The sequence below is a fragment of the Nostoc sp. MG11 genome, assembly GCF_014904695.1.
Classification (GTDB): domain Bacteria; phylum Cyanobacteriota; class Cyanobacteriia; order Cyanobacteriales; family Nostocaceae; genus Komarekiella.
In genome coordinates, this window is record NZ_JACXXN010000013.1 from 1 (window position 1) to 57671 (window position 57671).

General features: G+C 40.3%; 57 protein-coding genes, 1 tRNA gene and 1 pseudogene (1 of these 59 running past the window's edge). 22 read left to right on the forward strand and 37 right to left on the reverse strand.

The genetic code is table 11. The features are described from left to right. A pseudogene (locus tag HCR01_RS18740) lies at positions 1-110 on the reverse strand (photosystem II D2 protein (photosystem q(a) protein)); the annotation flags it as partial. Positions 111-426: 316 nt separating this feature from the next. Here HCR01_RS18740 and HCR01_RS18745 point away from each other — a divergent pair. The 5 genes from HCR01_RS18745 to HCR01_RS18765 all read left to right on the forward strand — a co-directional run bounded on the left by HCR01_RS18745 (position 427) and on the right by HCR01_RS18765 (position 2984). Beyond that, positions 427-699, forward strand: coding sequence for a hypothetical protein (locus HCR01_RS18745; RefSeq protein ID WP_162398029.1), 273 nt, complete (start codon positions 427-429; stop codon positions 697-699). A gap of 13 nt (positions 700-712) precedes the next feature. Then, complete coding sequence (locus HCR01_RS18750) at positions 713-1390, forward strand: ABC transporter ATP-binding protein (protein ID WP_193197631.1); 678 nt, start codon at positions 713-715, stop codon at positions 1388-1390. Between the two features lie 271 nt (positions 1391-1661). Further along, a complete protein-coding gene (locus tag HCR01_RS18755) occupies positions 1662-2213 on the forward strand; it encodes an NYN domain-containing protein (protein WP_193197632.1) in 552 nt (183 codons plus the stop codon). A 145-nt stretch (positions 2214-2358) separates the two neighbouring features. Then, positions 2359-2430, forward strand: a tRNA-Asn gene (locus HCR01_RS18760). An 83-nt stretch (positions 2431-2513) separates the two neighbouring features. Further along, entirely contained in the window at positions 2514-2984 is a 471-nt protein-coding gene (locus HCR01_RS18765) for a GNAT family N-acetyltransferase (protein ID WP_193197633.1), read from the forward strand. A 64-nt stretch (positions 2985-3048) separates the two neighbouring features. Here the strand turns inward: HCR01_RS18765 and HCR01_RS18770 are convergent, their stop codons facing one another. Together HCR01_RS18770 and HCR01_RS18775 are read right to left on the reverse strand one after the other, a co-directional pair. Next, positions 3049-3891 carry a M56 family metallopeptidase gene (locus HCR01_RS18770; RefSeq protein ID WP_193197767.1) on the reverse strand — a complete coding sequence of 281 codons (843 nt, stop codon included), beginning with the start codon at positions 3889-3891 and terminating at the stop codon, positions 3049-3051. After that, positions 3891-4310: a BlaI/MecI/CopY family transcriptional regulator gene (locus HCR01_RS18775; protein ID WP_162396395.1), complete on the reverse strand. Its 420-nt coding sequence runs from the start codon at positions 4308-4310 to the stop codon at positions 3891-3893. The genes HCR01_RS18770 and HCR01_RS18775 overlap by 1 nt, the downstream gene beginning before the upstream one ends. Positions 4311-4616: 306 nt before the next feature. Here HCR01_RS18775 and HCR01_RS18780 point away from each other — a divergent pair, with 306 nt between their 5' ends. Next, a complete protein-coding gene (locus HCR01_RS18780; RefSeq protein ID WP_193197634.1) occupies positions 4617-5360 on the forward strand; it encodes a 2-phosphosulfolactate phosphatase family protein in 744 nt (247 codons plus the stop codon). A gap of 46 nt (positions 5361-5406) precedes the next feature. On the opposite strand, the gene HCR01_RS18785 is transcribed toward HCR01_RS18780, so the two are convergent. From HCR01_RS18785 to HCR01_RS18860, 19 genes are all read right to left on the reverse strand, one after another. Further along, a complete protein-coding gene (locus tag HCR01_RS18785) occupies positions 5407-6477 on the reverse strand; it encodes a glycosyltransferase family 4 protein (RefSeq protein WP_193197768.1) in 1071 nt (356 codons plus the stop codon). Between the two features lie 18 nt (positions 6478-6495). After that, complete coding sequence (locus tag HCR01_RS18790) at positions 6496-7800, reverse strand: glycosyltransferase family 4 protein (protein ID WP_193197635.1); 1305 nt, start codon at positions 7798-7800, stop codon at positions 6496-6498. 175 nt (positions 7801-7975) lie between these two features. Further along, positions 7976-8941, reverse strand: a complete 966-nt coding sequence (locus HCR01_RS18795; RefSeq protein WP_193197636.1) for a GDP-mannose 4,6-dehydratase — start codon at positions 8939-8941, stop codon at positions 7976-7978. A gap of 55 nt (positions 8942-8996) precedes the next feature. Next, positions 8997-9119, reverse strand: coding sequence for a type II toxin-antitoxin system VapC family toxin (locus HCR01_RS40045; protein ID WP_264299921.1), 123 nt, complete (start codon positions 9117-9119; stop codon positions 8997-8999). 59 nt (positions 9120-9178) lie between these two features. Then, positions 9179-10645: a hypothetical protein gene (locus HCR01_RS18800; RefSeq protein WP_193197637.1), complete on the reverse strand. Its 1467-nt coding sequence runs from the start codon at positions 10643-10645 to the stop codon at positions 9179-9181. Positions 10646-10714: 69 nt separating this feature from the next. Continuing rightward, positions 10715-11428, reverse strand: coding sequence for a glycosyltransferase family 2 protein (locus HCR01_RS18805; protein ID WP_193197638.1), 714 nt, complete (start codon positions 11426-11428; stop codon positions 10715-10717). Positions 11429-11435: 7 nt separating this feature from the next. After that, complete coding sequence (locus tag HCR01_RS18810; RefSeq protein ID WP_193197639.1) at positions 11436-11999, reverse strand: class I SAM-dependent methyltransferase; 564 nt, start codon at positions 11997-11999, stop codon at positions 11436-11438. A 185-nt stretch (positions 12000-12184) separates the two neighbouring features. Continuing rightward, entirely contained in the window at positions 12185-13243 is a 1059-nt protein-coding gene (locus HCR01_RS18815) for a glycosyltransferase family 4 protein (protein WP_193197640.1), read from the reverse strand. A gap of 16 nt (positions 13244-13259) precedes the next feature. After that, positions 13260-13979 (reverse strand): hypothetical protein, encoded by a 720-nt coding sequence (locus HCR01_RS18820; protein WP_193197641.1) that lies wholly within the window; start codon positions 13977-13979, stop codon positions 13260-13262. Positions 13980-14019: 40 nt separating this feature from the next. After that, a complete protein-coding gene (locus tag HCR01_RS18825) occupies positions 14020-15357 on the reverse strand; it encodes a glycosyltransferase family 2 protein (protein ID WP_193197642.1) in 1338 nt (445 codons plus the stop codon). A gap of 4 nt (positions 15358-15361) precedes the next feature. Continuing rightward, positions 15362-16807 carry a glycosyltransferase family 4 protein gene (locus HCR01_RS18830; RefSeq protein ID WP_193197643.1) on the reverse strand — a complete coding sequence of 482 codons (1446 nt, stop codon included), beginning with the start codon at positions 16805-16807 and terminating at the stop codon, positions 15362-15364. Next, on the reverse strand, positions 16807-18111 hold the full coding sequence (locus tag HCR01_RS18835; protein WP_193197644.1) for a class I SAM-dependent methyltransferase: 1305 nt from the start codon (positions 18109-18111) through the stop codon (positions 16807-16809). Before HCR01_RS18835 ends, HCR01_RS18830 begins: the two co-directional genes overlap by 1 nt. Before the next feature lie 49 nt (positions 18112-18160). After that, positions 18161-19507, reverse strand: coding sequence for an HAD-IA family hydrolase (locus tag HCR01_RS18840; RefSeq protein WP_193197645.1), 1347 nt, complete (start codon positions 19505-19507; stop codon positions 18161-18163). Beyond that, positions 19508-20182 carry a hypothetical protein gene (locus HCR01_RS18845; protein WP_193197646.1) on the reverse strand — a complete coding sequence of 225 codons (675 nt, stop codon included), beginning with the start codon at positions 20180-20182 and terminating at the stop codon, positions 19508-19510. It abuts the gene before it with no gap. An 18-nt stretch (positions 20183-20200) separates the two neighbouring features. Beyond that, a complete protein-coding gene (locus HCR01_RS18850) occupies positions 20201-20953 on the reverse strand; it encodes an ABC transporter ATP-binding protein (protein WP_193197647.1) in 753 nt (250 codons plus the stop codon). Further along, positions 20954-21763 (reverse strand): ABC transporter permease, encoded by an 810-nt coding sequence (locus HCR01_RS18855; protein WP_193197648.1) that lies wholly within the window; start codon positions 21761-21763, stop codon positions 20954-20956. It abuts the gene before it with no gap. A 207-nt stretch (positions 21764-21970) separates the two neighbouring features. Continuing rightward, complete coding sequence (locus tag HCR01_RS38800) at positions 21971-22105, reverse strand: DegT/DnrJ/EryC1/StrS family aminotransferase (protein WP_226889437.1); 135 nt, start codon at positions 22103-22105, stop codon at positions 21971-21973. After that, positions 22102-22188, reverse strand: a complete 87-nt coding sequence (locus tag HCR01_RS40800) for a DegT/DnrJ/EryC1/StrS family aminotransferase (protein ID WP_413773955.1) — start codon at positions 22186-22188, stop codon at positions 22102-22104. The genes HCR01_RS38800 and HCR01_RS40800 overlap by 4 nt, the downstream gene beginning before the upstream one ends. Further along, positions 22189-22329 (reverse strand): hypothetical protein, encoded by a 141-nt coding sequence (locus tag HCR01_RS18860; RefSeq protein ID WP_226889438.1) that lies wholly within the window; start codon positions 22327-22329, stop codon positions 22189-22191. It abuts the gene before it with no gap. 301 nt (positions 22330-22630) lie between these two features. On the opposite strand from HCR01_RS18860, the gene HCR01_RS18865 reads away from it, so the two are divergent. From HCR01_RS18865 to HCR01_RS18885, 5 genes are all read left to right on the forward strand, one after another. After that, positions 22631-22822, forward strand: coding sequence for a DUF2862 domain-containing protein (locus HCR01_RS18865; protein WP_193197649.1), 192 nt, complete (start codon positions 22631-22633; stop codon positions 22820-22822). An 83-nt stretch (positions 22823-22905) separates the two neighbouring features. Next, positions 22906-24006 (forward strand): ArsA family ATPase, encoded by a 1101-nt coding sequence (locus HCR01_RS18870; RefSeq protein ID WP_193197650.1) that lies wholly within the window; start codon positions 22906-22908, stop codon positions 24004-24006. A 66-nt stretch (positions 24007-24072) separates the two neighbouring features. Beyond that, a complete protein-coding gene (gene chlG, locus HCR01_RS18875) occupies positions 24073-25143 on the forward strand; it encodes a chlorophyll synthase ChlG (RefSeq protein WP_193197651.1) in 1071 nt (356 codons plus the stop codon). Between the two features lie 392 nt (positions 25144-25535). Next, positions 25536-25823 carry a hypothetical protein gene (locus tag HCR01_RS38810; protein WP_320073136.1) on the forward strand — a complete coding sequence of 96 codons (288 nt, stop codon included), beginning with the start codon at positions 25536-25538 and terminating at the stop codon, positions 25821-25823. 85 nt (positions 25824-25908) lie between these two features. Further along, positions 25909-26268 (forward strand): cupin domain-containing protein, encoded by a 360-nt coding sequence (locus tag HCR01_RS18885; protein ID WP_193197653.1) that lies wholly within the window; start codon positions 25909-25911, stop codon positions 26266-26268. A 66-nt stretch (positions 26269-26334) separates the two neighbouring features. On the opposite strand, the gene HCR01_RS18890 is transcribed toward HCR01_RS18885, so the two are convergent. From HCR01_RS18890 to HCR01_RS18900, 3 genes are all read right to left on the reverse strand, one after another. Further along, positions 26335-26874: a hypothetical protein gene (locus HCR01_RS18890; protein ID WP_193197654.1), complete on the reverse strand. Its 540-nt coding sequence runs from the start codon at positions 26872-26874 to the stop codon at positions 26335-26337. Between the two features lie 195 nt (positions 26875-27069). Next, on the reverse strand, positions 27070-27876 hold the full coding sequence (locus HCR01_RS18895) for an inositol monophosphatase family protein (protein WP_193197655.1): 807 nt from the start codon (positions 27874-27876) through the stop codon (positions 27070-27072). Between the two features lie 74 nt (positions 27877-27950). Next, on the reverse strand, positions 27951-29384 hold the full coding sequence (locus HCR01_RS18900) for a BCD family MFS transporter (RefSeq protein WP_193197656.1): 1434 nt from the start codon (positions 29382-29384) through the stop codon (positions 27951-27953). Positions 29385-29524: 140 nt separating this feature from the next. Here HCR01_RS18900 and HCR01_RS18905 point away from each other — a divergent pair, with 140 nt between their 5' ends. After that, on the forward strand, positions 29525-29824 hold the full coding sequence (locus tag HCR01_RS18905; RefSeq protein WP_193197657.1) for a HigA family addiction module antitoxin: 300 nt from the start codon (positions 29525-29527) through the stop codon (positions 29822-29824). Positions 29825-29949: 125 nt separating this feature from the next. Here HCR01_RS18905 and HCR01_RS18910 read toward each other — a convergent pair whose 3' ends face one another. The 5 genes from HCR01_RS18910 to HCR01_RS18930 all read right to left on the reverse strand — a co-directional run bounded on the left by HCR01_RS18910 (position 29950) and on the right by HCR01_RS18930 (position 33521). Next, entirely contained in the window at positions 29950-30222 is a 273-nt protein-coding gene (locus tag HCR01_RS18910; protein WP_193197658.1) for a hypothetical protein, read from the reverse strand. A 176-nt stretch (positions 30223-30398) separates the two neighbouring features. Then, positions 30399-30968: a PIN domain-containing protein gene (locus HCR01_RS18915; protein WP_193197659.1), complete on the reverse strand. Its 570-nt coding sequence runs from the start codon at positions 30966-30968 to the stop codon at positions 30399-30401. Positions 30969-31354: 386 nt separating this feature from the next. Further along, a complete protein-coding gene (locus tag HCR01_RS18920; protein WP_193197660.1) occupies positions 31355-31828 on the reverse strand; it encodes a helix-turn-helix domain-containing protein in 474 nt (157 codons plus the stop codon). Positions 31829-32404: 576 nt separating this feature from the next. After that, complete coding sequence (locus tag HCR01_RS18925) at positions 32405-33016, reverse strand: hypothetical protein (RefSeq protein WP_193197661.1); 612 nt, start codon at positions 33014-33016, stop codon at positions 32405-32407. A 301-nt stretch (positions 33017-33317) separates the two neighbouring features. Then, positions 33318-33521 carry a hypothetical protein gene (locus HCR01_RS18930; protein WP_193197662.1) on the reverse strand — a complete coding sequence of 68 codons (204 nt, stop codon included), beginning with the start codon at positions 33519-33521 and terminating at the stop codon, positions 33318-33320. 417 nt (positions 33522-33938) lie between these two features. Between HCR01_RS18930 and HCR01_RS18935 the strand changes: the two genes are divergently transcribed. Together HCR01_RS18935 and HCR01_RS18940 are read left to right on the forward strand one after the other, a co-directional pair. Next, on the forward strand, positions 33939-34163 hold the full coding sequence (locus HCR01_RS18935; RefSeq protein ID WP_193197663.1) for a hypothetical protein: 225 nt from the start codon (positions 33939-33941) through the stop codon (positions 34161-34163). A gap of 266 nt (positions 34164-34429) precedes the next feature. Beyond that, a complete protein-coding gene (locus tag HCR01_RS18940) occupies positions 34430-35377 on the forward strand; it encodes an aldo/keto reductase (protein ID WP_193197664.1) in 948 nt (315 codons plus the stop codon). A 6-nt stretch (positions 35378-35383) separates the two neighbouring features. Here the strand turns inward: HCR01_RS18940 and HCR01_RS18945 are convergent, their stop codons facing one another. From HCR01_RS18945 to HCR01_RS18960, 4 genes are all read right to left on the reverse strand, one after another. After that, positions 35384-35962: a Uma2 family endonuclease gene (locus HCR01_RS18945; protein ID WP_193197769.1), complete on the reverse strand. Its 579-nt coding sequence runs from the start codon at positions 35960-35962 to the stop codon at positions 35384-35386. A 136-nt stretch (positions 35963-36098) separates the two neighbouring features. Beyond that, positions 36099-37640: a DEAD/DEAH box helicase gene (locus HCR01_RS18950; RefSeq protein WP_193197665.1), complete on the reverse strand. Its 1542-nt coding sequence runs from the start codon at positions 37638-37640 to the stop codon at positions 36099-36101. 100 nt (positions 37641-37740) lie between these two features. Beyond that, complete coding sequence (gene rimO / locus HCR01_RS18955; protein WP_193197666.1) at positions 37741-39060, reverse strand: 30S ribosomal protein S12 methylthiotransferase RimO; 1320 nt, start codon at positions 39058-39060, stop codon at positions 37741-37743. A gap of 644 nt (positions 39061-39704) precedes the next feature. Beyond that, positions 39705-39854 (reverse strand): hypothetical protein, encoded by a 150-nt coding sequence (locus HCR01_RS18960; protein ID WP_193197667.1) that lies wholly within the window; start codon positions 39852-39854, stop codon positions 39705-39707. Between the two features lie 236 nt (positions 39855-40090). On the opposite strand from HCR01_RS18960, the gene btpA reads away from it, so the two are divergent. The 4 genes from btpA (at position 40091) to HCR01_RS18980 (ending at position 45967) form a co-directional block, all read left to right on the forward strand. Continuing rightward, complete coding sequence (gene btpA, locus HCR01_RS18965; RefSeq protein ID WP_193197668.1) at positions 40091-40936, forward strand: photosystem I biogenesis protein BtpA; 846 nt, start codon at positions 40091-40093, stop codon at positions 40934-40936. A 122-nt stretch (positions 40937-41058) separates the two neighbouring features. Further along, on the forward strand, positions 41059-42045 hold the full coding sequence (locus HCR01_RS18970) for a vitamin K epoxide reductase family protein (protein WP_193197669.1): 987 nt from the start codon (positions 41059-41061) through the stop codon (positions 42043-42045). A gap of 701 nt (positions 42046-42746) precedes the next feature. Next, a complete protein-coding gene (locus tag HCR01_RS18975; RefSeq protein WP_193197670.1) occupies positions 42747-44990 on the forward strand; it encodes a CHASE2 domain-containing protein in 2244 nt (747 codons plus the stop codon). A 773-nt stretch (positions 44991-45763) separates the two neighbouring features. Further along, positions 45764-45967, forward strand: coding sequence for a hypothetical protein (locus tag HCR01_RS18980; RefSeq protein ID WP_226889439.1), 204 nt, complete (start codon positions 45764-45766; stop codon positions 45965-45967). Between the two features lie 700 nt (positions 45968-46667). Here the strand turns inward: HCR01_RS18980 and nadB are convergent. The 3 genes from nadB to HCR01_RS18995 all read right to left on the reverse strand — a co-directional run bounded on the left by nadB (position 46668) and on the right by HCR01_RS18995 (position 50516). Next, the gene (gene nadB, locus HCR01_RS18985) at positions 46668-48446 is read right to left on the reverse strand and encodes an L-aspartate oxidase (RefSeq protein WP_193197672.1); all 1779 of its coding nucleotides are present in this window, start codon (positions 48444-48446) and stop codon (positions 46668-46670) included. A 167-nt stretch (positions 48447-48613) separates the two neighbouring features. Beyond that, positions 48614-49042, reverse strand: a complete 429-nt coding sequence (gene psbU, locus HCR01_RS18990; RefSeq protein ID WP_193197673.1) for a photosystem II complex extrinsic protein PsbU — start codon at positions 49040-49042, stop codon at positions 48614-48616. Positions 49043-49736: 694 nt separating this feature from the next. Continuing rightward, a complete protein-coding gene (locus HCR01_RS18995) occupies positions 49737-50516 on the reverse strand; it encodes a DUF3120 domain-containing protein (protein ID WP_193197674.1) in 780 nt (259 codons plus the stop codon). A gap of 455 nt (positions 50517-50971) precedes the next feature. Here HCR01_RS18995 and HCR01_RS19000 point away from each other — a divergent pair, with 455 nt between their 5' ends. The 4 genes from HCR01_RS19000 to HCR01_RS19015 form a co-directional block, all read left to right on the forward strand. Next, positions 50972-51931: an undecaprenyl-diphosphate phosphatase gene (locus HCR01_RS19000; protein ID WP_193197770.1), complete on the forward strand. Its 960-nt coding sequence runs from the start codon at positions 50972-50974 to the stop codon at positions 51929-51931. A gap of 68 nt (positions 51932-51999) precedes the next feature. Next, positions 52000-53340: a TIGR03279 family radical SAM protein gene (locus HCR01_RS19005; RefSeq protein ID WP_193197771.1), complete on the forward strand. Its 1341-nt coding sequence runs from the start codon at positions 52000-52002 to the stop codon at positions 53338-53340. 283 nt (positions 53341-53623) lie between these two features. Further along, positions 53624-56458, forward strand: a complete 2835-nt coding sequence (locus tag HCR01_RS19010) for a glycoside hydrolase family 10 protein (protein WP_193197675.1) — start codon at positions 53624-53626, stop codon at positions 56456-56458. A 434-nt stretch (positions 56459-56892) separates the two neighbouring features. After that, positions 56893-57671, forward strand: partial view of a PAS domain S-box protein gene (locus HCR01_RS19015; RefSeq protein WP_193197676.1) — the 5' end (the start) only. 3190 nt of this gene lie beyond the right edge of the window; the window shows 779 of its 3969 coding nt (coding positions 1-779); its start codon is at positions 56893-56895; the stop codon falls past the right edge of the window.

Below are 57671 nucleotides of genomic sequence, written 5' to 3' on the forward strand. Positions count from 1 at the left end.
AATAATAATATCCCTGACCATCCTACGAATACGAAGCGATCGCGCTTTAACCAGTCGTCTAGAACGTCAAACCACCCTCTACTGGGCGCGCGTCCAATTGCGATGGTCATGAGAGCAAATCTCCAAATGTTATAAGTACAGGTCGTATCTGTATATAAATGACTATTTTACAGCCATCCATAAGCAGAAAGTTAACAGGTTGTCTACCTAGTTTACAATTTTTTACGTACCTTTAATCATAATAGGTGCAAATCGCTAATCTTTCTAGGGTATTTGTCATTAAATTTAACCTTTGATACAGATGCGATCACACTAAAGGAAGAATAATTTTAAAATTGTTATCCCCTCTCCTCTTGTTCTCCATCCCCCAGGAATCAGCCAGCTGACGCTAAAATGAATCCTACAGTTAAATTTGATTAATGCTAAATGTTTACCATCGACTTAAGCATCAGGAACACTGCTTTCCCCATTTCAGTACAACGTAAGTCAGCCGAAGATGCTGAGGCTGTCTATCAGCTAATCTTGGCTGCAATACGTTCTGGCAATCCTGACATTGTGGAACTAAAGTGCGAAGGCAAGACAGAGAAAAAAATTGCTGTCCGTGCTAGTGAAATTTCTGGAGTACAGATTGTTCAGAAAGATGGTGTAACCACTGCTGGTGGTAGACCTCCTGGGTTTTTTGCAGTAGCGGCTGAGTAACCAAGGTATATAAATGGCGGAAGTGGGCATCGAGGTCAAGAATTTAAACTTCAGTTGGCCTAATGGCGAAACAGCAATCAAATCTTGCTCACTAGAAGTACCCAAGGGTGAGTTTTGGATGCTCTTGGGTACAAATGGCAGTGGCAAATCAACGTTACTTAGACTACTGGCAGGGTTATTATCTGCTGAGTCTGGTGAAATTCGGGTTTTGCATCCTATTGGTTTTGTTTTCCAAAATCCAGATCATCAACTGGTAATGCCAACGGTTGGTGCTGATGTAGCGTTTGGATTAGTGGAAGAACAATTGCCACCTGCTGCGGTGAGAGCAAGAGTTGAGGAGGCGCTAGGGGCGGTCAATTTGCTTGCCTTACAACGACGTCCTATATATGCGCTTTCTGGGGGACAAAAGCAGCGAGTAGCGATCGCGGGTGCGATCGCCCGTCACTGTGAAGTCTTACTATTAGATGAACCCACTGCCTTACTAGATCCAGATAGCCAACTGGATTTAGTAGCTGGTGTCCGCAGCTTGGTTAAAAGTCGGGGTATTACAGCTTTGTGGGTGACACATCGATTAGACGAGTTAAATTACTGTGATGGTGCTTTCTTACTAGAAAAAGGCTGTCTGGTAGATTGGGGTGAAGCCCAGCGTCTCAAACAACGTCTAATGGAGGTAAACACCGAAGCCTCTTGATTTAGTTAGTGCTGAGTTCCGTTAGCGGTAGCGGAGCGTTTAGCTCGTGCTGGGTAGGAAGAAGTAAATACTCAGCACCCAGTAATAATAAAAAACTGCTACGCGCCTTTTTTGAAAAGGCGCGTTTTAAGTTGGTGCGTCTGTCTTAAGGTCAGTTTTATGAACCTGACGCATTTTTGTTTTTTGTAACATAGTGTTACAGACAATGCATCAATTATTATAAATCTTATGAATGAATTTTGTTAACTCTAGAAAATTGTGATTAAAAACCATGCCCCGTTCCTTACTCCAAGCCGTTTTGTTAGTGGACGGCTACAATATAATTGGCGCTTGGCCTTGCCTTAAAAAGACCCGTGATAGCGCTGGACTGGAGGCAGCACGCGGAGAACTTGTTGAAGCGATGACGGGTTATAGTGCGTTTCAAGGTTATGTAACTCAAATAGTTTTTGATGCTCAATACCATAACGCCTCTAGCAATAAAGAAATGATAACTGAGCTTTTATCAGTTTATTACACCGATTTTGGACAGACGGCAGATACCTACATTGAAAAATCCTGTGCGTCTATGCGGCAGCAAGTTGCTCAATCTCTGATTTCTCGTGTGATTGTTGCCACATCAGATAGAGCACAGCAATTAATGGTACAGGGGTATGGAGCTGAATGGTTGTCGGCACAACAGCTCTGTGGCGAAGTGGAAGCTACTATTTGTCGGATGCGGCAAAAGTATCATACACGTAAACAATCTAAGAGTAGGTTTTTGGCCAATGCTATTGATGCTAAAGCACGGCAGCGTTTGGCTGAATTGCGAATGGGATTACAGTAGATTTTAGCATCCAAAGGTCTGGACTTAAGTTTAAGAGAGGGTTTTGGCTGCAAAAATTCTATTATTAAGCATCTAAAAAAAATATTTTGGCGGAAGTACTTGCCAAATCCTATCCGTTAGCCTTACTATTATAAACTGTGGGTGATCCTCAGTAGCTCAGTGGTAGAGCGATCGACTGTTAATCGATTGGTCGCTGGTTCGAATCCAGCCTGGGGAGTTAAATAAAAAATTAAAGTATAAAAAGAAAAACTTTACATTTCTGAAAACTCTGGTCACTGGATCAGGCTGTAGATTTCATGAATGGTCGGTCTTTTCGCGGTAAAAATTCGTCCCTATCAACCAAACGACTTAGAAGATACTGTTCAACTTTGGTATCAAACTTGGCATCAAACATTTCCCCACATTCAACACCCACAGTCTTATGTTGAATGGGAAGCTCGCTTTAATAATGAACTGGCGGTAAGAGGAAATGTTTGGGTTGCTGAAGTAGAAAATCGCATTGTGGGTTTTATTGTAGTCATGCAAGAGGAACAATGCTTGGAGCAGCTTTTTGTAGACACGGCCTATCAGAATCAAGGTATAGGTTCGGCCTTGCTTGAGAAAGCAAAGGTAATTTGTTCGCAAGGACTCAAGCTGCACACATTACAACAGAATATACAAGCTCGTGCATTTTACGAACGGCACGGTTTCAAAATCGGCAAATTATCAACAAATAAAATCAACGGTAAACCCAACGTCGAATATTACTGGTTGCTTTGGTGTATGGCTTAGGAACTTAGAATTAACAATATTCTAGTAATAGGTAATTGATATTACACATTAATATTTTAAGTTTTTAAGTGTGAAATATTACGGTTACTAAAGGCAAGAACGCTAACAGGAAGCTATGCCAGGACTGTAACTGAACTTCTGGGGCTAATTCTGCTGGCATTAATAAAGCTTCTATTCTTTGTTCTAAGCGATCACCTGCACCAGAGGAACCCAACGCAGCACAACAAATTTCCGGCAATACAGGACTGATACTAACCACTAATAAAAGTGATTCCGCTAGCACCAGAGGATCTACCTGCAATGCTGCATAACCGTCAGCACGGAGTTCACGCAAAACTAACAGTTCTTGCCACAAAGGCTCTGTGTTTGGTAACCAAGCAGTACAGGAACGCACCCAACCCAGCCAAAAAAACCAGAATGTATCCCTGTAATAGTAATGCCCTTGCTCATGCGCTAAAACGCTTTCTATATGAGTGGGTGAAAGAGTTTGCAGTAATCCCTGGCTAACGACTAGTTCGGGTTGCCAAAAACCAATTTGACCTGCGAACAGCGCACCTGTTTGAAGTAGTCGGACTTCTCTATCCTCAAGCTTAATCAGATGACAGTTGCGGGCAGATTTTACAGACTGCAATCCCTGGAAGGCAAGTTTAATGCACAAAATGGCAAAGAATGCTAGGGAAATTAACGCCAGCACATAACTGAACCAGCCTGTATACATCCCGCCCATTTGTCCTTGAGGCCCCATGCACAGTACGGCGATCGCAGTCATGAAAATTAGCAAGGGAGGGAAAAGAAATAAAAACAGCGATCGCCGCCAGCGCAGATTCCAACTACCTTGGGGTTGATTCCAAGAAGATCTCAACCACCAAGCAACTGCCAAAACAATCACAATCATCATTAGATGCATCATTTTTCCTCCCTGGCTTGGCGTGCAGCTTGAATGCGTTTGGCGATCGCTTCTATTTGCTCGCTGGCTGCTTCATCTAGACTATCAGCAAAGGCAGCGACAACATCAGGATTACCAACGGCGAGAAATCGCTGCAACTGCTCGTGTGCTTTGATTACCGCTGATTGCTGCTTAGTCAGCAATGGTTGCCAGTAAAATGCCCGTCCTTGTTTGTTGCATGTCAGCCAACCTTTATCAGTGAGACGACGCAGAACGGTGGTTACAGAAGTATAAGCTAATTCTCGGTTGGGATCAGCCAGAATGCGATCGTGTACATCCTTGACTGTAGCTGAACCAAGTTCCCAGATAATATTTAAAATTTCCGCTTCCAACGGGCCTACAGACAATTGTTTAGGGCGGTAGTCGGGTAAAGGTGCCATATCAGTTTTGGTGGGATGAGCGGAGTGGAATTAGCAAGCGTCAGGCTACTTAGTCATACCAACTTGAAGCGTCAAACACAGCTTTAGCAGGTTTGTTCTTTCAGATTACAAGATAGTGCAGCAAGTCTGAAAGCCCAGAAGCATGGGAGCAGGCTTTTTTAGACTTTTTTTGGATTTCATGAATGGTATGTATCGTGGATTTGAATGCTAAAAAACGCTCTATGGTCAACTGGAACTGTAGTTAGTGACACCAAGTAGGTAAAATGTTATTTGCGGCAATAGTATTAGAGCAGGTGTATCCAGCGCGTGAAGCTATTCGTATATCACACTCCGGAATTGACTCCAACGGATAAAGCGCCAGATTGTGCGATCGCAGTCGATGTCTTGCGAGCCACTAGCACAATCGCGACTGTCCTAGCGGCTGGAGGCGAAGCGGTGCAAGTCTTCAGTGATTTAGATCAACTAATCGAAGTTAGCGAAAAATGGCCTTCAGAAAAACGCCTACGAGCTGGAGAACGCGGCGGCGCGAAAGTAACTGGCTTTGAATTAGGTAACTCTCCCCTTGATTGCACACAAGAATTAGTGGCGGGACGTCGCTTGTTTATCAGTACTACTAATGGCACTCGCGCTTTACAACGAGTACAAGAATCTCCAGCTGTATTAGCAGCAGCCTTAATCAATCGGGCGGCGGTAGTGCAGTATCTCTTGGAGAAGCAACCAGAGACAGTATGGATTGTTGGTTCAGGTTGGGAAGGCTCTTTTTCTTTAGAGGATACAGTTTGTGCAGGCGCGATCGCCCATAGTCTTGTACAGCAAACTAAATTGTCGCAGGAGGAATTAGCTGGTAATGATGAAGTAATTAGCGCGATCGCTCTTTACTCACAGTGGCAAGGCGATTTATTAGGATTGTTGCACCAAGCTAGTCACGGCCAGCGACTATTGCGCCTGGAATGTTATGAAGACTTAAAATATTGTTCTCAAACTGATATTTTAGATGTCTTGCCCATACAACAAGAAACGGGAGTTTTAAAAAGTCAAGAAGCAAAATAGATAACTACAATACAAGAGTCAGATGAATTCTGGCTCTTAACTTCTTTTACAGATAGCGTGATAAAACTTCGACAGTAGCTTTTCCTGTTTTTTCCCAACTGAATTGTTGAGAGCGAGTGATCCCTTGGTGGGAAAGGTGCGATCGCAAAGCTGAATCGGTGGCAATTGCTTGCATTGCTTTGCTTATTTCCTCTATGTTGTAGGGATTGATCAAAATCGCTGCGTCACCGGCAACTTCTGGAAGAGAAGAAATGTTGGAGGTGATCACAGGAGTACCGCAAGCCATTGCTTCCAGGACAGGAAAACCAAAGCCTTCCCAGAGACTAGGAAAGACAAGAGCGATCGCTTGATTGATGATTTTCGGCAATTCGTTGTAAGCAACATAATCGAGAAACTTTACCTGATTAGTTATACCTAGTTCCTCAACTTGTGCTTTTAAAACTGGCGTATAACGCTGATCAATTGAACCGGCTAACCACAATTCGTAGTCATCGCTGTTTGGTAGTGTAGCGAAAGCGGAAATCAGTCGATGTAGGTTTTTGTAAGGATCTTGGCGTCCAATGTAGAGAAAGTAGTTACGGGTGGGTAGGTTGAGAAAACGATAGTGATTGCGATCGTGAGCAAGGGGTATAGGGGTAATTTTGCTAGCTGGAATTTGGTAAAAGTCAATAATGTCTTTAGCTGTGGCGTTGGAGTTACAGATAATATGTTGCGCTTGGTTGAGAACTTGGGGAATATAGTAGCGATGGTAGGGTATCAACGGTGAAAAGCGTTTAGGAAAGCGCAACGGTATTAAGTCGTGAAACATCACGACAAAGCGACAATTACTATAAAGAGGTGCTTCTGGGAGTGGAGAAAATAATAGTTGTGATTTTAGCTGTTTATAGATTTGCGGTAATTTAAATTGCGTCCAAACAAGGCGATCAAAATGCCCTTTTATACCTTGGTCTGGTGTTAAATTTGGTAAAATTGGATAGCAGTCATACTTGGGAATGATCTGCGAAGTTAATAACCTCAGTTTGAGAGGTTGTAAATTTGGAAGAAGATTTAAAGCGTAGGTTGTTATACCTGTAGGTTTAGTTGACAGAAAAGAGAGATTAACTAACAACTTTTTCAGCTTTTATTAAAACTTAATTTAACTACATAAATGAGAGATAAATTGTTCAGCGGATTCTTTCCAAGAGAATGGTCTATATTCATTTTTGATCTGATCAACCAAATGATTGTAGTAAATATCTGAATCAAGCAGCTTTTTTAAAGCTTGGTGGAGTTCAGTTGGTTGAGTCGGATCAAAATATATACAGAAGTCTCCTCCTACTTCAGGTAAAGAGCCACCAGTGCTAGCAATTACAGGTTTACAGTATTGTAGTGCTTCTACAACTGGTAGTCCAAATCCCTCATAAAAAGAGGCTTGAACTAAGCAGTAACAGTTTTTATAGAGAGCTTTTAGCTGAGCATCGCTAACCGAACCTAATATATGTATAAACTTGCCATACATTTTATTAGATTCTATTAGCGCGTCAGTCTTGGAGTGCCAACCTCTATTGCCCGCAAAGATTAAATGTATGTTTTCATTATTTGAATCTACCAATAAATCAAACGCTGCTATAATACCTTGAATATTTTTATGAGGAACTAAACTTCCTACTACTAAAATATATCTTTTATTTAGTAGTTCAATAAAAGTTTCATTAAAATTATCAAACTCTGCATTTAGTGAGTAATCATGATTAGAATAGTCACATCCTAAACGAAAGCTTTTGACTATTAAATTTGGATTATCATTGGCTACTATTCCCTGCTTTTGGGCGTATTTATAATCTTCAACACTATTTTTAGATATACATAAAACTTGATCAAATAAGGTTGAATACTCTCTGTAAAAATTTGTAAAAGCCTCAGTAAATCTCTTTGAAGAAAATTCAGGAAATTTTATAGGTATGAGATCGTAACATATAATTACAATGGTAACTTGATGTTTTTTTAGAATCTGTAAAAATCTATAGTATGTTTTAGGTAAATCCCAATTTGCATCGGCTATGATGTATATATCTCCTGGTTGAATTTTATAAGCATCTAATTCCAGATAAATATTTTTATGTTCATTTAAATTTAACGAATCAACTAAATACAATGTATTTGAAAATAAATTTATAATTTTATTTTTGAGCTTAGAAAGCAAAACCTGGATTTTTCTATTGATTTTGATTATTGGGTAAAGATACTGGTTCCTCTTGGTAGTTTGACTGTAATTTTGTTGATTAAGATTAGTCACTCTGACTATAGATTTACCATCAAACATAACTGCTGCTATTTCTATATCTGGACTAGTCGAACTTAGTTTCAACATTTCCGATGAAAGTTCACGAACTACTCGATGGATTCCAGTATTTTTATATGTGTGTTTTGCTGTATGAGTGCAATCTATAAATATTCTCATCTGAGACTCTAGTTGTAATTGCTTATTTTTGTTTCTATTTTTGCCTAAATCTAGACATCACAAACCTCAGAATAAAATACATAATTTGAGAACTTGAGAATTTTATTCTTGAGGAAATTTTGTTGCTTTATATTGGGTCAAATAATTAATTAGCTAAATTGGGAAGCTAGTCTATCTAACTGCTCAATTTCTTGAGGTCATAATCAACCATTAACTCAACTAATTCATTAAAGGAATACTGAGGCTGCCAATCTATCTCGGTTTTAATTTTATCAATGCAGCCAACCAACTGAATGGGTTCATCGGGGCGGTAGAAAGCGGGGTCAACTAAAACATAATCTTGCCAGTTTAAACCAACACTATTGAAAGCGCACTCAACAAGTTCTTTTACAGAGTGGGTTTCACCACTAGCAATGATATAGTCATTTGGCATTTCCTGTTGCAACATCAGCCACATCGCATAAACAGCATCTTTTGCATAGCACCAATCACGGCGAGCATCTAGGTTGCCCAATTTTAATTCATTTGCCAGACCAAGCTTAATTTGGGCAGCTGCATGTGTGATTTTACGAAATACAAATTCTGTGCCACGTCGAGGTGATTCGTGAGTATAAGTAATACCGCAGCAGGTATAAAGATTATATTTTTGCCGATAGTTAATGGTCATCCAATGAGCATAAGCTTTGGCAACACCATAAGGATTACGAGGACGGAAGGCTGTACGTTCAGTTTGGGGTGAGTCATCGGGTTGACCAAAGACTTCACTACTGGAGGCTTGATAGAATTTTGCGTCTGGTTTACAGCGACGAATGGATTCTAGTAAACGGGAGACACCAAGGGCTGTGTATTCGGCGGTGAGAGCGGGTTGTGTCCAAGAAAGGGGAACGTAGCTTTGGGAGGCGAGGTTATAAATTTCGTCAGGTTGTGATTCATCTATCACATCCATTAAGGAGGATTGATCAAGAAGATCACCGGATACAATTTGAATCTCGCCTGAAAGGTGGGTAATCCGTTCTAGATTACTGGTGCTGGAACGGCGCACTAAACCGAATACTTGATAGCCTTTGGTTAGGAGGAGTTCGGCAAGATAAGATCCGTCTTGTCCGGTTAAGCCAGTAATTAGGGCTTTTTTAAGTGTCATTTGCTATTCAATGATTAATATTCTGGAGCTATGAATTCTAATAATGGAAAATAAGTTAGGTAGTGATTACATCTCTAGTTAAAAGTATCATGTCCGCGATCGCAGCATGAGCGCCAATATAAAAGTCTGGTAAAGGCGATCGTTTAGTTCCCCTTTTTGGCAATGTTGCACAAGGCATTTTCCCGCCAAAGCTGAATTTAAAAGAATTATATCTGTGATCGCAGTATAAGCTTTAATTTAGTTAGTTTTGTTCTTCTTTTTGTATGCAGCCAATGTATAACCACCTAAATTTATGGGAGAACTTACTTTTTCTAAATTATGATTAAATTGCTTTATTTGATTAGGAAAGTTTTCCAGCCATTGCTCTTTTACAAGATAAATCGTTTCTGATTCGATTACTTTATTTACACATTTAAGACATCGAACAGTAGCTTTGTCATGCGGAGTAACAGCAAGTAACTCTGGATCAATTGCTCCAATCAAGTATGAAGTCCAATAATCACCTATGATACCAACTTGTCCTAAAGTTTTAATTTCTTGCATTTGTTGAATCTTAGGTTCCGCTTTTTCTAAGCTAAAGACATAGCTAGGCAAAGTTAAAGACGAAATGATTGCAATAGCCAAGGTAATACCATACATCTTTTTCTGAATTACACCTTCTGCTGATTCTGTTAACACCATAATTGATATCCATATTAATATATATATGGCAATAAAATAACGTGGCTCAGCCTGGTTAATAAATACCCATTTGGATAGAATAAGTAGAAATAAACCCAAAATTACGTTAATCATAAGAATATAAAAAAGTTGGGGTATCTTTTGGAAATTTATTTTTTTGAAAAGATACGTATAGATTATAAATGCAGTCAGAAGAAAAACTAAGACAGTCCACAAACTTAGGAAAAAGTTATTATTTTGAAATAATATATTAGTCTTAATATTACTTATTGCTTTTTTGACAATAAACCAAGTTTCCTCTGTATTATTTAAGCCCGTATATTCAGAGTAGTGAAAACTAGAATTTGATTTCGCATAGAAAATAAACAAACTTCCAACTAAATTCGCAACTAACAAAGTTAAAAAACAACTTGTTCTCACATTTATTTTTGAAATGTTTTTTAATAAGAATAAGAAAGTACAATTTAAAATTATTAGAGTAATTATAGAAAAATCAGAAATCCATAAAGAAGCATAAATAAATGCTACAGATGTAAAAATTAAAAAGCAATTTTTATAAATATTTTTTGAAAAAGCTTCAAAATTTAAAAACAGGTGTATGCTGATTCCTATAAAACAAAATTGTGGAGCGTAAGGATGTGCTAATGTAATTAAATCAGTAAATATAGACGTTGGAAAAAACCAAATTAATGCAAATATTACTTTAGATGAAAGATTCCTAAATAAATTTGCTAAAATACAATAACCTAAGTATATAAATACAAATTGAGCTATAGAAACAGATTTTATAGGGCTAAACGAAGTAATTTGAGTCAAGTAATGTCCTAATATTGGTACTATACTACCTAATCTATTCTGTCCCCAATAGTATAAATCTTCAGGTAGTTTTAAATCATGAGCCATTAGTGCATGGACTGCACTATCTGAATTTAACTCAGGAGATAAATATCCAGCATAAGAGCGAAAAGATAATAAAAATACGATAAAAATAAATGTTCTGTATACTAGTTTCTTGATATGCATAACAACTATTAATTATCCATAGATAATAAATTAAGCATTCAATTAATTATATTCTTATATCTTAAAAATTCATCTTTGATATTTATTTCGTTTAGATGAAAATAAATTATATTTCAAAATGCATATAATTGCCCTAACTCCATCTTTCCAACCTATTTTTTTACCTTCCTTATAAGTCCGACCATAATAAGATATACCTACTTCATAAATACGACATTCCATTTTCGCAACCTTAGCTGTAATTTCAGGTTCAAATCCAAACCGATTTTCTTCTATTGTGATAGATTGAATCACTTCCCGCCTAAAAGCCTTATAACAAGTTTCCATATCTGTCAGATTAATATTAGTGAACATATTAGATAACATAGTTAAAAAAGTATTGCCTACCATGTGCCAATAGTAAACTACTCTATGGGGTTTGCCACCCTGGAAACGTGAACCAAAAACTACATCAGCTTTGTCATCTAAAATAGGTTGAATTATTAAGGGGTATTCTTGTGGGTCGTACTCCAAATCTGCGTCTTGAACGATAACAATATCTCCAGTAGCCACAGCAAAGCCGGTTTTTAAAGCTGCACCCTTGCCTCTGTTTTTATTGTGGTAAATTACTTGATCTACCTGTGGCTCTATTTTTGATCTAAGCAGTTTTGTCGTTCCGTCAATTGAACAATCATCCACAATAATAATTTCACAATTTTTGACAGGAGATGCTTTAACAGCTTCAACAACTTTGCTTATAGTTCCTAATTCGTTGTAACAAGGAATAACAACAGATAGCCTCATGTAACAATTAATCCTTTTTAGTCACTGTACAAAAATTGTTCATCCAAAACTGAAAATATTGGTGATGAAATTCTTGAAACCCAGTCAAATTTACTAAAACTTTTCTAAGCTTTTCGCGATTATAGTATCTTTTGTGATCTTGAATCTCTGCCTTACTGACTATTTTTAACCTGTAAGCCAAAAATTCTAGTATCGGCTGCGACCAAACTGATGGGACTGTGAGTATAAGTTTACCTTTAGGAACAAGAACTCTATAAATCTCTTTTAAAATCTCTTTTTCATGTTCTATATGTTCTAAAACTGCCAGCATCGTTACAACATCAAAGCTTTCATCCTTAAACGGTAAATTATTTTCAAGCATCAGCTGCTTGGTTTGTATATTATCTAAGTGAAACTCTCTGACTTTAAAATCAACACCGAATCCTTGCTTAATACGAGGAGAAATACTTTTGAGAAAAGTTGCCGAACTACCACAGCCGACATCTAAAACAACAGAGTTTTTAGGAATGTGGGATATTACTCTTTGCAGCCTGAGATATCGTAATATCGGTTCTAAAAATGGTTCACTCATATTTATTTGCTTTGATGGGTAAAAGGGTTCTATTAGTCCCTTTATCTTGAGAATTTCAAGCTTTTAGTTGTTTAAACTTTCTATTACATTCATCATAATAATACCTAAGCTTATGTTTTTGATAAGTATAATCTATTAATCAAATTTTATATGTTATGTTTCCCAGCTACAGCTTCAGTAAAAATTTAGAATACTTTACTTAGTACATTCATAAAATTCTCAGCAAACACTTCCGGTTTAAAATTTTCTAATCTCGACCTTTGACTTTGAATTACTTTCGATCTCAACGATTGATTATTAACCAACAAATGAGCTAATTCTGCAATTACAGGTATATCTTTTTGGTTAACTAAAATCCCAGCTTCTCCAAGAGTTTCTGGTACTGCTGAACTTGCATAGGCGATAATTGGAATGTCATGTTGCATTGCTTCTAATAAAGGCACACAGAACCCTTCGTGCTCACTCATACACATAAAGATATCCGCAACTTGGTAATAAGCCTTCAGCTGGCTGAATGGAACTTTTTCGGTAAAAATTACATGATGCTGAACCCCTTCAATTTCAGCGACCTGCTTCAGGAAATTCGTATAACTTGAAAACATAGTTGAGCCAACTAAAATCAATCTGGACTGACGATTAATGTAGTTGCAGTAATAAGCAAAAGCTTTAATCACATCTTCCTGACATTTATTAGGAGCTAATCGACCGACAAATAAAAAGTTTATCCAGCCATCTTTATAACCATCTAATATCTCTGCATCAGGAATGCATTGATGTTCTTCAAAAAATAGGGGGACAGTATAAACGTTACTAAATCCTAAATCTTTTAGTTCTATGGCGTTGAAATTTGAATCTGCGATCGCTAGATCTACAGACTTAAAATTTTTTACTCCCTGAGAAGCCTCATTTATTATTTTGGATAAATTCAAATCATAAGGTGCAAGAAAGTGAGAAGGTGTAATGTTGTGATAAACAATCACTTTTTTGCCTAAACTATTTAGAAACATATTATCACATATCGGAGCATAGGTGCAAACATGATAAATCAAAATGTCTGTTGGTTCATTGAGTAGATTGTGTACCTCTAATTCTTTGCTTAGAGTTAAACCTTGTTCAGCATTCTGAAAATATAGGTTGCAAATATGTCCTTGAGACACTAAAATTTGCTTGATATAAAATCCTACATTTACAACAGCATCACCGTGAACCAAGCTTGGAAGAATCTGGTTAATTACGTATGACATTTCTAATTTTTTATGTTTATTCTTTAACTTCTAGCTTTTTTAGCTCTTGCTCCATTTCTGTTATTCTCTTTTCCAAAATTGAATTATAACTCTGCTGTAAAGCTAAATATGAAAGTAAAGGGTCTGAACTTTTGTTTATATAAATTTCTTTTGTAGTATCATTTATATCTTTTTTTTCATCGTTGGTAAGACTAGATTCTGGGATTACTGTCCCTTGAGAAATCAAAGGTTTATTTCTAAATATTTTTAGCAATAGAGATCGAACAGAAGTTAGGTTGAGCAAATCAATTATTTTGATGAGATAATTCTTGGTAGTAATTACAGACTGCTTAGCAGTCAGCCATAGCAAACCCTTTAGACCTAATCCTTGATGTGTTTCCGCAAGTTGATGTACTTCGGCAAGCAAACTATCCTGTTTAATATATAGCTTGGTTAACTCTTGCTCCATTTCTGCTACTCTCATTTCCAAACTTGCTTTTTCTATACGCCATGCGTCAAGCTCTTTAAGTTTATTTGCTATTGCAGCGCGATGTTGCATAGAAATAAATCTAAGAGATGGTTGAACCTCATCTAGCTTTATATTCCTCAACTCTATGCCAGCTTGAATTAGCTTATATAGTTCTTCTGCATCAATCAAGGGATTATGAATGCTAATGGTTGCTTTTAACATTGATAATTCTCGAAAAGTTTCCATAACAGCATTTACAAATACAACTTGAGGTAAAGGAATAGCCAATAGTTATAGATCTGAAAAACTATAGATATTAGCAAGCTTATTAATCGCTTACTCTTAATCTCAACGCTTGCTTCAGTTTAAACCATGCCTTTCGCAACTTCCAAAATTTGCTACTTTCCATTGCTGTAATCCTAGATTGAGCTTGAATTAATTCAAATTCGAGTGAGTCAAATTTCTGTAATCCTGAATTAGATACGTAAGCATTTTGCGCTAGACCTTTTGGTTCATCAGCGTAAATAAACTGATTTGGATTTACTTCTGCTATATTTATAAAAGGCTCAAACCCACCAGATACGTTTCTTACGTTATTTTGCTGCAAAACTATCGCTTTTGAGTAAGGATTAAGACGTAAAAAATAACCGTGCCTGAATAACCTGTGTGTTAGCTCAACATCTTCAGCTTGATTCCAAAATAGCATTTCATTCCAAGGATATTGCAATGCTATTGTTTTCTTGATGATAGTTAAGCCACCATTACAGTAGACCAGTGGAGAGTAATCTTCATATTCCATACAAGCTGGAGTAACCCAAGCATGAGAATTATTAACTGAAACCCAGTCTGGTGTTCGCATTCCATCATACATTTCCTGTTTGCAAGTCAGGATTGAAAAGCTGTTCCCGTAACGACACATACCAGAATAAAAGTTTTTGTCGAGAATAAATCTGTCATGTACAACTAGCAGATTTTCATATCTAGCATTTTGAACTACTATATTTTTCTTCTTTGTTATCCACCCTTTTTCATCTTGTTGGGAGAACGGAATAATTCTTACTTTATCAATGTATTTTTCACTAATAGGATGTGTATAATTACCAACAAGAATAATTTCAAATTCTGGAATATTTTGCTCAATAATAGAATCTAAAAGCTTTTCTACAAACTCTTTGCGCTTACCTTGTGTAATTACGCCAAAAGACCAAGCATCTATCTTACCAGCATGGCGTGGTTCGTCTTGTTGAGATTTCCTAAATACTAGCTCGTATGTGTTTTCATTTCTATTTTCATAACAAAGTTCAGCAGTTCCAGCAGAAAAATCATATATTAAGCTCTTTAAACCATAGATACTTAAATTACGACTTTCTACAAATTCATCTAAAACTAGGTATCCTTTAGGACTTAATTTGTTCCATAACTCATCCAAGATAACTAATGAAAATTTACTTTTATTAATGTTGTTACCTTTTACAAATACAAGGTTTGCATAGCGATTCTTTAGTGACTCATTAAGAACAAATAAGTTTGTTTGTAATATAGGACTATGAATTACTACAGCATTTTGGTAATTTGCTAAATACTTTTCTTGAGAGCAATCAAGGTAAAAGCTATCTATACTCAATTCCAATGAATACTTTTCAATAAGCTGTTTGATAGTTTTCATAAATTTAAATATTTATGCCAATTTTGGAAAAGAGTTTCATGTAGGAAGAATAGATTTGCTCCTGAGAAAAGTTGTAACTGGCATAATCAAACGCCCTATTCACTAATTCTTCTTTTGTTTCCTTAGTCATTTGTAATGCTTCTAAAATACTTGAAGCTATACTTTCTACAGAGGTAGGATCGCAGAATAAACAGTTGCCGTTTGTAACTTCTGGAATCGAACTAGAATCAGATGTAACAACTGGGGTTTTGCAGATCATTGCCTCCAGTACAGGTATACCAAACCCTTCATAGAGTGTTGGAAAAGCAAATACAGTAGCTAGATTTAGCAGTTTGCACATAGCTTTATCACTCAGATTTTGCACCCATGTAATGTTTACATCTTTGGCAATGTCCAAAAAATTAATTAAGTATTCCTGACTACATCGAGCGTGGGAACAAACCACTAATTGTACATCTGAAGTTATCGCTTGACGCTCAAGTAACAAAGCAAATGCTTTGACTAGCAGCAGACCATTTTTCCTAGAATCAAGAACATTAATAGCAAACACAATTGGCTTAGAAAAATCTAGCTGCACTACTTTTAGTTCGTCACAAATTTCTATATTCTCACGTTCATACTGCGATAGTGGCATAAATGACTGATTCCAAGTTGGATATACTGTCATGCAAGCTTTCTCACAGTATTCTGGGAATAATTCAATTAAGTCTCTCTTCGTACAATCACTAATACAGACAACACCATCGGCTTTCATTAAGCCATGATAAAACCCCAAAAAGTGTTGATCTGCAAAAATTCTAGTGCCATCGTCTACGTGGTAGTTTTTTTTATAGAATTCAAAATACTTATCCTTTTCATTGCGATCGCATACCAGTAGATTTGGAACTAAATCATAGATGATCATCACAATTTTGTGAGTAAAATCCTCTATAGGATAAACCCATGTTCCATCCCAAGGTTCCGCCATGATTAGAACATCTAGTTTAAAGTTTAGAAATTCCCATTTAGCTGGTTGTCTTAATTGTAATTTTTCGGCAGGAGCAACTTTGTTTCTTAACTTTTTAGCTACTTTTTGAATTAAATTTGATATCTTATTAAAACGTAATTTATTAGAAATTCTCCGAACCACATTATGAGAGAGTGGGTTGATCAATGGCGTAGGATTTTTATAAATTTTTATTGATGTCTGAGATGTTGTAGTAGCCTCGTCATATTCTCTGAAAAACTGCTCAGCCGGAAGTGTTACAAATAAAGATGTTCTGGAAACACCAGATATTCTACTTAAGATATAAAACTCGCAACTGTCACCTAGGTTAGTTTGCAAAACATCAAGATGACTGCGTATCATTCTACTGACACCTATGTGATTCTTGCTCAACAGAGAAGAAGAATATAGGCCTATTTTAAGTATTTTATTTTCAGATAATGAGATTGGTTTAACGGTAGACATTACTCTTGAACCTCCTTAACCAACCCTAAATTTTTTTTTAACTTCAGCCATAGTATCCGCAACTTCCAGAACTTACTAGACTGCATTGCACTAATCATTACCTCAGTTTGCTCAGCTTTGCACCTTACTATCTCCAGTTGACTTTGAGTGTGCTGAAGTTGCGTTTGTGAACGTTCTAGTTCATCTTGAGTGTACTGAAGTTGCGTTTGTAAAAGTTCTAGTTCGCTTTGAGTATGCTGAAGTTGCGTTTGTGAACGTTCTAGTTCATCTTGAGTGTGCTGAAGTTGCGTTTGTGAACGTTCTAGTTCATCTTGAGTGTGCTGAAGTTGCGTTTGTGAACGTTCTAGTTCGCTTTGAGTATGCTGAAGTTGCGTTTGTGAACGTTCTAGTTCACCTTGAGTATGCTGAAGTTGCGTTTGTGAACGTTCTAGTTCACCTTGAGTATGCTGAAGTTGCGTTTGCGATAACTCTAAATAACTAGGATGCTTTCTAATTAACAAATAATCTAGAGTTGCTAAAGATAGTTTATTTAGACCACGACTCACTAAGGTAAGATTCCAACGGGTCAGGAGCTTTTGTGCTGATGCACCTAGCTTGTTTTCTGCTTCAGATACAGCTCGATCAACAGTAGTACCAGAGTGGTTATCATGAAAGAAAACAGCACATTTTTCTGAGAGATAGGGATAAATTGCGAGAAAATCCAAAAGCGGTTGCTCGCCAAAATGTCCACCATCAATAAATACAAAGTCAAGTTTGCGATCGCCTATAATAGTTGGAACATCTTTGGGGCTAATACCTATCTCAAAACGTATCACATCAGATAATCCCAACTTATTTGCAGATTCTTTAGCAAAACGTAGACCTGTTGGAAGAATGTTTTCTAGAGCATTAGTTCTGCTGCACTCTACACTGGATTCCATTTCTTCAGGATTATATACAAAAGACTCCTTCCACTCTTCAACATAACAGTCCATAGTTACAAGTTGACCGCCATTTTGTTTAAGAGCTAGTCCAATGTACATACTACTAAAGCCAAAAGCGGTAGAAATTTCAAAACCACTTCTTAGCTGATTTGCAGCAATAACATAGTTAAGAATTAAGCCTTCTTCATCTGTGCATGAATAGGGAAATGCTTTTTCTCTAAGTTTCCACGAACAATCCAACTCGTCAATCGCCTCTGGGGATTCAACCTTTTCCAGAGATGTATGTATACATTTAAGTTGAGTAAGTAATAATTCAGATCTTACTCTTCTTAAATCATTTAAGTTTGATGGCAAAGGCACTTCTAAAAACTTAAATTCCATAATAATTGCTCATCAACAATCAATGCTGTAATAGGCAGATACAATACATCTAAGTTGAACTCTTGAGCTTCAAAAAAACTTCTAAATCTTCTGGAGTTCCTAAACCGTGCATTGTGTCTTTATCTATTTCATATATATACACTGCTTTTCCATATTCAATATATTCATTGAATATGGGACAAATATAAAATTCGTTGTTTGTCCGTATATTCTTGTTAATCATTGAATTTGCATACTTGACAAATTCCCAAGTACGTTTGTAATAATAAATTCCTACGGTAGCATGGGTACTAATTGCTTGTTTTTCAGCTACCCTTTTGACTAACCCGTTTTCGTCAGCATCGGCATAACTCCACTTACTTTCGGACGCTTCAAATGTAATCATCCCTGCGTCTGCATCTAAATCTCTCATTCTTTGAACAAAATCAGCAATAGAAGCATCTATATACTGATCAGAGTTAGCGACAATCAACTCTTCATTATCCGTCAGGTAATCCTCAGCTAAAAGAACTGTACAAGCAGCCCCCTCAGTTAGTTGATCTACACAAACAATTGAAGAGTCAGGTCTTAAAGATTTTAAGTAAGAACTTAGCTTATAATTGTCGAGGTGTTGCTTACGGCAGAGAAATATAAAGTAGCTGTTGGCCAGGTTCATATTTTCTACAACCCACTGAATCATCGGCTTACCGAAAACACGAATCATTGGTTTGGGGTCAATGTACCCTGCTCTGGCAAATCTACTTCCCTCACCAGCCATTGGAATCACAACTTTGATTTTGCCCACATTTTTTAAACTAGTCATGACTCTCTCAAGATTTACTTCTGATGGTTCGCTGACTTTGCAAATATGTGCCCCACAACTTTGAGCAGCTCTTAGACCAGCTTCAGAATCCTCTACAATTAAGCACTCTTCAGCATCTAAACCCATTTTGTCCATTGCCGAAAAATACATTTCAGGCGATGGTTTACCGTTTTTAACATGTTCATTACTTAAGAAGAATTCAAAATAGTCAATTAAATCTGACTTCTCAAGCATAAGTTTCACGGTTTCCAGCCTAGAATTAGAGCAAACCGCAACTCGGTATCTTTTGTGAAGATACTCCATCATTGCTAGTTTATCAGGCTGAGGTTGACATTTTTCATTTATTATTTCAAAAGTATATTTTTGCTTTTTATCATTAATTTCTTGATGCGCCTCTCTAGGTAAATCATATCTAACTGAAAGAATTTCTAGTTTAGTTCTTGTTGGTAATGCTTTAAAGAAATATATGTGCTGCTCTCTTGTAATTGTTAATCCGTAGGGTTGCAAAGCATGATTTAGAGCATCAAAATGCCATTCATCAGCATCAACAAGCACTCCATCAAGATCAAATAAAATTGCAGCAACCTTTTTCATTTAATTAATCTCCTTTAATAAATTCCTCAACATTATAGGATAATCTGTGCAAATCCCGGCGACATTCCATGCTATAAATTCTTGACATCTGGCCAGAGAAATATTAGCTGAATGTTTATGTAAATCTGGTGCTACAGCATATACTTTTTTACCAGCCACACTCAGTTTTTGAATCACTTGTTGAGAAAGCCAAAAATTATCAAACTCATCTAGCCAAACCACGTTAGATGTTGATTCAATAGCTCGTTCTAAGGTTTCACCTTTATCACTAACTCTGATAGCTATTTCAAGTTTTGAATTGAGATTTTTATAAACCGATGCTAGAGAATTATAATTTTCTATCCCAACCACCAGTTCTAAATCAAATAAGAATACTTTCAGCAAATTTAACTGACAAATACTTTTAATTAAAGCATTCTCATTGCCAGTGTCTTTAATATTAATAGCAATTGTTAATTGGGGATAATTTCTTATAACCTCAACTATTTCAGTCCAAGACTGTGTTTGCTCTGATGTGACTGGATCATGCTTAGCATACAATTTATTTTTATAAGTTCGTACGTCTAACTCTAAACCAAACTCTAAATCAAGACATTCTTTGCAAGCACTAAGATTATTTTCTCTTTGATAGTCTGAACCGATAATATTTCCTCGATGTGCAAGTATTTCAACCATAATTTTTCATAAATTCTTCTAATTTAATTCTGAGCCTTGAACCCCTGTCTCTAGGTAAGTTTTTATAGCGTCACAAGTTTTACCTGCAAACATTACCTGCCCTTTATTCAACCAAATTGCTTGTTCACAAGATTGTTCTATAAAACTTAAATCATGGGACACTACTAAAACTGTGACATTTGTGTCCCAAAATTTTTCAATCCGCTGCTTACTCTTATTCTTAAAATTTTCATCTCCCACCGATAACACTTCATCTAATATCAAAATATCCGGCTGCACATCAGTAGCAATAGCAAACCCCAGCCGTGCCACCATACCTGAAGATAAAGCTTTCACAGGCACTAATGCACAATCTTGCAATTCTGCAAACTCTAAAATTGAGTGTGTTCTTTCTCGCATTTCTGCCCTAGAAAAACCCAGCAGCACTCCATACAAGAGAATATTATCCATCACTGAAACTTCTGGGTCAAACCCTGCTCCGAGTTCAATCAAGGGGGCAATCTGACCGCGCACTCTAATTGCACCACTTGTCGGCTGCAAAATTCCACAAATGACTTTTAGGAGTGTTGATTTTCCTGAACCATTTGCACCAATAATTCCTAATTTATCGCCTGCATTTACAACCAAATTAATTTCATCTAGTACCAACTTTTTCGCAGGCTGACGATATTTGCCCTCAAAAAATGACAAAACTGTTTTCTTGAGATCATAAGAAAACTCTTCTTGTGTTCTTCGCCACAGCGAAACTTGATCTAGACGAATAACTTCCATCTATAGCAAATCCATAAATTGATGTCGCCACAACTGAAAACAAGCCCATCCTAGCGATAAAATAATCACGCTACTGAGCAAAGCGCCCCAAACTAAATTTAAATCTGGTGGTGCGCCAGATAATGTAATCTGACGAAGACTTTCGATAATTGGAGATAAAGGGTTTAAACCTAAAAAAGGCTGTACTACCTTTGGAACAATAGCTGCTGGATAAAATACAGGACTGCTAATCCACAACACAAACACAACTAACTCATAAAAATAAGGTAAATCTCTAAAAAAGACATATAAAGCACTTACAAAAAACCCAATTCCTATACAAACCAAAATTAGCGCTAAAATTGGGAATATCAGTGCCAGGACATTGACTAGACTTTTAGAATTAAAGAAAGTCATGATCGCCAGCAGTGGTAAAACCCCGATCGCAAACTGAAATACATTTGCTGCAATCATTGATAGAGGAAAAATACTGACTGGTAGGCGAATTTTATTCAAAAGTGAGCCATTGCTTACTACACTACTCAATGCCTGGGAGGTGGAAGCAGAGAAAAAGTTGATTACCACCAACCCTGTAAACGCTGCCAACATATAGTTTAAGATTGAGTTACCGTAATATGACGCAAACGTTGTACCAAAAATCGCAGTGTATAATCCCGTCATAATCAACGGGTTCAACAGTGACCAATAAACTCCCAAGAACGAACCCCGGTAACGTACTTTCAGATTCCGCTCTACCAATACGTGCAGCAATTCCCAGTACCGCCGCACTTGCAACCAAGTTGTTGAGTTACCTTTGACTGAAAGCTTCATCCTTACACACCGTCACACATCACAGGCAAGTTATTCGCGCATTTTACATGATTGGGGCATCTGCTGCATTAGCCTACACCAAAATTTTATTGTAAAAAGCACTTTCTAATAAAATACAAAAGTTATTAGTTATAACTTTTACACTCCCTAGTCAAAAAATTAGAACTATTAAACTACAAAAATTGATTTTGTATTTATTCTTTGCTGCTACGAATTATCAGCTTCTAAAGCTAAAGATTGTCTAATAGTTTGCACTACTGGCTCAATAGTTGCGTAATTAAACTCTGGCCAAATTGGTAAACTGAGTACCTGAATTGCCAATGGATCGCTAACTGAATTCACAGGCTATTTGCCTTTGTAATGACTAAAGCATCTGTCCCAGAGTTAACAGCGATCGCATGGCGTACCCCCAGATACTCAGGAATTTATTGCTCAAACAGCTTGACATCTGGGCCCATAATGAACTGACCAAATTCTAAAACACGGGAGATTGCAACCTGAATTTTAGATTTGAGAGAGTCGTACTGGAGTTTAAGATCGAGAACGGGGATATTAGTTTGGCTCATGCAACCCTTGTAACTTCTGTTTCTGATACTTTTGATATTTGGCTCCTGTGGAGTTGATCGCATACGTATTAGCATCAAACTTTAGCACATCACCGTAGGCACTCATCCATCCAATAATTTTTGCTGGAACTCCTGCGGCGATCGCGTCAGATAGAACGTCCTTTGTGACTCAGCTAACTATCACTCCTTATTGTTCATTCCCTAATTTGCTCGATTGCCACAAGTTGCTGACAAAAACTCAACTTGATGAGTCCCGGATTCAGCTACACTGAGACTTGGTTTATCTGAATTGTAAGTAGGCATGGAAATCGGACAAAAGGTTAAAGTTTTTCGTTTGCGCGATCGCGTCTCTCCTCCCATTGTCAAAAGGCTAGGACAAGTAGGCAGCATCTTAGGCTACAAAGTCACCGATGGTGGTGGTATCGGTGTAGTAGTACAGTTTGATGATGATTTTTCTACTTGGTTTTTTGAAGATGAAATCAAACCTGTGTAGAACAGAGAACTTAAAGCGGAAGCTGAGAGTATTTGTTGAGTGCTAAGGTTGAAAAGACCGGCGGTGAAAATAGGAATCAAGTAATGGCCCTGATATTAACATTTTTGGGCAAAAGCGGCGTCGCTCGTACCAAAATTGCGATCGCCGCCGCCAAATTATTGGCAAGCCAAGGCAAACGCGTACTTCTAGCAGGACATCCAGAACCAACATTTCAAATCCTGCTAGGCACTACAATTGCTCCCGACCCCCAAGAAATCGCTCCCAACTTACAAGTTATGCAATTTCAAGCATCTGTATTGCTAGAACGCAGCTGGGACGAAGTAAAAAAACTTGAGGCGCAGTACCTCCGCACCCCTATCATTAAAGAGGTTTTTGGTCAAGAACTGGTAGTATTGCCAGGAATGGACAGCGCCCTTGCCCTAAATGCTATCCGTGAATATGATGCCAGTGGCAAATATGATGCGATCGTCTACGATGGCCCAGGTGACGCTTCTACCCTCAGAACTTTGGGGCTACCAGAATCTCTCAGTTGGTATGTCCGGCGATTTCGGCAATTGTTTGTCAATTCTGACTTAGGGAAAACAATTTCAGAATCGCCCTTGATTCAACCACTAATCAGTACTTTTTTCAATATAAATTGGACGGCAGATAACTTTGCCCAACCCACCAATCAAGCCAACAATTTCTTAGAAAAGGGTAAAGCTGCTCTCGCCGACCCCAAGCGCATTGCTGCTTTTTTGGTGACAACAGCAGACTCGATTGAGGTAGCAAGTACCCGTTATTTATGGGGTAGCGCTCAACAAGTTGGTCTAACTGTTGGCGGGGTTCTTTTGGTATCTTCTGAGGCAAACGTCAACCTTTCAGAGGAATTTACACCCCTACCTATTAGTATTATTCCCGACTTACCAACAGATGACTGGCAACCACTAATTGACGCCTTACCCAACTTTGAAGCGCAAGCGGTACAAGCTCCCAAACCAATTGAAATCGACACCCACAATCGTCAAGTAAGATTGTTTTTGCCAGGATTTGACAAAAAACAGGTCAAACTCACTCAGTATGGCCCAGAAGTTACAGTAGAAGCAGGAGATCAGCGGCGGAATATCTCCCTACCCCCTGCTTTGATTGGTAGATCCGTTACTGGAGCAAAGTTTCAGAATAATTATTTGATAATTTCGTTTTAAGTAAGTTAGGGGTTAGGAATTAATACTCATAACTCCTAATTCAGAACTCCTTAATAAGTACGCCTTATGTCTGAATCATCTCCTATTACCCCCGATCCCAAACCTGTTGAGGCACTAGACTCAGTAGCAATAAATCCCAGTGAGCAAGTAACAGCCATTGGCGATGGGCTGCGCCCCGCTGGAAGCGATCGCAATGCTAAAACCAGGCAACTACTGGGTATGAAAGGTGCAGCATCAGGGGAAACTTCCATTTGGAAAATCCGGTTACAACTGATGAAGCCCATCACCTGGATTCCCCTCATTTGGGGTGTAGTTTGCGGTGCGGCTTCTTCCGGTGAGTATACCTGGACACTAGAAAATGTCTTGAAGTCAGCAACCTGTATGTTGCTAGCTGGCCCCTTGATGACAGGTTACACCCAAATTCTCAATGATTACTACGATCGCGAAATTGATGCGATTAATGAACCCTATCGCCCCATTCCCTCTGGGGCAATTCCCCTAAACCAAGTAATTACGCAGATTTGGGTATTACTTATTGCTGGTATTGGTCTGGCATTTGTTCTAGATGTGTGGGCTGGTCATGAGTTCCCCACAATTACAGTGATTGCCTTAATCGGTTCTTTCATCGCTTACATTTATTCTGCGCCTCCCTTGAAACTCAAGCAAAACGGCTGGCTGGGTAGCTACGCCTTGGGTGCAAGCTACATAACTTTACCTTGGTGTACAGGACAAGCTTTGTTTGGCGACCTCAGTCCCACAATTGTGGTCTTGACAATGTTCTACAGCTTAGCGGGATTGGGAATTGCCATTGTTAATGATTTTAAGAGTGTAGAGGGCGATCGCCAGCTAGGATTACAATCACTACCCGTCGTGTTTGGTATTAACACTGCTGCATGGATTTGCGTAGTGATGATTGATTTATTTCAAGGATTGATTGCAGCTTATCTTGTCTATATCCATGAGAATTTGTACGCAACAATTCTCATACTATTAATCATCCCGCAAATCACCTTGCAGGATATATATTTCCTACGTGATCCCGTGACTAATGACGTTAAGTACCAAGCCAGTGCTCAACCGTTCCTTGTCTTGGGAATGCTCGTCACTGGTTTAGCCCTAGGTCATGCTGGAATTTAACTTAATTGTACAGACGCGTCGTAGACGCTCAAAGAGCGGTGAGGGGGTCGCAGTCTTCTCTACGAGAGGCTTTGCCAAGGCGGTTCCCGTGGTTAGCGCAGCGATAGCGAGTCTTGCCTACGGCACGCTGCGCGAACGAGCGTCTTGCGTTAGCGTTCGCGCAGCGTCTCGTAGAGAAGCGGTAGCGACGTTCGCATAGCGTCTCGCAGAGAAGGAGCGTCACCCCCGAACCCTTTCGCGTAGCGTCTCCTACAGGAGAAGGGCTTCTGGTAAGAGTATAATCACGTCTTTACTCAGCACTACTAAACTTAATACCTCCGTAGTGAGAAGTTAGGAATGAGGAGTTAGGAGTTAATATAACTTCTAACTCCTAATTTGTATCAGGACTTACCGTGTTAGAACTGATGTCTTTTCTCATTCATGGGATTCAACCATTTTTAGTCCCTATTTGCTTTGTTGTTGCTTGGACTGTAACTATTCTCGTTGTTTGGAGTCTCTGGACGACGGCGCGAGATAGTGTCAGCACGGCCAAACAAATGCATCAAATCCCCTGTACTAACTGCCAATTTTTTACGGACGATTACCGTCTCAAATGCACCGTACACCCCTCCACCGCCAATACAGAAGAAGCTATCAATTGTATTGACTATCAACCGAAGACGAATCCTTATTTGTACTAAGCAGGGGGAAATTAGGAAGAATAATTAATGACCCTTGACCCTTGACTCTTGACTAAATCCAAAACCTCAAATCAAAAATTGATTGATGCTAGTTCAAAAACTTCAAGAGTGTGCGGAATTCATCGCAGGAGATAACACCATTCTGCGGGAACTGCTACATCCAGATAAGCAACCTCTGGCATTGCGCTATAGTTTGGCTCATGCAACACTGCCAGTCGGAAAAACCTCTCAACCCCACTCGCTCTCTACCTCAGAAGTCTATTACATTCTCAGTGGCACGGAGGAAATGCATATTGATGATGAAACCCAGATAGTTCAGCCAGGAGACGCGGTGTATATTCCTCCTAATACGCGGCAATTTATCTGTAACTCTGGCATTGAACCGCTGGTATTTATTTGTATTGTTGATCCAGCATGGCGTAAAGAAGATGAAACAGTTTATTAAAAACCACTTGCAGTTATAGTTTCAAAACCTAAAAAAAGCTCAGTATTTTTCAACAATCACTCATTTTCAACCGTCAACTTTACTTAACCAAGTAACCAAGTCATCTGAGCTAAGTGCTATTTCACTTCCCAAGGTTTTGATATAAAGAAGTCCGTCGCTAATTATTAAATCTCTGATTGGATACCATGAGTCTCTTGTCCTAATGAGAAGTTCTAAAGGAATTCCTGGTCGTAAAGCATACTTACGATGTTTCCACCAAGCTCGCCATAGGAGGACAGATTTAGTACACTGCATCTGGTAGCCTTTTGGAACTTCGCAGTATTGATATTGATAAAAACCACGACTATTTATTTCTCCTTTGAGGAGATAACTGGATTCTGCTAATACCTGATTTATTGATTCCCAATGAGATGAGTTGGCGTGAATCGAAAATTCAGGTATTTTATGAGATAGTTGGGCAGTAGCAATCACCCCTTCGGTTTTGGCTGTCAATTGGTTTAATTTATACACTGTTTGCGCTGTCAAAGCAGGGTTTGACAACAATATATCTTTTTTTTGAATAGAGTTTTGCACAAACTCCCGAATTAAATCTAAATTAGACAACATAAAATTGTTTATACTAAATTAACCAGTGTGATGGAAGCCATAACACTATGTAAATTAGTAACTACACTGGCATTTCACTCAAATCAGGATTACGTGCAAGCTTTATTTATACTTAATCGTTACTTGATATTGAGTATATTTACCAAAAACCAGTTGACAAAATTGGTATTTGTCTGCTACTCGCAAAGCGGGGCTTTAAATTTTTACGTCTTTGAGAAACGGTGTGAATACTGGAATCAATTCTGGACGACCAACGACAAGGGACGGAAAAGAGCGATCGCTATAATCTTCTCCTGGTGACAAAGGAAACGGGTCTGAATTGAGTGATAGCCAGACGCCACCAGCTGCTTGGACAATCACCCAAGCTCCCGCCAAGTCCCAAACTTTGGGTGTCGCCTCAATACCGCCTAGTGTTGCGCCAGTAGCAACCATCAGGAAGTTATAGCTAGCTACACCCAACATCCGAATTTTGCAGGGAAAGCCGTTTCTGATAATTGCGGTACTGCGGGAACAGAGGTTAAAAAAGTGATTGTTGCTAGGACTGTCAACACTGGTGTGGATGGGATGATGATTGAGAAATGCGCCTGTTGGTACTGTTAACCCAGATGAACCTGCCCAAAAACCATGAAAAGCTTGAGCTAATGGCGGCGCGTAAACATAACCAAAAATCGGTGTGCCTTTATACAGTAAACCTAGAGAAATTGACCAGATGGGAATGCCGCGCGTAAAGTTTGTTGTCCCGTCCAAAGGGTCAATTACCCAGCACCATTCTGTACCAGGAAATGACTGATCGCTCTCTTCGCTCAAAATCCCGTAACCAGAGAAATTAGAAGCGATCGCATCCCGAATTTCTTGATCTGCCCATTTATCCGCTTGCGTTACCAAACTACCATCAGCTTTTTGCAAAGCCTGCACCTGCCCAAAATCCTGCATCAATTGCTTTCCCACTCTGGCAGTGGTAGTTTGGGCAAAATCGAGAACCGTTGTCCAAAAATCACTCATTGATTAATTCTCGCGCAAAGGTGTTTCTGAGCCAAGTTAGGTATATTGGGGTTTTGGCTAGTGAAGTCTCCAGTTTAATCTAAATCACTTTCTAAAACTGAAGCGATCGCTTGCTTGGTACTTGTTTGAAATTCTGTTACATTTACCCGATTCAGAAACCAAATCGACAGCACCATTCCCACAGCTTCCAGGGCAAATACTAGTCCATAAGCTAGCTCCAGGCTAGGTAACAGCTGGCGACCGATATCTAAAACAGTACCGCCTATAACTACTGCTAGTCCCCTAGACATGGACTGTGCTAGACCCCATGCTCCGATAAATGTACCTGCGGCTTCTGCTGCTGTCAGATCCAACATCAAGCTAATTGCTGCTGTGGTCAAAAAACCGGTTGCTAAACCGAACAAGACCAAACCTAGCTTGAGGAAGGCAGGATTAGCAGTGAATCCTGATATCCCTAGCAATAATGAACAGAATGCTACTAACATACAGCCTAGGCGGGCAGTTCTGCGCTTACCCAAACGCGGCACAATAAAAAAGCCAGTGACGCCGTAAGCAATCAATATGCCAGTGCCATAAAAAACGTTTAATTTGGTACTTTCAGCCAAAGGCATTTTGAACACTTGGCCCGCATAGGGTTCCAAAACTGGGTCTTGCATGAATAAGCTGATGGTCATCACCAATAAAAAGGTGAAAAATAAACCAGTTTGTGGACTAGCTGTCAAGATTCGCCAAGCATTCCCCAGAGTAATGCTGTCTTCCCGGTTCACCAGCGTGGAACGGCTTAAGTATTGAGAGTACTTTTTCTCCACGCCAAATGTTGCTGCGATCGCCAAGCCAAATACAATTGCTGGGACAATGATAAATAGTCTGTTGACTGCTGCTTGTAAAGTCTCTATATTTGCTTCTGGCGTTAATTGCTTCAGCAAGCTGGAACTGATAATCGCTCCAACAATAATCCCCACCATTAGCATCGACCAAACCACACCGACTACTTTGGAACGGTTATCTTCTTCAGATATATCCACCAACAAAGCAGCAAAAGCAGTACCACTAGCACAAATTGCTAGACCGTAGATAGCAAAAACCAAAGCCAGAAGTGCTATCCAGCCGATAGTTTGAGTTGTCCATACCCAGCCGCCTGCACTAGTTGCGGCACTATTCATCTGCCACATCACTTGTACAGCTAAAAATGCAGCGATCGCAAATATCGCTGCTCCCACCCAAACATAAGCCGTGCGATGATACCCCCATAACGGCTTGGCATCAGAAATCTGGCCGAACCAAACGCGGGAAGGAGAAACAAATAAAGGCAGTGCTAGCACTACTGATACCAGCGTCGCCGGAATTGCTATTTCCTGAATCATGACTCTGTTGAGTACGCCCAAAGTCAAGATGGACATCATACTCAACCCCATTTGGAATAAACCCAGCCGAAACATAGTCAGCAGGTTGACTTTCGGCACAGCTAGGGATTTTGTTTCAGCATCAAATACATCACCGCTTGCCATAGCTACTTTTTCGTATGGTTTATGGAATATAGTCTCTCTTTAAATAAGAATAAACTGTTCGATTTCCAAAAAAAACTACTTTTGAAGATGGGGATGCTTACAACGTAAATTACGAAGATTATCACTAGGAGATAAATCCAATGATTACCAAAAGAAAACCCAGACACCCTAGTGGTTTAATAAAGCGTCAGTACCTTGAACCTCTTAACATCACAATTACTGATTTTGCGGACATCATTCGTGTATCTCGTAAAACCATGTCTGAGATAGTTAACGAACGTGCAAGCATTACTCCTGATATGGCACTTCGTTTATCTGTTGCCCTACAAACTACTCCTGAACTTTGGCTTAACCTCCAACAGAAGTATGATCTTTGGTCTGCTATTAATGAATCAGAATCTTGGAAATATATAACTCCTATAAATTTACAGGCTTGCTAAAGCTTAGTAGTTTCTCTCCAAGATGACTATCATCAGGAATGCAAAGCGGGTTTTAGTAAGTTACCATTCTGGGGGAGGAATCATCACACTCATTCTTGCCTGAAGTCCAACTACAGTCCCGTGTATCACTGTGCCGTCCTGAGCAATGTACCATCAACTGCATAAACGGCATCAAAACCAATTCTTTCTCCCCAAAGTGCTGCATCGGCTTGCTTGGATCGTAATCGAAGACTCGTTTCGACTAAATCATCACCGATTTCGTAATCTCCTGTGTCAACATTAATCGAGATAATTTTGCCAATGTTCTCTTGTGTCTCAACTTTGGCACGGATACTTCTTTGATAGAGTTCCTTTCCACGTCGGGCGACTTCTTGGCTACTGAGCGTAGGGTGGGACATAAATAAATCCCCTGTTTAAGCTGCTAGATTCTTCACTTCATTGTAGAGCAGAAGATGCAGAGGTTAGAGAGCTTTCTCACCTCTGATTACTCAAGTTTTAGGCAGATATATCAAACACATTATAAAGCTAAGTCTTGTATTAAAACAATTATTTTTTGTTGAAAAAAGTATATTTTCTAGATATCATAACAAAATTCTTGTAGAGCAGTAACAGACTGTGGAAGTCCTTGTCTCAAGAGTGTTTCCAAGTACTCTTGTTTTGTCTTGGGCGGATTTTTAAGAGTCCTTCTTTGTCTTTTCGCCGCTTGGCAAATGGCTGCTGGGTTAAGATCAATTAAACCTAAAATAAAATCATCTGGGTGCTGAGGTTCAATTTCGTAGGGTGCAAGATATGAGGCAGGAAAATCTTTGAGGTTAAAAGTGACTATGACATTGGCATGGCAACGAATTGCTGCTGCTAGAACGTGGCGATCGCCTGGATCTGGAAGTTGTAAACCCGCCACAAGTGTTTCATAGCCTGTCACGAGACAATCTCTGACATTATTATTCATATTTTTTTTAGTTTTGATCAGCTGTTCAAGTGTAATATCTGGACGATTTTGTAAAACATTTCTGATCCACTCCGAATGAATTTCATCTGTCCATCGCGCTTTAAATAGGTCGGTAAGCGCCAACCACATCAGAAAATCTCTTAATGGCGCTGGATATAAGACACATGCATCATAAATAGCTGTGAAATTAGACATTACAAGACTCTGCCACTTTTAGCTACTTAATCTTTACAGTATTGAATTAACTTTTTAGTAAGTAATTTATTGGAGTCTTAGTTACAGTTTTAGGATATATCATCTCAATAATCTTAGAGGATGTTTGAAAAGTCTAAATTATTACTAGCCCTGGCGACTAGAAGTCGCGGCTACACAGACAAAACCCACCTACGTGGGTTAAAAATCTTGATTTTGGTTAGTCCGCGCAGGCGGACTTTGCTTGTGTAGTCGCGATTTCCAATCGCCCAAAACTTTTCAAACATCCTCTTAGAGTATTAGAGTTAAAACTAAGCAGATTAGTTACTAAAGCTTCTCCATAGCAGAGTATCTAGTTAATCATGTGAAATTGCTATGTATCGAGATTCTTAGTCATATCCCATATTTAATTCTTGAGCTTGAGCGGCAAGCTCATCAAGAGTTTGCATTCGTAAAGCATCAATGCGATTTTTGTAATCAATTAAATCTTGATAACGCACCCGTCGCCGTGTACCTACTTTACGGTATGGCATCTCTCCAGATTCCAATAACCCTACCAAATAAGGACGAGAAACATTTAAGATATCAGCTGCTTCTTGTGTTGTCAGCTCTGCATGCACGGGCATAAGAGTAATAGCATTACCTTTAGCCATTTGTGCCAAAATATCAACAAGCAAACGAAAAGCCTCTGCTGGTATAGTAACCGTTTCGCTTGTAGTGTTATCTTGCACAACCTTGATAGTACGGTAAGTATCATTATTCTGTATATATGATGCTAAAGTTTGACTACTAGTTTTAGCTAGGGTAGCATCCTCTTCTGTTGGTATAGCGGGTTTGCTAGTTTGGTATTTACTGAGTGTCATAGATATTAGCCTCTCTACGCTTAATATCGAATTGCACTCCATTTATCCATACGAAAATATGGATTGCAATTATCATTCACCTCATAATAGCTCTTATTCAAAATAAACGCAATGTACGAAATGAACGAAATAAACTTTGACATTATTCTACTAAATATCCTGGAATAGCAACAGACTTGGCATCGTTGCAGGTACTATGCCCACTGAGTGTAAGGTGGGACATAAATAAATCCCCTGTTAAAGCTGCTAGATTCTTCACTTGATTGTAGAGCAGAAGCTACAGAAGTTAGAGAGCAATGTTTGATTCTGTAGGAGCTAGGAGAGCGATCAGCTCAAAGCACCAGAGGAGAAAAATACTTTCCAAAACCCGAAAGCAAGAAACTCCCGCACAAAATTTCTTACTTTAGTTACCATAGGCAAGCCATATCAATGATTTTGATTGCCAATGTTATTCACCCTTCTTGCTCGGTCGAGGTTGGGGGATGCATAAAGTCTTGAATCAATGCTTCGCATCTCTATTGTTCAGGCGCGGCTATTATTAAAAGGAAAATGAAAATTATTTCTCTATTTTTATGCCTATTTGAGATTCAGAAGTTGAAGCAGATTTTGAAGCTTGAAATTATTCCAACTCAAAGCTACTGAAGTTTCAATAGTTAAATCTCCTTGTTTAAGATTAGTCATCAAAGCAGAACCATTTTCAAGATTATGGAAAAAAGAATCTAAAAGCTGCAATTGATTTCTAGGAAGAGTATAGTAAACCTTATTATTTTCAATTTTAACCTCTTTTGGTAAAGCTCCATTGGGAAGTTTCCCTCCTAAAAATGTTGTCCAACCTGCAATGAGGTAACGGTAAACTATCGATTCAGTCTCAAACTGAGGGGATTTCAATAAGCGAAGCTCCCCTTCAAGGCAATTTTCATGAAGAGTTATTTTCTCAGGAGTAAAATGTAATTTCACTTGAATTTTCTTGTACTCTATTGTCGCAATAAGTCCCTCTTCAGAGTGTGTTACTAAGCTTTTTAATTGCTCAACTCTAGATTCGGCTTGTTGGCAGAGAAGTAAAACCATTTTTTTTGTCAAAGTCAACTGTTTAGCTTCTGAGCTAAACATAATGTATTCTTCTAGACTTATTTTTAGAAATTGTCTAGACTCCTGAAACATTGCTGTAACTTTGTTAAATACACCCATATTTAGTTATTTAGAGAAGATAAAATTATTGGAAGCCGAACTGTCCAGGTTGATAGACTTGATAGCACTTATAGGGTTATTATTTCCATCGGAACAAAAACCGGGATAAACTGCACTACATACATACTGCAAAAAGTATTAACAGCCTAAAATCTTTATTCAATCGTGGATTAGCTACTAGTAATGTTAAAAAATCAACTACTAAATCCATCGACACAATCCTTATGAGTAGGCGTTTTGAGATTAACCCGGTTTTTTGTTCATTTGCTACACTTTCCCCTTTTACCTCAAGTAGAGAGAACTAGCTGTCATTTTTCTCCTTATCATTATTATTTAGTTCATCTCCAACACTCTCTGCGAGCCAAGTTGCACCAGCCCCAGCAGCCGTAAGCCCAATAACAGCAACTACCCCTATAGGTGCAGCTATAGCTACAGCACCAACTCCAGCGGCAACTGTTGCAGCTTTTACTACTTTCCCCAAAGTAATCTTTTCAAGTCCAAACATAATGCTGTCCCAAAAATATTTAGGTTTCCATTTATAAGTATTCCCATAAAATTTGGTTGAATTATCATAATCGGACGACGATTTTTTGAAGCTGATGCTGAGCCAAGATAGAGATACTGTTAGCGGGTAGTATTACATAGTTTTGAGTTCGGGAGTCAACAAGTTTGAACAAAGACCGAGCGCAACATTGAGCAGAGACTAGCTAAAAAAGAACGATGGGCTACGCCCCGCCGGAGGCGATCACACTCCATTATGGTATTGTGGTGTAACTTTATCGGACACAATCAAGCCACATAAAAATATCAATGTGAAAATGTGGTTTTAACTACGCTATTCCATTTAATTAGTAAGATAAACTTGCCGTATGTATGTCATCAAACTACTGACCTTCATTTAGTAATCAAAAAGGCATAAGCAATGAGTAAAGAACAAGTCAAAGTAATATTATGGGAAGAAAACCAAAAAGATTTTCTAAAAAAGTTTTATGATATACAATTTACTCCCAGAATAGGAGAAGAAGTTTACCTAAAAAAGGAGAAATGGAAAGTAACCAGAGTTGAGCACGATTTAGAAGTTAGTGAGATTAATGTCTACATGGAATTAATCAAAAAAGCCAAGCAAGAGAAATCATCTAATTCATAAATACAAGTAAATACACTCAACTATTATAAAAGGGAGGTTATTAGCCTCCCTTAATTCTGAGAATAGATATATTGTCAAGTGTAATTTATAAATCTTTATGCAAGCCGCGATGTCTACGACGGACTAAGCCTACGCACAACAACAGTTGCGGCCAAATGGTGACGATCAAACTGTGAAAATACTGCGTCAACTTCCCCATACCCAATCTTGTCTGTGACGATACACTAGAAAAGTAAAGAAATGTAAACAAAATAAATTTTGCCAACATGGAAACCGTCACATTGGGACAAAACGGTCCAGCTGTTACACCCCTTTGCATAGGCACTTGGGCTTGGGGTGATAAACTCTTTTGGAATTATGGCGATGACTATGGTCAAGAAGAGTTACAAGAAGCTTTTACAGCAGCTTTAGAAGCTGGTATTACCTTCTTCGACACTGCGGAAATTTACGGAATGGGAAAGAGTGAGAAGTTTTTGGGGCAATTCTTGCAAAAGACACAACAACCTGTGCAGATTGCTACAAAATTTGGCCCCCTACCGTGGCGATTTACAGGTCAATCGGTTTCCGATGCCTTAACAGAAAGCCTCAAACGCCTTCAATTAGAACGAATTGCCCTGTATCAAGTGCACTGGCCTTTTGCTTTCCTTTTAAGTCAAGAAACTCTGATGAACGCCTTAGCGGATGAGGTGAAGCGGGGTAGAATTGCCGCAGTAGGTGTAAGTAATTACTCGGCAGAGCAAATGCGAGACGCGCACCAAATATTGGCAGCCCGTGGAGTGCCTTTAGCCGTAAACCAGGTACGTTACTCTTTAATTACTCGCCAAATTGAAAGTAAAGGTATTATGGCAACTGCTCGTGAGTTGGGTGTGACTATCTTTGCGTATAGTCCTTTAGCGCAAGGATTACTCACAGGCAAGTACACTATTGATAGTGCGGAAACTCCCAGTGGTGCTAGAAAAATAGACCCACGCTTTACTAAAGAAGGCTTGCAAAAAATTGCACCAGTAATATCTTTGCTACGCAGTTTGGGAAAAAAATATGATCGCACCCCTGCTCAAGTTGCTCTCAACTGGTTAATTGCTCAAGGGAACGTCATTCCCATTGCTGGGGTAAAGACAGCCCAACATGTACGACAAAATGCTGGTGCTTTGGGCTGGAGACTAAGCGAAGATGAAATTAAGCAGCTAGAGGAAGTTAGTCGCCCTTGGCTGTAGTATTTCTTACTCAAACACAGGGGGCCACAGTTCTGATACTGTTAGCTCCCAGGCTGGTAATAAGTCTAGTAGTATCAGTTTGTCGTTGTCTTGCAAGACTACTGGTTCTTGGTTAAGCCGATAAACTGTTAGCGTCAATTTATCAGGGTCAATCAAGATACCAACTGTACATCCAAGTTGTAAAAATAGCTGAATCTTTTCTACTAGTGGTTTGATGCGGTCTGACTTAGATTTTATTTTTACCATCAAGTCAGGTACTAGCTCTACAAAATCTCGCTGGCTTTTCTTGAGTCTATCAGCACGAACAAAAGACACATCGGGAGCGCGGAGATTTCGTTTTTCGTTATCAGTTTCTTTGCCGTTTTCAGTTTCTAATGTAGGCAAAATAAAACCAGCGCTAGAACCAGTTACCCGTCCCAGCCGCTGTGGACGCACATAGTTGCCGAGCAATCTAATTAACTCAGCACCTATTTCCTCTGACTCATAATCTGATGGCCCCATAATAAGTATATTTCCGTCTACTAGCTCTATCTGCCATTCAGGATGCTCTGCTTGTAGTTGTTCTAAGTCTGTAATGGTGAACATAAGACCCCGGAAAATATATTTTTTATTATGTTCCTGCAAACTAACAGAAGAAATTAGCCGTCCTTTGGTGCAAGTCATTAGTCCTTTGTCCTTGTTTCTCACTAATGACAAATGACTAATGACAAGTGACTAATGACTAAGAAGCCGATTCCCTAGCTGTATGTGAACCTAGTTTTTTATTCGTAGGCGACACAGAAGACTCACGGCTGGTTGTCCGCAGCTTGGGCTTGGGAGTGCCATGTCTTTCTTCTTCACCATTACTGCTATCCGATTTGCTCCAAGAGGAGCGAGTGCGATCGCCAGAAGATTCACGACGTTTGTTAAGTCTGGGTTTGGGAGTAGGGCCGTTGTCTTCTTGGGGAATTTCTACATCTGATTGCAGCCAAGCGGGGCGAGTTTGATCGTAAGCGATTTGCAATGCAGCTGCGGCGATCGCCTGAGCATCATATTCTTCAATCAGTTCGCTAACTATCGGCAAAAATGAAGCCAAACGCTCACCTGTCAAAGCTTCTCGCACTTGTTCTTGCAATTTCAGGATGTGACGCGCTTCAATCTGTGCCCGCGTCGGAATCGATAGCAATTGCCAACTTTGGCGGTTATGGCGTTCAAATGTCTGTTGCTTGCGCCGCTCAAATGGCTGTACTAAAGAAATTGCTGTTCCTTCTTTCCCAGCTCGACCAGTACGACCAATACGGTGGACGTAGGTTTCCACGCTATCGGGTAAGTCGTAGTTGATCACATGCGACAGTTGATCGACATCCAATCCCCGTGCTGCAATATCAGTTGCTACCACCCAGCGCACTTGGCGATTGCGGAATCGGCTCAATAACCGCTCCCGTGCTTGCTGCGATAAGTCGCCGTGGTATTCATCGACACTGTGACCAGCTGCTTGCAGTTGATTGGTGAGTTCTGCGGCTGTGCGTCTGGTACGAACAAAGATTAAAGCTGTTTCTGGGTCTTCCATTTCCAGAATCGGCTGTAAAGCTTTGGCTTTTGTCCAGTGGCGGGGAATCAGGTAAGCTACCTGATTGATTTTGTTGGGAGCGGCTTTTGGCTGCTCAACGGTAACTGTTGCAGGCGATCGCAAAAACTTATTCACCAACATGCGAATCGATGGTGGCATTGTTGCCGAAAATAAAGCTGTTTGGCGATCTACGGGTGCTTGGGAAAGAATTTTCACCACATCGTCGATAAAGCCCATGCTCAACATTTCATCGGCTTCATCCAACACAAACCACTTCACTTGATCGAGCTTTAAACAACCGCGATCCAGCAAGTCAATTACTCGTCCTGGCGTACCTACTACCATGTGAACGCCACGTTTAAGTTGTAAAATTTGGCGGTCAATTGATTGACCACCGTAGATTGCTAACACCCGCAATCCTTCATTGCCAATAAACTGCTCAATAGCATCGTGAACTTGCATTGCTAATTCACGAGTTGGTGTTAAAACTATGGCTTGTACGGCTCTTTGATTAATATCCAGCCGCTCTAAAATTGGCAGTGAAAATGCTGCTGTTTTACCTGTTCCAGTTTGAGATTGACCCACTACATCACGACCCGCCAGCAGTTGGGGAATGGCTTGCACTTGAATGTTAGTTGGTTCGGTAAAGCCGATTTTTTCTAGTTGCTCGACGCGTTCTTGGGAAATACCTAATTCTTGAAACGAAAGATTCATCAACTCTCCTAAGATTTTATTTTGGATTTTTTGGATTAGTCGTTAATCATTAGTCTTTGATTATTGCTTATTGGTCATTTAACAAAGGACAAATGACGACTTAGTTATTGACAACTTGACCATAGAGATCGTATGTATCGGCGTGGTGGATCGCTACTGGCACGATCGCTCCTAACTTTGCTGTGCCTTTAACATAAACTTGACCATCGACCTCTGGAGAAAATCTACCTGAACGACCGATTAATTCACCACTTTCAGGATTTTCTTGCTCAATCAGGACATCAACAATTTTGCCTACTTCCTGTTGATTCTTCTTTTGAGAAATCGGTTGCTGGAGTTCCATCAGCTGGTATCGGCGGTCGTCCATCACTTCTTGAGGTAGCTGATTCGGTAGCTTATAAGCGGGGGTTCCCTCCTCAGGCGAAAAAGTGAAGACACCAACATGGTCAAATTCATGCTGCTGGACGAACTCTAATAGATGCTCGAAATGCTCTGTTGTTTCTCCTGGAAAGCCAACAATAAATGTTGTTCGTAGCACCGCTGATGGTAGCGCCGTTTTGATGCGATCTATAATCCCATCATTTACACGTCCTTGCCAGGGACGGTTCATAGCGCGAAGAATTTCCAGGTGAGAATGTTGTAAGGGCAAATCCAAGTAGGGCAAGACGTTGGGTGTTTCTTGGATTGCCGCTATGACATCTGGAGTCAGTCCAGTGGGATAAGCGTAGTGCATTCTGATCCACGGTACATCTACTTTGCCCAAAGCGCGAAGTAATTCAGCTAACTTTGGCTTACCGTAAATATCCAGACCGTAGTTAGTGGTGATTTGGGAAATTAGAATAATTTCCTGCACCCCTTGACTAACTAGTTGCTCGGCTTCCGCAACAATAGATTCAATAGTACGCGATCGCTGGTTTCCTCGTAGATAAGGAATAATACAAAACGCACAACGATAATCACATCCTTCGGCAACTCGCAGGTAAGCTACACCTTCGGTTGTAGTACGATAGCGTGGTGTAGTCTCGTCGGCAATGTAGGTTGGTTCGATACTAACCTGTTTGACCCGCTCGCCTTGTTCCACCCGCTCAATTACATTTACAATTTTGTGATAGTCGCCTGTACCTACCACGGCTACTGCTTCTGGCAACTCATCCAATAATTGTTCTTGGAAGTGTTGCGCCATGCAGCCAGTGATTACGATTTTTTTGTCTGCCTCTGCCAGCTCCACCAAAGTTCTAACAGATTCTTCTCTTGCTGCTTCGATAAAACTACAGGTATTAACAATAACGTAATCTGCTAATTCTTCATTTGTATCTACACCGTAGCCTGCTTGTACCAGCAGTCCTAACATATGTTCTGTATCAATTCGATTTTTCTCGCAGCCTAGGTGAGAAATTGCAATTGTTGGCTTATCACCCATATTTTGAAAAAATCTTCAGTTTTCTTTTCTTGTAATCAAACATTCAAGCACTAGCTCCGCTGTTTTACTATCAGCATCTTTATGAGGACAATGCAGTAGTAGATTACCACTGTCATCAACTGTCTGTGGACTAATGACCCTATCAATATATAGAAATAGAGGTCATGTTATGATATTCTTATCAATCTGTTCCCCAGGGTAAAATGAAGTGTCTTTGGGTACATTTGACACTTGTAATCTTTTTTAACAATTCGCCTGTTGGTACTTTATATTACCGCAGCGTGTGCGTTGTTAATTTACCCATCGGGAAGCCGCCCAAAGGGCTTGTTGTGAGAAGTCGCTACCCTCAGGGAAATCGCGCTCTTTGCGAGACGCTCTGTGAACGCGACTACGCCTAATAAAGCAGTAATGTTACCCTGGCGATTGGCTGAACCCAACTACAAATATGTGGGTGAGACGCCTAAACCACGGAAAGCTGCCTCGCGTCTTGTGAGTGGCAAACTCCTCTTGTTAGCCAGGTTTTATCTTAACATATCTTATGGGAGGTTTGACTTCAATTTCCGTCTTAGGATGGAGGCAGTAAACCGACCGTCAGAAAACACATTTGACTAGTTAGTTAAAAGTCAAGAGTCAATGGTCAAAAGTCAAGAGTCAAGGGGAGCCAGCGCTGTGGTGAGGCAGTCCGGTCTTGGGGGTTTCCACGCCAGTTGCTTCAAGTCGGCAGAGCCGCCCAACGCACTGGCTCCCCAGGAGGAACTGCCGTTAGCGCAGCGGTAGCGACGTAGGAGCGTCAAGGGTTTCCCGCGCCACTTGCCACAACGGGGGGAACCCCCGCAAGGCAGTGGCTTGATTTGAGGCGACTGGCGTTCAAAAATCCAGAGTCAATGGTCAAAAGCTCTTGGACTCTAGACTTTTGAACGCTAGATGCTAAGAAAGCGGGAACGCTAAAAGCGAACAAGTTGAGCCAATGTACTGGCCCCTCTAGACTTTTAATTTTGGACTCTGGACTCCGCGAGGCGGATTTAAAGACGTGGACTTATATCAGCTATTTAAAACTCACTCACCAATAATTGGCGTGGTTCACCTGCTACCACTGCCTACTTCACCTCGTTGGGGAGGTAGCTTAAAAGCGGTAATCGACCGCGCCGAACAAGAAGCTACAGCCCTGGCTAGCGGAGGGGTTGATGGGATAATTGTGGAGAATTTTTTTGACGCGCCGTTTACCAAAAATCAAGTTGATCCAGCAGTTGTGAGTGCCATGACTGTGGTGGTACAGCGGATACAGAATTTACTGACATTGCCTGTGGGCTTAAATGTTTTGCGAAACGACGCCAAAAGTGCGATGGCGATCGCTAGCTGTGTGCGATCGCAATTTATCCGCGTTAATGTTCTCACAGGGGTGATGGCAACCGACCAGGGATTAATTGAAGGAGAAGCTTATCAATTACTCCGCTATCGCAGAGAGTTAGGTTGTGATGTCAAAATCCTAGCCGATGTATTGGTGAAGCACGCCCGTCCTTTAAGTTCTCCAAATCTCACAGTTGCCGTGAAAGACACAATTGAAAGGGGATTAGCAGATGGGGTAATTTTGTCTGGCTGGGCTACTGGTAGCCCTCCTAACTTAGAAGATTTGGAACTGGCTTGTGGTGCATCAGGTGGCACACCAGTGTTCATCGGTAGTGGGGCTAATTGGGAAAATATTGATACACTGATGCAGGGAGCAGATGGTGTAATTGTTTCCAGTTCCCTGAAACGCCACGGACGAATTGAGCAACCAATCGATCCAATTCGCGTCAGTCAATTTGTGGAAGCCGCACGTCGGAGTTGGAACTCCAAAGGTGAAAGCAAATCGATTTCCTCAGTGAAGCTACATTAAGTACTGGGGACTGGTGACTGGTGACTGGGGACTGGGGAAGAGTTTTCTAATCCCTAATCCCTAATTCTCAACCTCCAATTCTCAATACCCAATACCCAATGCCCATTAAGCAATAGCAGTTTATGATTCGCCGCCGTTCTACCCCTTGGATTCATAAATGGTCGCGCCCATTGATGGGGGCGATCGCTGGATGTGGTGCCCTAACAACAGGTTATATCACCATAGAAAAGTTAACAGGAGGCAGTGCAGCTTGTCTGGCACAAGCTGGGGCCAAGGGCTGTAATGATGTACTCTCCAGTCCTTGGGCAACGGTTTTTGGTCAGCCATTAGCCTTGTTTGGGTTTTTAGCGTACACCAGCATGATGATATTTGCTTTGGCTCCCTTAGCAATTAAACCAGCTGAAAATAAGGAGAAGCGTCAACAGCTAGAAAACTGGACATGGTTGCTGCTATTGGTGGGAGCGATCGCAATGTCTATTTTCAGCAGCTACTTAATGTACCTGCTAGCATTCCAAATCAAAGCCTTCTGTCTTTACTGTATCGCCTCAGCTTTGTTCTCTCTCAGCCTTTTGGTACTGACGATTATCGGTCGTGATTGGGAGGATATTGGGCAAATCTTCTTTACCGCCATCATTGTCGGGATGATCACGCTGATTGGCACTTTATGGGTCTTTTCTGGCGTGAATCAACAAGTTGTTACACCCGCAACACCTGGACAACCTGTAAAAATTTCCTTTACTCCGCAAGTACAGCCTAACCCAGAATTCGGTTGGGAAATTACTACCGCCTCTGGTGAGGCAGAAATCTCTCTAGCGCGCCACTTGGCCAAGATAGGCGCTAAAGAATACAGTGCTTATTGGTGTCCTCATTGCCACGAACAAAAGCTGCTTTTTGGTAAAGAAGCCGAACAAATAATCGACGAAAATATTAAAGTAGAGTGTGCTGCCGATAGCCCAAAAGCTCAACCAGAACTATGTAAAGCCGCAAAAATTGAAGGCTTCCCCACTTGGATAATCAACGGTCAAAGCTATAACGGAGTGCAAAACTTGGAGGAACTGGCCAGAGTTTCTGGTTATACAGGTTCTCGTAACTTCAAGTATTTCAAGTAGTTGTCCTAAAAAAGCTTTTTTGTAACAACTTGGATTTTAGAACTAATAGTCAACTGATTTGGGATTTGGATTTGCGATCGCCCAGCGTTCGTGAGTCTTGTCTACTACGGCATCTAGCTGCGCGGATTACACAAAGGGGGAACGGACTTCTTAAAGGCGGAGCATGAACCAGAACAAACACCCCTAATCCAGAATATGTTTTGCAAAGTTGAGCCACTGCTTGACTGGGGTTCTCCGGCTTGTTCGCTCTTAACGTTCCCGTAGGATAGCAAGTGGTGTCTGTTCGCCTCTATCCGACGCTCAAACTTTCCACAAAATCTAAAATTGGCAGTCAACTGGATGAATACAGCAAAGTCTGTTTCCAGTTGGCTTTTTTGTTTTCACTTTGACAATAAATCTGTGAGTTTAATTAAGAAAATTTTACCAAATGAGCCTTTTAACGTTGAATTCGTCGATCTCACGTTAAACAATATTTATACTGAACTTGTGCTGATAAATACAAAAGTTTCAGTTGCCGTTTAAGCAGATAATTAGTACTAATGAATGGTAATAGATCAGAACTACCCAGAATTATATTGAGGAACCTCATTCTCATTGAAAAGATTTCTAGAAAATCTGTATAGCTTCCAAGTGAGCTATATTCGCCAGGTAGTTGATAACTATATGAAATATACAATATTTCTCCCCACTAGGTAATGGGAATGAATAAGCAGCTAGGCAAGCGTTTTGTGAAGTTAATGTTTGGACTGAAACAACCGCTTAGTCGAGGAAAAAAGGAATTTATTACTGCTACCAGCGTTGCTATCTGTATCTTGGTTTTGCGCTCTATCGGATTATTTCAATCTTTAGAATTGGCAGCTTTAGATCAATTTTTTCGCTTACGTCCCAATGAGCCGCCCGAACAGCGCATTACTATTGTAGCGATTGATGAGGACTCTTTAAGCAAAGTTGGTTCCTGGCCAATTCCAGATAGCGATATTGCCAAGTTATTGCAAAAATTAAACGCCTACAAACCCCAGGCTATTGGCTTAGATATTTATCGGGATTTGGTAGTACCCGGTAATAATTTAGCAGAAAAGCCTGTTAATAAGGAACTGCTTGATGCGTATAAGTCAATGCCAAACTTAATTGGTATTGAACTGTTAGCCAATGACAAAAACAAAAATGGCAAGAACAAAAATGTTGGTGTTGCACCCCCATTAGGGCTGAATCGAGATCAAGTAGGTTTTAACAATGTAGTGTATGACCCTGATGGCAAAATACGTCGCAGCTTGTTGTATTGGCACGTTAATGAGTATCGGGTACACGAAAGTTTTGCTCTGAAACTGGCTTTATTATATTTAAAATCACAGGGAATTACTCCCATCAAAGCAGCTAGCAATCCTGAGTATTTACAGTTGGGTAAAGCAGTGTTTACTCGTTTTAAGCCAAATGATGGTGCTTATGTCAGAGCTGATGCTGGTGGCTACCAAATTTTGTCCAATTTTCCCAAACCTGGATGTTCAAGTCTATCTGCTGAATTCTGTGGTTATCCCCAGATATCTATGAAAGATGTACTGGCAGATAAAGTTGAAGAAAACTTGATCAGAGATCGCATTGTACTGATTGGTTCCACCGCACCCAGTCTTCAGGATTTTGTATTTATTCCCTATTCCAGCCGTTTTATGGGTACAGCAACCCCTGTATCTGGTATTGAACTGCAAGCTTATTTTATTAGTGAGTTAATCTCGGCTGCTGTTAAAGGGCGACCTTTACTCGCAGTTTGCTCTGACTTAGTGGAAGACTTGTGGATTTTTATCTGGTCTTATGTGGGAGCAGTTACGACATGGCGAATACGACACCCGACTAAGAGCCTTATCAGTATCTTAGTTTCTTGTTCCATGCTGAGCCTGAGTGCCTATCTTACTTTCTTGTATGGTTTGTGGATACCAATCATTCCTCCGCTGTTTACTTTTGGCATCTCAGCTATTTGGATGACCAGTCATATTGCTCATATGCAAGAAGAGTGGAAACGCTCTAAAGAGTTTTTATATCACGTGATTAATACGATTCCTGACCCAATTTTTGTAAAAAATGAACAACATCAATGGATTGTTTTAAATGAAGCTTATTGTCGATTCATTGGTTATCCCAATAAGTTGTTAATTGAAAAGTCAGACTATGACTTTTTTCCTAAACATGAAGCTGATATATTTCGACAACAGGATGAGTTTGTTTTCCGAACTCAACAACCTCAAGAACATGAAGAAGAATTTACCGATGCTAGTGGTCAGACTTATCAAATTGCCACTAAGCGATCGCTCCACAAAGACGCAGCTGGCAATTTCTTTTTAGTTGGTGTCATCCGAGATATTACTCAGCGCAAGCGAATGGAGGAGCAACTCAAACGTACAGCTGCCGAGTTATTCCGCTCCAACAATGAATTAAAACTTAAAGAGGATCATTTGCGTTATCTGGCATATCACGACTACCTTACTGGTCTATCCAATCGTAAATTCTTCGTAGAACAACTTCGAGAGTCCCTACATTGGGCACAAACCAACAATCTGTTACTAGGATTACTATTTATTGATTTAGATGGCTTTAAGCAAGTCAATGATACTTTAGGACACGAGATGGGCGATCGCCTACTAGTAACTATCGCCCAAAGACTCAGCCACTCCCTACGCGCTAGCGATACAGTTTCCCGCTTGGGTGGTGATGAATTTACCGTGATTTTACGGGCAATTCCCAACGTACAAGTAGCGGCTAAAGTCGCCGAAAAAATTTTAGCCAGTATAACCGAACCAATTGTTTTGGATGGATACACTACTAGAGTTTCTGCCAGCATTGGCATCAGTGTTTACCCATACAACAGTCAAGATAGTGAAACCTTGATTAAACAGGCAGATACCGCAATGTACTATGCTAAGCGCTTAGGTAAAAATCGCTACGAGTTTGCTTAATTAGTTAAAAGTAAAGCTTCCAGACTATTCTCAATCAAGTTAATATTTTTACCGTGAAATTACGAGTAATGAGCTTGAGCTTCATGCATTGCGTACACACTTAAAAGATTACTTTTAGGTTGTTACGGATATCTAGCAAGTCTTTGTGACTTTTTTTGAAGATTAAACTCAATAATAAACCTAGAAAAGTAGTTAGTAACCAAGAAGATAAGCTAGCTTATCTATTTTGCTTGCAAGTATTATTACTCAAAAAAAGATACTTGTACTTATTCGGTTTTTTTTATAAGTTATTAAAATAATTTTTTCTGTAATGCCCGTAAAATAGAGTTTTTGCTGTTTGAGGTTTAAATATCTTTACTACCATAAAAGTTTTACTATACTAATATTAAAGTAATATTGATATTCTTTCAGTTTTGTTATTCATTGAACATAGTGTTTATACGCATAATTATTAAAAAATTATTAATACGCAGTAAATTTGGCAATTTACTCGTGGCAATTAATTAACATCTCTAACTTTAGACTGATGTAAAAACGGTATATTAAGAATATTTCTTAGGTGTTAAGACTATTTAACAGTAATAAATTGACGTTGATCTGCAATTTAGTACCACAATTACTTATTTACACCACCGTACATTGAATTAAGTTGGAATCTTGGTGGAGCAAAATGAGTGAATATACTGATTTAAACAAAAAATACTTACTTAAATAAAAATACAGTGGATTTACTTAAAAAGATGAAAACTAACCTAAGGATCACAAAATTTGTAATGTTTTGTATAAGCATTTATGTTCTAATTCCGAATATTACTGATTGCACAGTTGTCTTTGGTAGCGTGACTGCTAATAGTTTTAATGCTTCTAGCAGCGATAGTTCAATAACCAGCAAGGTTAATCCTCAGGGTTTAAAAGACATATATGTTCCACCAAATTATGGTAGTCCTGACAGTCAGTATGGTAGCGGCACTCGCTAGCTAATACATACAAAATTAATAATTAAGCTGAGCAAGTTTTTCAAAAATAGATTGAACATACTCTATATTAAAAATATTTTGAAAATCAGGTAAGAGGTAATGAAATCTTCAATCCTGAGTTGTCGCGCAACGTGCTTTTTGCGCTCACTCTTGTTTATAGATATTCTTGTAAAATACAATATTTTAGATATAAAGCCACAAATGAACAATAATTTATCGGTGTTTATCTGTGGTTACTTTTTAACTTAATCCACATTTTTACAATAAGTTTATTTAATAGTCTCTAAAAACTATTTTTTTTAGATTAGTTCAACAAAATTTTGGTATAATATCTGAGAAAAAACTAGCTTTTCACATTTTTTAATACTGAGTCTTTTGCAAAAGTCCGAAAATTATTAGTGTCATTCTGACCAGAACGTAGTGGAAAGTACCCCTACACAAAAACCAAGCTACGCCTTGGTTCCGCAGGAAAGAATCTCCGAGATGTTTCGCTTCTCTGCGAGACGCTACGCGAATGCTCAACATGACAATTTAAGCATTTATGCAAGAGAGAGGTTTACTGAATCTGTGTTCTATAACTAATTAAGCGGACATGATATAAAAGACTTGATACAGGCACTTTACAATACGTTCACCACTTAGCCAAACAATATATTTTTGGGCAATTTAGTATCAGCAGCTAAAATGCTTTAAAGAATTTTTAATTGTTTACGACTGGAGATTTCCACCAGTTATTTGTTTGCACAAGTGTATGGGCTTGCCATTCTGAATCTGTTTGAGGATAATCTAGACGGTAGTGTCCACCACGGCTTTCGGTTCTAAAAGCAGCACTTTTGAGAATTAAATCAGCCACATCTAATAGATTGCGGGTTTCTGCCCAAAGTCGCAATTGCCGTTCAACATCTGGTAGGTTGAAATTAGCTGGTTCTTTTGGACGTAAAGAAAGCAAGAATTGACTCAAAGGCAAAGCAGCGAAATCTTGCTGCCAAGATTCAATAGTGGCGATCGCCATCTCCAAACCTGATTGTTCCCGACAAATACCAGCACTTTGCCATACAAGACGTGGTAACTTCTCTCTTAGTGTTTCTAGCTGTACTTGTTGGGTTTGCCATTCATTGGTATCAACACTAAACTCCCGCAATGCCAGTAATGGTGTTTCTGATGGTAGCTCAATATCTGTCAACTCAATATTAGCCATCTGTGCCCCAAACACGATACATTCCAGCAAGGAATTACTGGCAAGACGATTTGCCCCATGCACTCCAGTACTGGCAGTTTCACCCACTGCGTACAAACCGGGGAGACTTGTGCGGTTCATCAGATCCGTGGCAATACCGCCCATCCAGTAATGAGCAGCAGGGGCTACAGGAATTGGTTCATTGAAGACATCGATACCCCAATGCTGACAAACTTTAATGATGTTGGGAAAACGATGACGAATCTTGTCGGCGGGAATGGGGCGCATATCTAACCACACATGGGCAGTGGCAGGATCGAAGGCGGTGCGTTGCAAATGACTGAAAATTGCTCTACTCACAATATCTCTAGGTGCAAGTTCACCAGCAGGGTGATAGTCAAAAGCAAAACGTCGCCCTTCGTTATCAACAAGGTGTGCGCCTTCGCCGCGTACAGCTTCACTGATGAGAAAGCGATCAGCACCAGGTTTGGTAAGGGCTGTAGGGTGAAATTGGACAAATTCTAAATCCCGGAGGATGGCCCCGGCACGATATGCGATCGCTACCCCATCGCCAGTACTCACGGCCGGGTTAGTAGTCTGAGCAAATACCTGACCACCGCCACCAGTTGCTAATACCACAGCACCAGCCGATACCCATGTAATTTTACCTTGATAGAACAGGCTAATTCCTTGACAGCGAAAAGTCGAGCCAGTGCGTTCCTGTTCCTGTCTCCTTGCGTCGGAAAGCAACTGGTGTGGAGCGGCGGAAGCCGCCGAGCCAAACTTTTCAAGACAGCGACTACTTTCGGGTTCAATCCACAAACTTAAAGCCAAAGCTTGCTGGATGACTTGAATGTTCTGGCGACGTAATACTTGAGCAGTTAGGGTGGTGGTAACTTCCCTACCTGTGGTGTCGGCGGCGTGGAGAACACGGTTACGAGAATGGGCAGCTTCCAAAGTTAAAGCCAAGGCTTTACCATGACGATCAAAAGCTACACCTAAGTTGACCAAGGATTGAATGCAGCTAGGGGCTTGTTGAGCGAGGAATTCTACAGCGAAGCGATCGCACAAAAAAGCACCTGCCCGGATCGTATCTTCAATGTGCAGCGAAGGAGAATCTTCCGGGGCAACCGCTGCAGCAATGCCACCTTGTGCCCAATCACTGGCGGACAAAGCAACAGTTTCTTTAGTAATTAAGCCGACTCGCAAAGACTCTGGCAGACACAGTGCTGTGTACAGTCCAGCAGCACCAGCGCCGACTACTAAGACATCAAATTGGCTAGGAATATCTATCTGAGACAAGGTAAAGGGAGGGGGGAACGGGGCAAGGGGAGAAAAGGAGAATGGGAGGGAGATAAGGAAGAAAATTACTTCCTCTTTATCTCTATTATCTTCCCCATCTCTAATAGAAAATTCCCACTCCCTAGGATCAGGAGTGGGCTGCTTGTTACATCAGCTGCAATATGCAGTTATCTGTAGATACCATTGTTAAAGCGATCATCTCCCTCGTTGAAGGCAGGTTCAAATTCTGTCACGGTAAAGTGATCGAAGTTGGCTTGCAGAGTTTGTTTTTGGCGATCGCTTAATCCTGGAAGATCCAATACATCCTCAACCTTTTGGTAAGGAGCATTCTTGATGATTTTCTTAGCAAGGGTGGGATACAGCCCTGGATACTGTTGAAAAGCTCGCACGTTGGTATTATTCAAATCAATTTTTTTACCGAATTCGGTTCCTAGCTTAGCGTCTGCCCGATTCTGACGCTCAATTGCCAAAATCTGGACTTGAGGAAAAGCAAAACTGTTGAAACTAGCAGCTTGGGCTATCTGAGTTGTTCCCAGGCATCCCCAGCAGCCAAGTAACAAACTAAACACTGTTAATAAACGCACCAATCCTTTCACGATTTTCCTACCTCTTTCCATCAAACAATAAAAGCTTTAAGCCAACAGCTGTCAGTGATCACTAGTCATTGAGCATTCGTCATTCGTTAGAGTGCCAAAGCTAAACAACAAACGACTAAGGACAAAAGACAAAGGACATAGAACAAAAGCTGATAGCTTAATCAACACAGCAGTCATCAGAAACTAATATACAGCGTATTAATATCCACAATATTTGCCGTTACTGGGTTTGACTGTACTTTGTACTAAAAATTATTCTTAATGGTACAACTGCTAGCATTGCTGCCACAGCGCTACAACTCCATAAAATCCAGTAGTATGCTCGGCTAAATGAAAGTTTTTTGGGGTTTCTCTCTCTACTCGCCAATAGGCGATATTAAACCTGAAACCTTGCGATGTCTAACGGCAAGGCTTTCTCTTATCAAAGACGCTAGGCGTAGCTTGCTTCACCGCAGGAATACGCGTCTACGCTAATATCAAAACCCCAGCAGGGATGATATGATACTGCTCAATTTTATGTAATATTTCTTAACTAATAAATCATCTACAGCTAAGATAAACAAATAATTTATCACTGGGCTAATTATGTGTGATCGCCCATGAAAAGGCTGTTTTTGGGATATTGTTTGTAAATTGCACAAAGATGGACATAAGTGAGCGCTGGGTGATCGCCTCATGAATTAATTGTTGATTTTCATGCCCTCACAGCAGCTAGCAAAAATAAGCTGTCTACCAAAATTGTACTTAAAACTGCGCCACCAAAGGCGTACCAGTGTCGCTGCTCTTTGTATAAAGGTAAAACTCCAACTGTCAACAATACTAAGGCAAGAGCTATCGCCCAAGCTTGTCCCCAAGGTGTCTGTACTTGCGTTAGGGCATTTTGTAATATTTGCGTTGCGCCATCAGCGTCTACTCTCATAATTTGCCGCCAATAGGGCATCAAATCTACTAGATAGAAATATACATCTGTTAAGACTGTACCGAGTAAAGAACCTAAATAAAACCAGTTACCCACTTTGCCCCAATTCCGCACCAGACACCAAACGGCAAATGGTAGGCCTATAGACTCTACTGGCAAATGCCATAAAGGTTCCCAACGTAACCAGCCCCAATAAATCGCTCCTGCTAACCAACTCCAACTAAACCCTAAGAGCAAATCCCCCCAAACATAAGTTGCAGGACGTGACATCAATCTAAAACTCAACCACACCCAAAATCCTGTCAACGCTAGACTCAGACTTGGTAGCGATCGCACTAGTGGCGCTTCCACAAATATTGGCACTGATACCAAAAACACCGCTGCGGCAAACACCAACCACTTTTGGTATGAAGAAATAAAGACAGGCAAAGAAGGAGATGAGCAAAGTGTAGACTCTAATTCTCTGATGCTTCTCTGGCCAATGTCAGTTGAATCCAAGTTGGTATCAATAGAAGGGGTTGAAGCCGTGTAGGAGGACAATGTATTATTAATCAAAGTTTTTAATATTTGTTATTAAACTTTATCTTATTTAATGTATCACATTTAAAAATGCCCTAGGGGGGGATTTTAATTCTACTAGAATTTTGCCTGGGCTGTGTATCACCTGCAAAAGTATGAGAATACAAAAGAATTTTTGTAGAAGCAGGATGTTGCGGGAGCAGGGGAAGCAGAGGAGCAGGGGAGCACAAAGGGAATAAATTACTGACTGTTGATTCTTGACTCCTGTCTCCTGCTGGCTCAAACCTATTTTGAAGCACCTAGGTATCCTTTCTGGTATTGAGCCATACACTCAGGGACTTTTAACTTTCCCGCACTATTCTGTAAATTAATAACGTGTCTCTGTGAGAGATGAATGAAAAACCGATGTTTTCTTCAACTCTTTTCCTGGTAAGTTTCCCAGGTAGATGTTTGTGTAATTGGTTATAATCTCAGCGATCGCAGGTAAACTGATGGCTTTATCAAAACGTCAATGGTTTGTACTTCTCAGTGCAGGATCAGCAATTTTCTCAGTAGCCGCACCGCTCAAAGTTCTCAGCGCCCAGCCTAACCTAGGGGAAAATGGGGTGCAACAGATGAATATCTTGCAAGCTATTATTTTAGGCTTCGTGCAAGGAATGACTGAATTCCTGCCTATTAGTAGCACGGCACATTTAAAAGTTGTCCCTGTGGTTCTTGGTTGGGGCGACCCGGGGGTAGCTTTTACCGCTATCATCCAGCTTGGTAGTATAGCAGCAGTATTGTGGTATTTCTGGGGGGATTTGACGCGAATTATCAAAGGAACAACAAGAGCGATCGCCCTCAAAGATTACGACGACTACGAATTTCGGCTGTCTCTGGGGATTATTTTAGGAACATTGCCCATTGTCTTCTTTGGACTTTTGATTAAAAAGTTTATTCCAGATTTTGATAATTCACCTATTAGAAGTTTAGGGGCGATCGCTATTGCCTCTATAGTTATGTCGCTGTTACTGGGGTTAGCAGAACAACTAGGTAAACGTCAACGCGACTTTGAAAACCTAACAATGAGAGATGGGGTATTGATGGGTTTAGCTCAAGCTTTAGCATTAATTCCTGGCGTTTCTCGTTCTGGTTCCACCTTAACAGGAGGGCTATTTATGGGATTACAACGGGAAACAGCTGCGAGATTTTCATTTTTACTGGGTATTCCCGCCATCACGCTAGCGGGGTTAGTCGAGTTAAAAGATGTAGTTGGAGCCGGGTTGAGTAGTGCAGGAATAATTCCCCTCGTTGCCGGAGTAATTTCTGCCACAGTATTCTCATATATAGCGATCGCTGGTTTACTACGCTTCCTTAAAACCCAGAGCACCTGGGTGTTTATTTGGTATCGACTAGCATTTGGGGTAGCAATACTGGGGGCAATTGGAACTAGTTTGTTGAAGAATAGTTAATAGTCCCTTGTCCTTTGTCCTTTGTTCAAAGCAAAGACAAATGACAAATGCCCAATGCCCCATACCCCATGTCTACCATTCATCCTGCCCGTATTACCAAAGTATCACCTGATTCTATAGCCGCAGAAATTGGTTTTGAAGCGGGGGATGCGATCGTTGCAATCAACGGTACGCGTCCCCGCGATTTAATTGATTATCAGTTTTTATGTGCTGATGAAGTTTTGGAACTAGAAGTTTTAGACGCTGCTGGTAAAACTCATAGCCTAGAAATCGAAAAAGACTACGACGAAGACTTGGGGCTAGAATTTGAAACTGCTTTATTTGATGGCTTAATTCAGTGCAATAACCGCTGTCCATTTTGCTTTATCGACCAACAGCCACCAGGTAAGCGCACTAGCTTGTACTTGAAAGACGACGATTATCGTCTGAGCTTTTTGTATGGCTCTTACCTTACCTTGACCAATTTACCAGAAAGAGAATGGCAGCGTATTGAGCAAATGCGCTTGTCTCCCTTGTATGTTTCTGTTCACGCCACGGAACCCGAAATCAGAATCAGACTGCTAAAAAATCAGCGTGCGGGGCAAATCTTGCAACAAATTAAGTGGTTTCAAGAAAGGCGGTTACAAATTCATGCTCAAGTAGTCGTTTGCCCTGGTATAAATGATGGCGAACACTTGGAACAAACCCTAAGAGATTTAGCGTCCTTTTATACTGGCGAAGTGCCTGCGGTGGCATCAGTGGCAGTTGTGCCAGTGGGTTTAACACGATTTCGTCCCTCAGAAGACGAACTGATACCCGTAACTAAGGAAAAAGCCAAAAAAGTGATTTCCCAAGTGCGATCGCTTACCCGGCAATTTCGTCAACAGTTCGGTTCCAGCGTTGCTTGGTTAGCCGATGAGTGGTTTTTGATTGCAGGTGAGGAGTTACCAAGTGAATCTGAATATGAAGAATATCCGCAAATTGATAATGGCGTTGGTTCCATTCAGTTGTTTATCAGGCAGTTTGCAGCTGCGGCAGCAGAATTACTTCCGCCAAAAGTCTATCCTCAGAGAAAACTAACTTGGGTAGTGGGCAACGCAGTAGAAACGGCATTTCAACCCATTTTAAAACGGTTGAATTCTGTTGAGGGTTTAGAGGTAAATATGCAAGCTTTATGTAGTGATTACTGGGGGCAAAGTATCACTGTTACTGGGTTACTAACTGGTCATGATTTGCTATTGAATTTACAAGGGCAAGATTTGGGAGAAGCAATTTTGCTACCAAATGTAATGCTAAAACATGATGAACTGATATTTTTAGATGATATTAGTATTGAAGATTTAGCCCACAAACTGAATACAAAAATATTACCAGTAGCAGGAGTTGAAGATTTAATCAATACCTGTATTGCTCACAGCTTGAGCAATTAGCTATCAACAACTGTCAGCTTTTAGCGGTCTGTCAGTTGGGATTAAACCTTTTGTCAAAGCTAATGTTATGAAAATGAAATCATTGTCTTGGAAAGTTTGAGCGCTGACTTTGGTGCAAAAGCTTGGAGGGGGGCTTGTCGTGAGACATCAGAACTTTCCAATATAGTGTTTAGTGGTTATAAATATCCTTAGCAAGAAGCTTTGTTCTGTACGATTGACAACTGATTAATGACGTAATGACCAATAAAGATTAATTAACAACTAATAAAATTAGGAGTAACTAGTGAAGTATCAGGGAAGCATAATTAAAGATATTAAATTAAACATTAAAAAAACTGGATTTTTTATTTTAAATTTTAATTTTTTATTAATTAGTTGTTTAGGAATTTTGCCAGCAACAGCCGCAACAGAAGAACCTGTATTGAGCATAGTCCACAGTCAAGAAAATGCTAATCAATGGACAGGCATAACTGACCGCTTACAAGCAGTTGGAGTAAAGTATTGTGTAATTCCCCTAGCTAATGTGAAGAGTGTAACGGATTGGGGCGATCGCCGGGTATTGTTTTTGCCCAATGTAGAGACATTAACACCAACACAAGCGATCACTTTAGAAGGATGGATGAGCAAGGGAGGACGCTTGATTGCCAGTGGACCTGTAGGTAGTCTGTCAGCACCGGGAGTGCGCCAGTTATTGCGATCGCTTCTAGGGGGTTATTGGGGATTCAGTCTGAATGAAACAGAACAGATCAAACCCACAAAAACCAAAACGCAAGATTGGGCAACTCAAACTGGAATGTTTGGCAAAGTGCGCGGTGGCGTTGTGATTCCGAATGATTCCATAGCTCAAGCTGCTGCTGTTTGGAATTCTCAAGATAATCCTGCCGCCGTGGTGACAACTGAACGTTCCACATTTTTGGGCTGGCGCTGGGGTACGGATGCAACTTCAGCCGCAGATTTAGATAGTGCTTGGTTAAAAGCTGCCGTCAATCGTCATTTGACAGCACTACCAAAAGGCACGAATAAAGTAGAAGGAGGCTCACAAAGTTGCTCTATATCGGTTGCAACTGTCCCCACCACTCCCACATCTAGAATAGGCACTGCAACTCCAATAAAACCACCATCGGCTCAAAACTCAGGACAGGCTAAACACCCCGCTACCGATAACAGGACTAGGACTCAGGACTCAAAACTCACTACCGCCACTGCTCCTCAACCCAGACCGCTTCCCAAAGTTACGCCCCCACGTGCTCAAGAGGCTATTGATGAACTAGAACAAGCAGTGCGTTTAGATATCACACCCGACTCTAATACGCCGATTGATAACAATCAAGCGATCGCCCTTCAGCAAGAGCTAGAAAATCTAATTGGTCGGGTGGAAAGCGCCCATCTAGCAGCCTCGACGTATGCCTCTAGCGTCAGCGAAACGAAGTCTGATGATCCGCCGCGCTCTAGACGTTTACGCGCTCAGTCCTTAGAGGAACAGCAGACACAATTTGCCTCAACCAAACTTGGAGCACCAGTTAACAGCAAAGAGCAAGTAATAACACAAGCAAGACTAATAGCCAAAAACTTACCTCAGTTGATTGCAGAAAAGAATTATGCTCTGGCTCGTCAGCAGTGGTTGGAAGCTAAGGCGAGTTTGTGGAAACAGTTTCCTGTTGACCGCAGGTTGGCTCAGCCTGAAATCCGTGCTGTATGGTTAGACCGGGGGACAATTGTCCGTGCTGGTAGTGAGAAAGGACTAGCCCAAATTTTTGATCGACTAGCCCAAGCTGGGATTAATACCGTCTTCTTTGAAACTGTTAATGCGAGCTATACGATTTATCCCAGTCAAGTCGCACCACAGCAAAACCCGTTAATTCGCGGCTGGGATCCATTAGCAGCCGCAGTGAAATTAGCCCATAAGCGAGACATGGAATTACACGCTTGGGTTTGGGTTTTTGCTGCTGGTAATCAACGTCACAATGAGATTACCAATGTCAATCCTAATTACCCAGGGCCAGTACTTGCTGCTCATCCAGATTGGGCAAACTACGACAACCTTGGCAATATGATTCCTGTTAATCAGACAAAGCCATTCTTTGACCCAGCTAACCCCGAATTGCGGCAGTACTTACTCAAGTTATACGAAGAAATTGTTACGCGTTATGACGTAGATGGTCTACAACTAGACTACATTCGCTATCCCTTCCAAGACCCCTTTGCAGGTCGATATTATGGCTACGGTAAAGCTGCAAGAGCGCAATTTCAGCAACTTACTGGTGTAGATCCGCTGAATATTTCCCCCAGCCAACCGGATTTGTGGCAAAAGTGGACGACATTTCGCACCCAGCAAGTTGATAGCTTTGTTGCTCAAGTATCGCAGCAGTTACGGCAAAAACGAGCAAATTTGATTTTGTCTGTTGCCGTATTTCCTCTGCCGGAACTAGAACGGATTCAGAAAATTCAACAACACTGGGAACTTTGGGCACGCCAAGGGGATATAGATTTAATCGTTCCTATGACTTATGCCCTAGATACTTCTCGCTTCCAAAGGCTGGCACAACCCTGGATTGCCTCTACACAGTTAGGTTCTACGTTGTTATTACCAGGAATTCGTTTACTTTCTTTACCACCAGTCGGAGCCTTAGATCAGCTCCAATTGGTAAGAGACTTGCCAGTAAGCGGTTACGCACTCTTTGCCGCAGAGAATTTTAACAACGAGCTAGACAAACTTTTTAGTAGCACCCAAGGCAGGGTAAAACCCACAACCACTGAACCTATTCCTCACCGCCAGCCTTTTCAAACTGCTGCTGTTCGTTATACTGCCCTGCAACGGGAATGGAAGTTTGTTTTGCAAAATGAGCAACTGCAAATGCCTGCTAAGACGATTTCAGATTTTAACAACCAGGCAGAAGTTTTACAAAGTGCTTTAAATCAGCTTGCCAGTTCGCCTTCTGCCAGTAATTTGCTAGTGGCGAGAGCTTCGCTAACTCGGTTAAAGTCTCAATTTCGAGCATTGATGAGCCGAGAAGTTATAGATAATTTCTATCAAGTCAAAGTTTGGGAAAATCGGCTTGCAACTATAGAAAAGCTATTGCGTTACGGCGAACGGCGATCGCAGTTGCGTCCCCAGTGAAGAGGTCTACGGTGTACACACAAGTCTTTTAGAGTTGCCCCACAGGCTTTTGATCCCCCCAACCCCCCTTAAAAAGGGGAGCAAAAACCTCTCAAAGTCCCCCTTTTTAAGGGGGATTTAGGAGGATCTACAACGATTTTGGTTTTGTACAGAGATGTGTGTACACCGTAGGTGAAGAGGTAGGGGGAGTGGGGGAGTGGGGGAGTGGGGGAGCAGGGAAGCAGAGGGGAATAAATACTGATTTTTGACTCTTGACAAATGACTCTTAGTTCCCATTTTTAAATAATTATGCACTACTTGCTTTGTATTTATTAAAACAGCTTTTACAGTGTTTATCCTGAGATAATATTACTTAGTTAGCGTCAAAATATTAGAGGTTACTTAATAAACTACTTTAGATAACTATTTTTTGATAATAGCTATCGTAATAATCTATGCAAGCTTTACCTCAGCTTACCGGGCTACAAAGCTTAGAGTCAATTATTGACTATTCACCGCTGATGGTTGTGCCAGAAACGCCATTAGCGGATGCGATCGCACTGATGGCAGCACAGGGCAAAAATGTCTTGGTGGGATCAACTTCGCAGATATTGGGGTGCTTTACAGAGCGGCATCTGGTGCAGCTTTTGGCTTCCGGGACTGACTTGAGAACAGCCAAGATTTCTGAAGTCATGCATACTTCAGTCATGATGCTAAAGATGTCAGAATTTCCGGATCTGGCATCAGCATTGTTGCTGATGCGCCAGCAGCAGTTGATACTGCCAGTTGTAGATGACCAAGGTCAAATTTTCGGGACTATTACTCCTGAAAGTATTTGTCAAGTGCTGGCACAAGAAACACAGAAAACTAAAGGCGACTCCGAGGAAACCCAAGAACAACTGCGTTTGCTGGCTTTTGAGGTATTGCAAGAGAGTGCCACCCGACTAATATTGGCTTTGGAGGCGACTCAAACAATTTATTGGGAACGCAATTTGAATAATGACCGGATGTTGTTCTTGAGTATGGTTGGTGAAACTGGAGAAACTCAAGAGATATCTTACAGCGAAGTCCTGGCGTTAGTACATGCGGATGATCAAGAAAAGTTTGCTCATGCTCACAAATCAGCGATCGCAAATCTTAGCTCTTTTGAAGTAGAGCATCGAATGCTTGTAAAGGGGCGATCAGAGTACAAATGGTTACTCACACGCGGCATGGTATTAACAGATCCTACGGG

Bases quoted from the DNA above. Each gene is read 5' to 3' on its own strand.
- HCR01_RS18745 (WP_162398029.1), top strand. From the start codon at position 427: ATGTTTACCATCGACTTAAGCATCAGGAACACTGCTTTCCCCATTTCA.
- HCR01_RS18750 (WP_193197631.1), top strand. From the start codon at position 713: ATGGCGGAAGTGGGCATCGAGGTCAAGAATTTAAACTTCAGTTGGCCT.
- HCR01_RS18755 (WP_193197632.1), top strand. From the start codon at position 1,662: ATGCCCCGTTCCTTACTCCAAGCCGTTTTGTTAGTGGACGGCTACAAT.
- HCR01_RS18765 (WP_193197633.1), top strand. From the start codon at position 2,514: ATGGTCGGTCTTTTCGCGGTAAAAATTCGTCCCTATCAACCAAACGAC.
- HCR01_RS18770 (WP_193197767.1), bottom strand. From the start codon at position 3,891: ATGCATCTAATGATGATTGTGATTGTTTTGGCAGTTGCTTGGTGGTTG.
- HCR01_RS18775 (WP_162396395.1), bottom strand. From the start codon at position 4,310: ATGGCACCTTTACCCGACTACCGCCCTAAACAATTGTCTGTAGGCCCG.
- HCR01_RS18790 (WP_193197635.1), bottom strand. From the start codon at position 7,800: ATGAGAATATTTATAGATTGCACTCATACAGCAAAACACACATATAAA.
- HCR01_RS18795 (WP_193197636.1), bottom strand. From the start codon at position 8,941: ATGACACTTAAAAAAGCCCTAATTACTGGCTTAACCGGACAAGACGGA.
- HCR01_RS40045 (WP_264299921.1), bottom strand. From the start codon at position 9,119: ATGCCTTGTGCAACATTGCCAAAAAGGGGAACTAAACGATCGCCTTTA.
- HCR01_RS18800 (WP_193197637.1), bottom strand. From the start codon at position 10,645: ATGCATATCAAGAAACTAGTATACAGAACATTTATTTTTATCGTATTT.
- HCR01_RS18805 (WP_193197638.1), bottom strand. From the start codon at position 11,428: ATGAGGCTATCTGTTGTTATTCCTTGTTACAACGAATTAGGAACTATA.
- HCR01_RS18810 (WP_193197639.1), bottom strand. From the start codon at position 11,999: ATGAGTGAACCATTTTTAGAACCGATATTACGATATCTCAGGCTGCAA.
- HCR01_RS18815 (WP_193197640.1), bottom strand. From the start codon at position 13,243: ATGTCATACGTAATTAACCAGATTCTTCCAAGCTTGGTTCACGGTGAT.
- HCR01_RS18825 (WP_193197642.1), bottom strand. From the start codon at position 15,357: ATGAAAACTATCAAACAGCTTATTGAAAAGTATTCATTGGAATTGAGT.
- HCR01_RS18830 (WP_193197643.1), bottom strand. From the start codon at position 16,807: ATGTCTACCGTTAAACCAATCTCATTATCTGAAAATAAAATACTTAAA.
- HCR01_RS18835 (WP_193197644.1), bottom strand. From the start codon at position 18,111: ATGGAATTTAAGTTTTTAGAAGTGCCTTTGCCATCAAACTTAAATGAT.
- HCR01_RS18840 (WP_193197645.1), bottom strand. From the start codon at position 19,507: ATGAAAAAGGTTGCTGCAATTTTATTTGATCTTGATGGAGTGCTTGTT.
- HCR01_RS18845 (WP_193197646.1), bottom strand. From the start codon at position 20,182: ATGGTTGAAATACTTGCACATCGAGGAAATATTATCGGTTCAGACTAT.
- HCR01_RS18850 (WP_193197647.1), bottom strand. From the start codon at position 20,953: ATGGAAGTTATTCGTCTAGATCAAGTTTCGCTGTGGCGAAGAACACAA.
- HCR01_RS18855 (WP_193197648.1), bottom strand. From the start codon at position 21,763: ATGAAGCTTTCAGTCAAAGGTAACTCAACAACTTGGTTGCAAGTGCGG.
- HCR01_RS18860 (WP_226889438.1), bottom strand. From the start codon at position 22,329: ATGAGCCAAACTAATATCCCCGTTCTCGATCTTAAACTCCAGTACGAC.
- HCR01_RS18865 (WP_193197649.1), top strand. From the start codon at position 22,631: ATGGAAATCGGACAAAAGGTTAAAGTTTTTCGTTTGCGCGATCGCGTC.
- HCR01_RS18870 (WP_193197650.1), top strand. From the start codon at position 22,906: ATGGCCCTGATATTAACATTTTTGGGCAAAAGCGGCGTCGCTCGTACC.
- chlG (WP_193197651.1), top strand. From the start codon at position 24,073: ATGTCTGAATCATCTCCTATTACCCCCGATCCCAAACCTGTTGAGGCA.
- HCR01_RS18885 (WP_193197653.1), top strand. From the start codon at position 25,909: ATGCTAGTTCAAAAACTTCAAGAGTGTGCGGAATTCATCGCAGGAGAT.
- HCR01_RS18890 (WP_193197654.1), bottom strand. From the start codon at position 26,874: ATGTTGTCTAATTTAGATTTAATTCGGGAGTTTGTGCAAAACTCTATT.
- HCR01_RS18895 (WP_193197655.1), bottom strand. From the start codon at position 27,876: ATGAGTGATTTTTGGACAACGGTTCTCGATTTTGCCCAAACTACCACT.
- HCR01_RS18900 (WP_193197656.1), bottom strand. From the start codon at position 29,384: ATGGCAAGCGGTGATGTATTTGATGCTGAAACAAAATCCCTAGCTGTG.
- HCR01_RS18905 (WP_193197657.1), top strand. From the start codon at position 29,525: ATGATTACCAAAAGAAAACCCAGACACCCTAGTGGTTTAATAAAGCGT.
- HCR01_RS18910 (WP_193197658.1), bottom strand. From the start codon at position 30,222: ATGTCCCACCCTACGCTCAGTAGCCAAGAAGTCGCCCGACGTGGAAAG.
- HCR01_RS18915 (WP_193197659.1), bottom strand. From the start codon at position 30,968: ATGTCTAATTTCACAGCTATTTATGATGCATGTGTCTTATATCCAGCG.
- HCR01_RS18920 (WP_193197660.1), bottom strand. From the start codon at position 31,828: ATGACACTCAGTAAATACCAAACTAGCAAACCCGCTATACCAACAGAA.
- HCR01_RS18925 (WP_193197661.1), bottom strand. From the start codon at position 33,016: ATGGGTGTATTTAACAAAGTTACAGCAATGTTTCAGGAGTCTAGACAA.
- HCR01_RS18930 (WP_193197662.1), bottom strand. From the start codon at position 33,521: ATGTTTGGACTTGAAAAGATTACTTTGGGGAAAGTAGTAAAAGCTGCA.
- HCR01_RS18935 (WP_193197663.1), top strand. From the start codon at position 33,939: ATGAGTAAAGAACAAGTCAAAGTAATATTATGGGAAGAAAACCAAAAA.
- HCR01_RS18940 (WP_193197664.1), top strand. From the start codon at position 34,430: ATGGAAACCGTCACATTGGGACAAAACGGTCCAGCTGTTACACCCCTT.
- HCR01_RS18945 (WP_193197769.1), bottom strand. From the start codon at position 35,962: ATGTTCACCATTACAGACTTAGAACAACTACAAGCAGAGCATCCTGAA.
- HCR01_RS18950 (WP_193197665.1), bottom strand. From the start codon at position 37,640: ATGAATCTTTCGTTTCAAGAATTAGGTATTTCCCAAGAACGCGTCGAG.
- rimO (WP_193197666.1), bottom strand. From the start codon at position 39,060: ATGGGTGATAAGCCAACAATTGCAATTTCTCACCTAGGCTGCGAGAAA.
- HCR01_RS18970 (WP_193197669.1), top strand. From the start codon at position 41,059: ATGATTCGCCGCCGTTCTACCCCTTGGATTCATAAATGGTCGCGCCCA.
- HCR01_RS18975 (WP_193197670.1), top strand. From the start codon at position 42,747: ATGAATAAGCAGCTAGGCAAGCGTTTTGTGAAGTTAATGTTTGGACTG.
- HCR01_RS18980 (WP_226889439.1), top strand. From the start codon at position 45,764: ATGTTTTGTATAAGCATTTATGTTCTAATTCCGAATATTACTGATTGC.
- HCR01_RS19000 (WP_193197770.1), top strand. From the start codon at position 50,972: ATGGCTTTATCAAAACGTCAATGGTTTGTACTTCTCAGTGCAGGATCA.
- HCR01_RS19005 (WP_193197771.1), top strand. From the start codon at position 52,000: ATGTCTACCATTCATCCTGCCCGTATTACCAAAGTATCACCTGATTCT.